The organism is Sulfurimonas sp. (assembly GCF_014859695.1).
GTDB lineage: Bacteria > Campylobacterota > Campylobacteria > Campylobacterales > Sulfurimonadaceae > Sulfurimonas.
In genome coordinates, this window is sequence record NZ_JACUTS010000008.1 from 1 (window position 1) to 44235 (window position 44235).

The 44235-nt window shown below is 35.2% G+C and carries 44 protein-coding genes; 12 read left to right on the forward strand and 32 right to left on the reverse strand.

Going from position 1 to position 44235, the window contains the following annotated elements:
- Positions 1–1148: hypothetical protein (locus tag IBX42_RS02955; RefSeq protein ID WP_294928579.1), on the forward strand; the 1148-nt coding region annotated here is incomplete at its 5' end.
- A gap of 33 nt (positions 1149–1181) precedes the next feature.
- Here the strand turns inward: IBX42_RS02955 and IBX42_RS02960 are convergent.
- The 3 genes from IBX42_RS02960 to IBX42_RS02970 are packed head-to-tail and all read right to left on the reverse strand — an operon-like array spanning position 1182 to position 3114.
- The gene (locus IBX42_RS02960; protein ID WP_294928581.1) at positions 1182–2129 is read right to left on the reverse strand and encodes an SAVED domain-containing protein; all 948 of its coding nucleotides are present in this window, start codon (positions 2127–2129) and stop codon (positions 1182–1184) included.
- A 35-nt stretch (positions 2130–2164) separates the two neighbouring features.
- Entirely contained in the window at positions 2165–2917 is a 753-nt protein-coding gene (locus tag IBX42_RS02965; protein WP_294928583.1) for a hypothetical protein, read from the reverse strand.
- Between the two features lie 5 nt (positions 2918–2922).
- Entirely contained in the window at positions 2923–3114 is a 192-nt protein-coding gene (locus tag IBX42_RS02970; RefSeq protein ID WP_294928585.1) for a hypothetical protein, read from the reverse strand.
- A 184-nt stretch (positions 3115–3298) separates the two neighbouring features.
- Between IBX42_RS02970 and IBX42_RS02975 the strand changes: the two genes are divergently transcribed.
- The 4 genes from IBX42_RS02975 to IBX42_RS02990 are packed head-to-tail and all read left to right on the forward strand — an operon-like array spanning position 3299 to position 7601.
- Complete coding sequence (locus tag IBX42_RS02975; RefSeq protein WP_294928587.1) at positions 3299–3949, forward strand: TnsA endonuclease N-terminal domain-containing protein; 651 nt, start codon at positions 3299–3301, stop codon at positions 3947–3949.
- Positions 3936–5810, forward strand: coding sequence for a DDE-type integrase/transposase/recombinase (locus IBX42_RS02980; protein WP_294928590.1), 1875 nt, complete (start codon positions 3936–3938; stop codon positions 5808–5810). Before IBX42_RS02975 ends, IBX42_RS02980 begins: the two co-directional genes overlap by 14 nt.
- Positions 5803–6684 (forward strand): TniB family NTP-binding protein, encoded by an 882-nt coding sequence (locus tag IBX42_RS02985; RefSeq protein ID WP_294928592.1) that lies wholly within the window; start codon positions 5803–5805, stop codon positions 6682–6684. The genes IBX42_RS02980 and IBX42_RS02985 overlap by 8 nt, the downstream gene beginning before the upstream one ends.
- On the forward strand, positions 6684–7601 hold the full coding sequence (locus IBX42_RS02990; RefSeq protein ID WP_294928594.1) for a TniQ family protein: 918 nt from the start codon (positions 6684–6686) through the stop codon (positions 7599–7601). Before IBX42_RS02985 ends, IBX42_RS02990 begins: the two co-directional genes overlap by 1 nt.
- Positions 7602–7686: 85 nt before the next feature.
- Here IBX42_RS02990 and IBX42_RS02995 read toward each other — a convergent pair whose 3' ends face one another.
- The 9 genes from IBX42_RS02995 to IBX42_RS03035 form a co-directional block, all read right to left on the reverse strand.
- Positions 7687–8304, reverse strand: a complete 618-nt coding sequence (locus IBX42_RS02995) for an MAE_28990/MAE_18760 family HEPN-like nuclease (RefSeq protein ID WP_294928596.1) — start codon at positions 8302–8304, stop codon at positions 7687–7689.
- 38 nt (positions 8305–8342) lie between these two features.
- Entirely contained in the window at positions 8343–9443 is a 1101-nt protein-coding gene (locus IBX42_RS03000; RefSeq protein WP_294928598.1) for a DUF262 domain-containing protein, read from the reverse strand.
- Positions 9444–9458: 15 nt separating this feature from the next.
- A complete protein-coding gene (locus IBX42_RS03005; protein ID WP_294928600.1) occupies positions 9459–10442 on the reverse strand; it encodes a BsuBI/PstI family type II restriction endonuclease in 984 nt (327 codons plus the stop codon).
- A 3-nt stretch (positions 10443–10445) separates the two neighbouring features.
- Positions 10446–12011 carry an Eco57I restriction-modification methylase domain-containing protein gene (locus IBX42_RS03010; RefSeq protein WP_294928603.1) on the reverse strand — a complete coding sequence of 522 codons (1566 nt, stop codon included), beginning with the start codon at positions 12009–12011 and terminating at the stop codon, positions 10446–10448.
- Positions 12008–12178 (reverse strand): hypothetical protein, encoded by a 171-nt coding sequence (locus tag IBX42_RS03015; protein ID WP_294928605.1) that lies wholly within the window; start codon positions 12176–12178, stop codon positions 12008–12010. Before IBX42_RS03015 ends, IBX42_RS03010 begins: the two co-directional genes overlap by 4 nt.
- Before the next feature lie 190 nt (positions 12179–12368).
- Positions 12369–14342 (reverse strand): hypothetical protein, encoded by a 1974-nt coding sequence (locus IBX42_RS03020; protein WP_294928607.1) that lies wholly within the window; start codon positions 14340–14342, stop codon positions 12369–12371.
- Between the two features lie 41 nt (positions 14343–14383).
- Positions 14384–15112, reverse strand: a complete 729-nt coding sequence (locus tag IBX42_RS03025) for an endonuclease (protein WP_294928609.1) — start codon at positions 15110–15112, stop codon at positions 14384–14386.
- A 399-nt stretch (positions 15113–15511) separates the two neighbouring features.
- Positions 15512–17527 carry an AAA family ATPase gene (locus IBX42_RS03030; protein ID WP_294928611.1) on the reverse strand — a complete coding sequence of 672 codons (2016 nt, stop codon included), beginning with the start codon at positions 17525–17527 and terminating at the stop codon, positions 15512–15514.
- A gap of 346 nt (positions 17528–17873) precedes the next feature.
- Positions 17874–19016, reverse strand: coding sequence for an HNH endonuclease (locus tag IBX42_RS03035; protein WP_294928613.1), 1143 nt, complete (start codon positions 19014–19016; stop codon positions 17874–17876).
- A 227-nt stretch (positions 19017–19243) separates the two neighbouring features.
- On the opposite strand from IBX42_RS03035, the gene istA reads away from it, so the two are divergent.
- Both istA and istB read left to right on the forward strand, forming a co-directional pair.
- The gene (istA, locus tag IBX42_RS03040; RefSeq protein WP_294928615.1) at positions 19244–20785 is read left to right on the forward strand and encodes an IS21 family transposase; all 1542 of its coding nucleotides are present in this window, start codon (positions 19244–19246) and stop codon (positions 20783–20785) included.
- Positions 20786–20808: 23 nt separating this feature from the next.
- Positions 20809–21582: an IS21-like element helper ATPase IstB gene (gene istB, locus IBX42_RS03045; protein ID WP_294928617.1), complete on the forward strand. Its 774-nt coding sequence runs from the start codon at positions 20809–20811 to the stop codon at positions 21580–21582.
- Between the two features lie 357 nt (positions 21583–21939).
- Here the strand turns inward: istB and IBX42_RS03050 are convergent, their stop codons facing one another.
- The 14 genes from IBX42_RS03050 to glmM all read right to left on the reverse strand — a co-directional run bounded on the left by IBX42_RS03050 (position 21940) and on the right by glmM (position 35171).
- Positions 21940–22722, reverse strand: a complete 783-nt coding sequence (locus IBX42_RS03050) for an NERD domain-containing protein (protein WP_294928619.1) — start codon at positions 22720–22722, stop codon at positions 21940–21942.
- A 350-nt stretch (positions 22723–23072) separates the two neighbouring features.
- Positions 23073–23615, reverse strand: coding sequence for a hypothetical protein (locus IBX42_RS03055; RefSeq protein WP_294928620.1), 543 nt, complete (start codon positions 23613–23615; stop codon positions 23073–23075).
- Positions 23616–23804: 189 nt separating this feature from the next.
- Positions 23805–24698 (reverse strand): hypothetical protein, encoded by an 894-nt coding sequence (locus IBX42_RS03060; RefSeq protein ID WP_294928622.1) that lies wholly within the window; start codon positions 24696–24698, stop codon positions 23805–23807.
- 19 nt (positions 24699–24717) lie between these two features.
- Positions 24718–25755, reverse strand: a complete 1038-nt coding sequence (locus IBX42_RS03065) for a P63C domain-containing protein (protein ID WP_294928624.1) — start codon at positions 25753–25755, stop codon at positions 24718–24720.
- A 281-nt stretch (positions 25756–26036) separates the two neighbouring features.
- Positions 26037–26318: a hypothetical protein gene (locus IBX42_RS03070; RefSeq protein WP_294928625.1), complete on the reverse strand. Its 282-nt coding sequence runs from the start codon at positions 26316–26318 to the stop codon at positions 26037–26039.
- Positions 26319–26320: 2 nt separating this feature from the next.
- Entirely contained in the window at positions 26321–26569 is a 249-nt protein-coding gene (locus tag IBX42_RS03075; RefSeq protein WP_294928628.1) for a hypothetical protein, read from the reverse strand.
- A 307-nt stretch (positions 26570–26876) separates the two neighbouring features.
- A complete protein-coding gene (locus tag IBX42_RS03080; protein WP_294928631.1) occupies positions 26877–28604 on the reverse strand; it encodes a Tn7-like element transposition protein TnsE in 1728 nt (575 codons plus the stop codon).
- 27 nt (positions 28605–28631) lie between these two features.
- Positions 28632–29543 (reverse strand): magnesium chelatase domain-containing protein, encoded by a 912-nt coding sequence (locus IBX42_RS03085; protein ID WP_294928634.1) that lies wholly within the window; start codon positions 29541–29543, stop codon positions 28632–28634.
- 83 nt (positions 29544–29626) lie between these two features.
- A complete protein-coding gene (def, locus tag IBX42_RS03090) occupies positions 29627–30154 on the reverse strand; it encodes a peptide deformylase (protein WP_294928637.1) in 528 nt (175 codons plus the stop codon).
- 17 nt (positions 30155–30171) lie between these two features.
- On the reverse strand, positions 30172–31218 hold the full coding sequence (locus IBX42_RS03095) for a GGDEF domain-containing protein (protein WP_294928640.1): 1047 nt from the start codon (positions 31216–31218) through the stop codon (positions 30172–30174).
- A gap of 18 nt (positions 31219–31236) precedes the next feature.
- The gene (gene clpP / locus IBX42_RS03100) at positions 31237–31827 is read right to left on the reverse strand and encodes an ATP-dependent Clp endopeptidase proteolytic subunit ClpP (RefSeq protein WP_294928643.1); all 591 of its coding nucleotides are present in this window, start codon (positions 31825–31827) and stop codon (positions 31237–31239) included.
- A gap of 4 nt (positions 31828–31831) precedes the next feature.
- On the reverse strand, positions 31832–33133 hold the full coding sequence (gene tig, locus IBX42_RS03105) for a trigger factor (protein ID WP_294928646.1): 1302 nt from the start codon (positions 33131–33133) through the stop codon (positions 31832–31834).
- Between the two features lie 234 nt (positions 33134–33367).
- Positions 33368–33838 carry a signal peptidase II gene (gene lspA, locus IBX42_RS03110; protein ID WP_294928650.1) on the reverse strand — a complete coding sequence of 157 codons (471 nt, stop codon included), beginning with the start codon at positions 33836–33838 and terminating at the stop codon, positions 33368–33370.
- On the reverse strand, positions 33831–35171 hold the full coding sequence (gene glmM, locus IBX42_RS03115; RefSeq protein ID WP_294928653.1) for a phosphoglucosamine mutase: 1341 nt from the start codon (positions 35169–35171) through the stop codon (positions 33831–33833). Before glmM ends, lspA begins: the two co-directional genes overlap by 8 nt.
- Positions 35172–35316: 145 nt before the next feature.
- Here glmM and rpsT point away from each other — a divergent pair, with 145 nt between their 5' ends.
- Positions 35317–35577: a 30S ribosomal protein S20 gene (gene rpsT / locus IBX42_RS03120; protein WP_294928656.1), complete on the forward strand. Its 261-nt coding sequence runs from the start codon at positions 35317–35319 to the stop codon at positions 35575–35577.
- A gap of 14 nt (positions 35578–35591) precedes the next feature.
- On the forward strand, positions 35592–36659 hold the full coding sequence (gene prfA / locus IBX42_RS03125) for a peptide chain release factor 1 (protein WP_294928659.1): 1068 nt from the start codon (positions 35592–35594) through the stop codon (positions 36657–36659).
- On the opposite strand, the gene dapF is transcribed toward prfA, so the two are convergent.
- From dapF to IBX42_RS03140, 3 genes are read right to left on the reverse strand one after another with little or no spacing between them, the layout of a single operon-like run.
- Positions 36656–37447, reverse strand: coding sequence for a diaminopimelate epimerase (dapF, locus tag IBX42_RS03130; protein ID WP_294928662.1), 792 nt, complete (start codon positions 37445–37447; stop codon positions 36656–36658). The two genes, prfA and dapF, sit on opposite strands and share 4 nt — an antisense overlap.
- Complete coding sequence (gene coaE, locus IBX42_RS03135; RefSeq protein ID WP_294928665.1) at positions 37444–38046, reverse strand: dephospho-CoA kinase; 603 nt, start codon at positions 38044–38046, stop codon at positions 37444–37446. The genes dapF and coaE overlap by 4 nt, the downstream gene beginning before the upstream one ends.
- Positions 38046–38591 carry a spermidine synthase gene (locus tag IBX42_RS03140; RefSeq protein ID WP_294928668.1) on the reverse strand — a complete coding sequence of 182 codons (546 nt, stop codon included), beginning with the start codon at positions 38589–38591 and terminating at the stop codon, positions 38046–38048. The genes coaE and IBX42_RS03140 overlap by 1 nt, the downstream gene beginning before the upstream one ends.
- 158 nt (positions 38592–38749) lie before the next feature.
- Between IBX42_RS03140 and IBX42_RS03145 the strand changes: the two genes are divergently transcribed.
- The 3 genes from IBX42_RS03145 (at position 38750) to purM (ending at position 41461) form a co-directional block, all read left to right on the forward strand.
- Positions 38750–40087 (forward strand): FAD-dependent oxidoreductase, encoded by a 1338-nt coding sequence (locus IBX42_RS03145; RefSeq protein ID WP_294928671.1) that lies wholly within the window; start codon positions 38750–38752, stop codon positions 40085–40087.
- A 125-nt stretch (positions 40088–40212) separates the two neighbouring features.
- Positions 40213–40395, forward strand: coding sequence for a DUF2892 domain-containing protein (locus tag IBX42_RS03150; RefSeq protein WP_294928674.1), 183 nt, complete (start codon positions 40213–40215; stop codon positions 40393–40395).
- 70 nt (positions 40396–40465) lie between these two features.
- Entirely contained in the window at positions 40466–41461 is a 996-nt protein-coding gene (purM, locus tag IBX42_RS03155; RefSeq protein WP_294928677.1) for a phosphoribosylformylglycinamidine cyclo-ligase, read from the forward strand.
- Between the two features lie 57 nt (positions 41462–41518).
- Here the strand turns inward: purM and IBX42_RS03160 are convergent, their stop codons facing one another.
- The 3 genes from IBX42_RS03160 to IBX42_RS03170 all read right to left on the reverse strand — a co-directional run.
- Positions 41519–42103, reverse strand: a complete 585-nt coding sequence (locus tag IBX42_RS03160) for a DUF302 domain-containing protein (protein ID WP_294928680.1) — start codon at positions 42101–42103, stop codon at positions 41519–41521.
- A gap of 164 nt (positions 42104–42267) precedes the next feature.
- Positions 42268–43479 (reverse strand): outer membrane protein transport protein, encoded by a 1212-nt coding sequence (locus tag IBX42_RS03165; RefSeq protein ID WP_294928682.1) that lies wholly within the window; start codon positions 43477–43479, stop codon positions 42268–42270.
- Between the two features lie 365 nt (positions 43480–43844).
- Positions 43845–44235: hypothetical protein (locus tag IBX42_RS03170; protein WP_294928685.1), on the reverse strand; the 391-nt coding region annotated here is incomplete at its 5' end.

Below are 44235 nucleotides of genomic sequence, written 5' to 3' on the forward strand. Positions count from 1 at the left end.
TGTTTTCATGCTTTAGATTAAGCAACTTTGATTCCTTGGTGCGTAAGGTCAGTAAGCAAAATAAAAAAGACTGTGCTATATACATGTATAGTAATCCCGATAATATTGGTATATATAATAATATAAAATGTGGTGTGTCAAGTTCAAAAAGGATGTTAGGAATAATGGAGCATTTATCTACTACTGGAAAATTCATATCTTTTGAGAAGAGCTATGGGGAACTACAAAATGACGACTTATTAAATTTTCTACAAAATAATATGAAAAAAGTTTCTACTCTAAGAGCTAGACCGGTGCTAGCATATTTATCAGCTGTAAATAAAAATGTATCTTCAAATTTAATCAATATCTCCAATGAAGATATAAAACATTTTGTTAATTTAATTAATGATGTGCCGGAAAACATCCAAGAAATAGATATTATCCTTCACAGCAGAGGTGGATATATGATAGTTGCAAGACAGCTAGTTGAAATCATTCGAAAACGCTTTAAAAAAGTAACATATATAATACCTTATATAGCACATTCTGCGGCAGCAATGATGACTATGTCGGGGGATGAAATAATAATGACACCAGAGAGTTCAATGAGCCCATTTGATGTTCAAATGCCATCACCAGCAAGCAACGAATATTACCCTGCGGCAGAACTAAAAAAAATTGCAAATGAAGCCAGACATGCTCACAATCCATTTAACCCATTTATATCAAAAGCACTTTACAAAGATTGGGATAGCAGAACAATCAGAAAAATAATTTTTGATTGTAGTATTTCAATATCAATGACAAAGAACTATACTATATACTGGCTTATGAAATATATGTTCAATAATTTTAAGGCTGTTAATTATAAATTTAGCTATTATTTAGTGCTTCCATGGTGGATAAGACTTACAAAAAACGGAAGGACTGCTCATAAAATAGCATCTTTTTTTACAAACCCTAAAATACATATAGCGCACAATAATCCTGTTATGTTTAATGATATTAGTGATATAGGACTGAATATTCAATGTGCAGACAGTGAACTATTGTCAATATTAAGGGAAACATATATTCTTACAGATGAACTGTTTGACAGAAGTATTTTTACAAAACTATATATTAATGATAAGCAACATGTGTATACGCATAAAAAAGAGATATAGATTGTCTCTGACACGAAATTTTTAACGCTCCGCCTAATAAGAAAAAACAGATGTATCGTAAACTTCTATCTCTTCATTTTTAATTTTTACAGCCCAATTGTGCTGTAGAATATCACGGTCAAAGTTATACACGATTAATTGCCCATGAGCATTGTCCATATAATTAACACCAAGATTCAGACACATAGAAGCTTGAGCAGCAACAAATAAATGGATATTCCTACCTGGTTTAGCAAGCGTCCGTAAGTAATATGAAATATCTTTTAAAAGCTCTGTTTGTATCTCTTCACTTGCAACATTATCATGACGAGGTTCTACCGATAATCTAAGGTAGAGAGTATTATTTCTAAGTTCAATAGGTATTGTGGTCTTTTCCATTAAAAATGTATAAGATAGTGCTATGCCAATATCTTCATTGTTTTGGTTAAATCTATAAATTTCAGCATCAATTGTGTTAGCACCATAATGTAACATATGCACTATCTTTTCTGCATTTGTTGACATAGGCGGAAGGACATACCATTTTCCACCATCTTTATATCTATTAAAATCCATTATTTTAGTATTAGAGTAAGCGTTCCTTACTAATGTTCCTAATAAAAACAAGTATGGGAAACTACCTAAAGCTGCTAAATATGCTCTTGATGATTCTTTATTCTCAATCCTTTCTTGAATGAGTTCTCGATTAAAATAATAGTTCTTTTTTACTTCATTAACATCATAAGAATCAATCCGTTTTAAGTCAACAGGATTTATTTTACTTTTTTCTCTTCTGGGCACAATATCTTTAGGAGATTTTATATTTCTTTTCCAACTTGGTTTTTTAATATGAGTTAGCGATAGAAGTTTTCCTGCAATTCTATTAATAATCCCACCTTTTACACCATCAACATCAAAAGCTTTATTAATCGGTGTGCTTCCAAAAGCATTTTCTAGTAAAAGCTTATTATTAAACGCATGATCACTTAATAAAAAAAACATATCGCTTCTCGTTTTTTTCACCCACTCAAAATATTTTATTCGCTTAGTAGGTTCTCCCATTTATCAGCAAAATTTTCAAGAGGATTTACCGGATTAGTCACATAGTGCATTCCATCTTTTGTAGGAATATTATCTAGTTCAGACAGTATTGTAATCAATGCATCATGTATATTATCCTCTCCCTGATAAGCTGTTGCTGCTAATGTTGTTATTATAATAGATATTGGTTTATCCTCTTTATCATCTTGAAACAATATATCTCTATGTCTTTTTAGTATCATTATCGCTTTTTGCAAAGGAGAGGTAATTGAATTGTCTGGGATGTCTTCTACATGCTCAAATGCCATCTTTAGTCTTTCATCATATGCAGTTTTTTTGACAATCAGACGTTTTTTAAACCATTCGTGAAAGCCTTTCGGGTTGCTTCTTGGCCAGTTTGTATCAACAATAGGATAATTCCCATTTGTATTATCAGTAATTGCTAGAGCATACTTCATATATGGATCACTAGAATCGAAGGCTACTTTTCTTTCTTCAAGGAGTCTTACAAAACCAATCTTATCTGGTATTGCAGGAAGAATATCCATATGAAACTGTGCAGATTCTGCATACTCCATAGTCCAACATCTTTTGCCTTCAGTTGCTTCTTTTTTGAAGTTATGTTTTTTTACATATTTATTGATTTCATAACCAACCATCTCTTTAGCTGATTTTTGAGAAAATTTATGGATATCAAATTTATTTAACACGCATACCGCATCTAAATCAAAGTCATCTTTTTCATTCAAAGGTTTTATTGCAGTTCCGAGCCTAATAGAACCTTGAGAATAAAGCTTAGGAGAATAATTTTAAGTGTTGATTCATCTCTGTCAAACCAGTCTCCTACGCTTAAATATCTATTTTCTGCCGATTTCATAACATCGCCAGAAATTTTTAAAGATTCAACCATTGCTTCTAACATTTTATTTTTTATAGCAACATCCATTAGCATAACCTTTTGTGAGAGTACCAGAAGTATAACTAAATATGTTTTTTTATGTATTATATTTCAGGTAACGTCTTGATTCTGATAAACTTAAAATCTAAAGATTACTAGAATGAAAAATTATATTTGACAATTTACAAACTTTGCAGTAATCTATTTCATTAAAATTAAAAGGAATGATTCAATGCCTGTCCGCAAAATAAAAATGAATCACTTCTCTGTAACCGGAGTATTCTATAGCTTCAAGAATGATAGGCATATAGAATTTGAATCATCCCTAGAACGTGACTTCTTTTTACTTCTTGAGATGGATGAGAGTGTAGAGTCTTACGAAGAGCAACCTGTAACTCTTTATTACACATACCTAAATCGAAGAACCCCTTATACTCCGGACTGCATTATTCACTATTTTGATGATGACAAACTTTCATGTATCGTAGAAGTAAAACCCTCAAAAGTTATTAAAGATAAAAAGGTGTTCCTAAAGCAAAAATTTGAACAAATTGAACAATACCTCTATGAAAATGATATGGATTTTAAACTAATTACAGAATTTGATATACGAACACAAAGATTAGAAAACTGTAAATATTTATATGGCTTTGCAGATGTGCCAAGCAATCCAGAGTACGCAGATACGATCACTAATATTGTTCAAAAGGCTAAAGAAATAAGTTTTTCAAACCTTCAAAATCTTTGCTCTGAGGATAAATATATTCAAGCATCATACACTCCATATATCTGGCATCTTATTTACAAAAGACATTTATATATAGATATGGACCAAGCCATATCCAACAACTCTATCATAAGGCTTTCTCATGGAAATGTATGAATTTAAAAAAGGTACTGTTTTTACATACCAAGGTAAAGAATATGAGATTGATAAGCATGTGGATATGGATTATATACTCGCAAAGGATTTAGTCACTCACAAGAATGAATTACTTGCTATATCAGACATAACAAATAATACACCAAATAAAAATCTTGATAGGATTGATGATATAGCTGACGAAGATTGGGAAGTAGCAAAAAATAGGCTAGAAATTATAAGACCTATTATTGAGCAAGGTCTTGGGAAAAAAGAACTCCTAGCGATAGCTAAACAACACAATATCCATCAAGCGACTATTTATAGATGGAAAGAGAAATATGAAGCGACAGGCTTATTGCAGTCGCTAGTACCAAATATAAGGAACAGAGGTCCTAAAGGACATACAAGAATTGAGCAAGCAGCCGAATTAATTATGAATAAAGCAATTGAAACACTATATCTTGATAAACAGAAGCTCCCTGTTCGTGCTGTATATAGAGAAGTGCAAAAAAGATGTAGAAATGCAGATGTAACGCCGCCGCATGAAAATACATTCAGAAGACGTGTTAAAAAACTATCCCAAGAACAAATAGTTGCTAAACGGGAGAGCAGAAAAATAGCTGATAGAAAATATAACAATATGGATGGCATGTTTCCTGATGGATTATTTCCACTAGAAACTGTACAAATTGACAATACACCAATGGATATTATATTAGTAGATGAAGTAGAAAGAAAACCAATTGGACGACCTTATCTAACAATTGCTATTGATATCTACAGCAGAATGATATTTGGTTTCTATATAGCACTTGAAGCACCAAGCTATTATAGTGTGAGTCAATGTTTGGCAAATGGTGTTCTTAGCAAAGAAAGATATCTTCAACACATTGGTGTAGAAGGAGACTGGAAGATATGGGGCATACCAAAAAATATAAACCTCGATAACGGTCCTGAATTTCAAAACAAGGAACTTAGAAGATTTTGTGAACAATACGGGATAACCGTTACTTACAGGCTTCCCGGAACCCCAAATCTAGGTGGAAATATTGAAAGAGCCATCGGGACATATATGAGGGAAGTTCATACATTACCGGGGGCTACCTTCTCTAATCCAACCCAAAGAGGTCAATACAACTCTGATAAAGAAGCATCGCTCACTCTAAATGAACTTGAAAAGTGGATAACTGAGTTTATTGTAAATGTCTATCATACAAGAATTCATGAAACTTTGCAAACTACGCCTATTAGTAAATTTGAAGAGGGTGTCTTCGGAGATGGCAAATACCCAGGTACAGGAATACCGGCTAAAATAGCAGATGAAAATAGATTTAAAATAGACCTATTACCCACTTTTAACAGAACAATACAGCAGCCCGGCGTTAAGCTTGATAATATAACTTACTATGCAGATGTATTAAGACGCTGGATTAAAGCAAAAGATGAAAAAACCGGCAAGCCCAGACAATTTGTATTTAAACGAAATCCAAGAGATATAAGCACCATCTATTTTTATGATCCTGAAATCAAAGAGTATTTTCCTCTGCCTTACAGAAATGTCAGCTATCCACCAATGTCAATGTGGGAACTACATGAAATCACTAGAGAGCTAAAAGAAAAAGGCAGAGAAAATTATGATGAGATGGAAATATTTGCAGCGTACGAGCGTATGGATAAAATAAAAGAAGAAGCTAAAAAATCAACTAAAACAAGCAGAAAAATAGAATCATCAAAAAAGACACATAAAAAACGCAATGAAAATCAAAAGATTATTCTATCAGATGATAAAAAGCCAATTAATAGTGAATTTGATGCATTGTTTGACAATGTACAGGCATTTGATGATATAGAAGTTTTTGCAAAGGGTGACGATGAGTAATGAAGAACATTTAAGTAACCTACATCCGTCAGCTTTAGCTGTTCTTGATAAATCAAAACAAGAGCGTATTAAATTTTTAGATACAGATAAATGGATTGGATACCCAAAAGCGCAGGAAGTGCTTCAACAACTAGAACGACTCTATAATATGCCGAAAAAACTTCGTATGCCAAACATGCTTTTATATGGAGAAACCAATAATGGTAAGAGCTCTATAGTTGATTACTTTTGTAAAAAACATATGACTGAAAACAATGATGAATCAGTCATCATACCAATTGTCAATATCATGGCTCCCGAAGGACCTGATTTGAATGCGTTGTATGATGCAATACTCTATGAGATGATGGTGCCTTTTGCGAGTACAGCAAAGAAGAGTAAAAAACTTCATCAAATTCAATATTATTTTGAGCAAACAAATGTCAAGATGCTTATTGTAGATGAAATACATAACATTCTCAGCGGGACTATTGGCAAACAAAAAGAGTTTATGAACGCACTAAAGAATTTGAATAACACCCTGCAAATTCCTATAGTTTTAGTCGGAATAAAAGACGCGCTTAGGGCTACAAGCACAGATGCCCAGATAAAGAACAGATTTCCGCCTACGCATCTTCCCCAATGGAAACTAGACCAAGAGTATTTAAGTTTACTTGCCAGTATAGAAAAGTTATTACCTCTTAAAAAACCCTCTAACCTAGCTAGAACAAAAGAGATAGCTTTAGATATATATAATCAAACTGATGGGTATATAGGGGAGATTATAACGCTCCTTATGCTTGCAACTGAAAACGCAATTGATACTTCTACCGAATATATATCATTGGATGGATTAAAGAAATGTGGATATAAGAGAGAAACAGGAATGTACTGATGATATCTTATGTAACTGCATTCATAGATTTATCTCAAAAACCTTTTGTGTTGCACCCACATCCTCATGAAGATGAACTTCTTAGTTCTTGGCTAGTTAGAGTCTCCGTGGCTCACGACACCATGCCTTGTTCGTTGATGAATATGCACTTTCCTGAATATAAAAATATCATTTTTTCAAGAGATTTGGACGTTTGGGCAAACGATGATTTATTGGCAAAGCTGTCTATAAAAAGCAATTTGCCAGCGGAAACACTTTTCTCCATGACACTTCAAAGCTATCGTGGTATTTTGCAAAAAAAGATACTTACAAATACCGGGAATAATATGCTTTCTCCCATTGTGTCACGTGCCAGAAAAAATCAAAAGCATGGACTAAAATATTGTCCGCTATGCTTGGCAGAAGATTCGGCTCCCTATTTTAGAAAGATTTGGAGAGTCTCTTTTTACAGCGTTTGTTTAACACATAGAATACTCTTGTTAGACAAATGTTGCAAATGCAAGAAACCTATTTCATTTTATAAATTCAAAGATGATGCAGGATTCACAAAATGCTGGTTTTGTGGACAAAAATTATCGTTATGCACGAGTATCCCCGTAGCCGATAATGAATATTTAGCGATTAAAAAGTTGAGCGATATCATTTTGGATAAAAAATATAAATATGCGAATCAAGAGATTAGTGTGTTGGACTTTTTTACCGTTTACCACCAGATAGCAAAAATACTGAATCCGCATTCTTCTCCAAGCAATAGGCTAAACCCTTGTGAATCGTTAAAGCTTTCTATTCGATTTTGGGAGGAATTTGACAACCTACTGAACGGTAAAAATATTTCTGCTACCACTCAGAAAAGTGTTTTGTCAAAAGATATGACATATATTCCAGCGTTTTATAAAAAAAAATTAGACACTCTGTAGTATGTTAATTATAATAAAGAAGATTCCCTATCTTTACTATTGAGCGCTTTATATCAAAGAGAGAAATTTTAGAAACCTTGTCCCCTTATTCTTTTAAAAATGCTTTCATAACTGCAGCATTTGAAATCATATTTCTATATGTATCTAAAAACTTCTGAATTTCATCTCTTAACTCTTCTATGGAAAAATCAAGGTTACTGTAAAAAACTTTATCTCCATGAGCAATCTTATTCCTGAATTTCAATAGTCTGCTATCAATCCAAATTTTATCTGCAGCTAAAGTAGTTATTTCCATCCCTAAAGATAAACATATTTTTTCGAGCACATCAATATTTAAATTAGATTCAGCGTCAATCATCTTAGCACTCTCACCATAAAATTTTGTTATATTTGAACCATTGAGTATAAAATCTATAATTTCTTTTTTATGTTTTATGTTTTTTACAGAAGGTGCATTCTCAAGATGGTTCAGTAACCCTGTAGCTAAAAAATTTGATTTTAATACATCATATGTAAGTCTTTGACTTATAACATATTCTAAATATGTTTGAGATGCTACTTTAATGTAACCTTCCCAATGGGCATAAATCAATAAAAACGCTACTCTTAAGTAATGATCCTTGCTAATTCCTTCTTTGGCAGATGTCAAATTACTAATTACTAATGACATTTCTTTTTTTCTCCATGCCAGTTCAGAATCCAATGTGTCTTCTAAGTGGCTAAGTGTTTTGACCTTCATTGCTAGTTAAATTTTTCTTTCCCATATTTTACTAGGACACTAAATCTATTAATTGATCGTGTTCCATATTTTGTATTATCTATAAAATATTCATCATTTGATAAGTTTTTAGAAGTTTTATTTATTAAATCCTTCAGCTCAGTATCACTTTTATAAGAATAGCTCAGCCCAATTGCTATTACTTCAAAAATAGACAAAGAGAACGGTCCAAGATATTTAGCTTTTTCTACGCTATATTTCTTAAAGCTATTGTCTTGCAAGGTATCATCCAACAACATAAACACTTTATTAAATATCTCTTCTTCGGCATCTTTGTCAAAATTTTCATCTAAAAAAACAGTTTTCATGGCATCTGTTAATAACTCCGTTAAATCTGTATATTTTTTTATCTGATCTTGTTTTACATGTCTATAGACAACAAATCTTAAAACAATTTCCATATAGGCTTGCTCTTGTTCCTGTTTTATTGTTAATGGCAAACAACTTCTAAAATGCTCATTTTCAGATAATTTTTTTATCCAATCATATATTTTATGATCAATCATAATCAGTAAACAATTGCGAACTTCTTGCTCAGAAAGTCTACTTCCACCAGTGTTTAATCTTTGAAACAACTCATATTTCGCATTCTCATCACTTTCTTTCTTAATAATTTTTACATCAATTTTTTCTCTTTTGAAGGCTCTTTTTATTTCTGCAGGTATTTCATTTTCTGGGTTAGAATGACTCCAATAAATACCTTCAAGAGATGGGATATATTCTGTTCCTATTAACTTTAATGGAGGGACAATTTTTTTATTTTCATCCTCAAATATTCCTAAAAAAGAAAATATTGTTGATAGTCTCTGCAAGCCATCAACTACATCCCAGACCCCATCATCTCTTTGAGCAACAAAAATTGATGGCAATGGGATGCCAAGCAAAATCGATTCAATTAATTTACTTTTTTGAGAATCTGTCCACCGATAAATTCGCTGAAATTCCGGATGGATATCTATTTCTTTATCTCTATAAAGATTAATTATCTCTCCTATCGACATAGGATATGCATCTGTATGAATCTTTCGTCTATTCTGATCTATTTCTTTTTCTATTTTTTTCAATTTAATATCCTTATTCTAGTGTGGTCCTAAAAATCTATCACCATTGAAATGAATCATATGATCTGGGTTGTCTGCTATCCAGACTTCAGTTTCCCATGCAATATCTGCAGCATGCTTCCTAAATTCTTTTTGATCTGGGAATGCGGTAACATAAACTCTACCAACCTTACACTCTTTCAAAGCATCTTCCAACTCAAGCCAACGCTTGGGAGAAACTGGACCTCTGCTTGTTACAGCTTCTATTAAAAAAAGCCATTTTTTATCTTTATCATATACAACAACATCCGGTAGTTTATCATGAGACATTGGAGGAACTCCCAATTTCAATAAATAATCATCTTCTAAATGCAAAAACTTTCCGCCTTCCTCTCTGCTACTAGCTGTGTCTCCTATATATAGTACTACACCGGATTTTCCTATAAATCTAGGACAAAACTCATGAACTATATCTGCATGTAATTCGTTATGTTTTCCAGGCGATAACGTTATCTCTTTCCCACTAGGCAATACAACTGGTATTTTAGTTTTATGAATTTTTTTGGAATACTGTTCTATAAGCGAAGGCACTTCATCTAGATGTTCTTGCACTTTTAATTTCCATTTGCCATGAGGGTACGCATGTAATATATTAATAACACTACGATTTAAAGAATAATTATTTTTACTACTATTTGTAGCCCTTGCTGCGTCATCTCTATTTCTCTCAATTAATCCAGCCTGTTCAAATTGATGTAGTGTCTCTTTTCTGATTGACTCTCTGCTATTAGTTGCATACTTATGTTTATACTCTTTTTCTATAAATTTCATAATTTGATGCGTTGTTAATAATGGTGCACTCACTTTTTCCCATATATCTGCAGGTTTTATATTTGCTAATGCTAAGAAAACTCTTTGTGATCTATCGTTTTGCTGAGGCTTTGGCAGCTCTAGTGCGGATAAAATTTTTCCTGCATCTTCTAGCTTCTTTGCTATCAGCAAATCAACATTCTGTTCCACCATTGTTTAACCCTTAAATAGATATTTTAAAACTATTCTATCTAACGTTTCTTGAGTTACTTCTATGTCCACCAATTTCTTACCAATAGATTTTACAATATCTCTAGATGGAAACTTCATTACCCTAATTTCTGTGGCATTAACCTGTGTGTTCCCCGACAAGCAGCGAAAGTAACTATCCATAAATGTAGAATTAAATACTGCAGCTACTCCTAGTGCTTCTTCAAAATTCATCAAAGAATTTTGAACCCCGATGTAGTTTAATTTATTTCCAAATCCCACAAGTTCACTTCCATTGTTTGGCTTGTATACACCTGCAGTTAAACGTTTTTTTTCATCTTTGCTTGAAAAACGTTTCAGTAGAACATAAACATTATTTGTAAGTAAATGCTTACTTGAACCATCTACGACTCTAAACGTAACATCTTTTTTGTGCTTACCAGACCATGAAGCGGTCATTAATTGTACATTATGTGGACGTAACAATGGTACAGTGTTATCAATAATACTCTTGCCATCTACGATATATTCTCTTGTTCTATGTTCAACTATTGGACCAGTTGAAATATAATAACCAGAATTAGAAAAGGTATTTTTTAATTGGTTTGCTTGCTGCATTATATAAGCATCACTCTCAGTTTCAGGAATATGAATTATCATTAAGTCGTAAGACGTGTCAAATATAAAAGCATTATCATAACTTTTTCCATTTTCATTAGATATATCTTTATTTGAATAACTAGAGGTTATAGATATTTTTTGCTTTTGCTTGCCTTTAGTCAATTTGCATATTATATTTTCCTGTAGAACGTTTGAGTCCTTAAACACTTTATCTCGTGACTGAAAAATATGTATTCTATCTAAACTAGAAACTGCAGATAAATATTGTCTAAAACCCTTAAAGTATAGTCCGTTTGTAAAGCTTCTTGGGATAATGGCTACCAATTGTCCATGCTCAGTCAAGCTAGACAAGCAAATAGCCATAATTGATGCATAAATATTTGGATCACCTTTATATAAGTCAGAAGTTGCCTTACTATATAAAGAATCTTTTACACTATATTTAAAATATGGCGGATTAATTATACATATGTCAAATGGCAATATAGTTTTGTCTTGATCTGGTCTGTTTAATACAAAGTCTTTACAGTGAATTTCAAATTCAAGTATTATGTCATTTAACTCTTCAAACTCATATAATTTTTCTATCTGTGTCTGCAGATATTGAACTAACTCTTCATCTATTTCATATGCTGTTAAATGTATATTTTTATATCCCATTGAGATGCAGTGTAACACGGCAGCAACCCCTAAAATACCTTCTCCAGCACCAGCATCTAGTATTCTTATCTGATTCCATATTTTTTTATTTTCAGGAGGTAAAATCATCTTTGTCATATACTCTGCGATAGTTATGCTGGTAAAATATTGCCCAAGCTTTTTACTTTTTTCTTTGTTAATTAATGCTGGATTTAATCTCTTGTCAAATATTTTATTCAATATCATACAAGTCAGATTCAAAATTTCAACATTTTTTTCTAAACTACTAGGGGGATCTTTTTTTTTATTCATTTTAATCCGTATTGTTTTGCTACTTTTAACACATCAAGATAATCTAATACCAGGGACATCCGATTCGGGATTACCCCATCTTTCCATTGATTTACTATTTGATAACCAAACCCTATGATGACCAAAAATTCTTTTTGTGTTAATTCTAGCTTATTCAATCTTGCCAAGAAATCCTCCCTTTTCATTTACTTCTGTTATATTATAAATATATTATCAAAAAAGTCCCAATTACATACTTTTATTATTTACTATAAAACAATATATCAAGGGGCTTTGTTTTAAATGATTATAAGACAGAAGAAGTTATAACAGTCGTAGTTGCCACATAACTAGCTTTTTAACTAAGTCAACAAATATTTATTCCATGCTTTTCTTATAGCTCTCAATGTTACTATGATTCCAATGCCTATCGTAAAATAGTTTTATAGGAAAGAACCACAATGCTGATACTACCGTTAAAGCCAATGGTATCCACGGTTCTTTTAGTATCTCAATGTCATACATAGAAATATAAAAAGCAACCGGCAAATATACAGCAATAAACAAAAGTAATATCAATCGAGAATTTTGTTTCCAGTTTTCAACATTATCATCAATTTCTACTTTTTTCAAAGCTTTTTTTGTTGCTTCAAGTTCTGAATTTAAGCCAAGAACTTTATCCTGTGTTTGACCATATTCCTTTTCAAGCTTTTTAATAAGTTTCTTTTCGTCAGCTCTTTTTTGCTTTGTCTCTTCTATTTTTCCTAATTCATGAGTAAATTTTTCTATTATCGTAGAAAGTGCTTCAACTCTCTCTATCTCTAACTGTTCTTGTTTTTTGGCTTCATCTTCCAATCGTTTGACAAATTCTTCCTTATCTTCACTTGCCAACCGATTAAGTTCATCTATATTTGTTAATTGTTTATCTGCGATTCTAGTGGCTATTCTTATAATATCTTGTGTTGACACTTCATCTTTTGCATATTTTTCTATGTTGCCCTCAAATTCTTTAATAATCGAAGTTTGGGGCAAAGAAGCGGTAAACGTCAATGATACTAATGAAGACAACCCGATATCAGCCATTTCACTTGCAGATACAACTTCATTAACCTGCGGATTACTCAACCACAGAATGCTCAGAAGATCGTCTGCCTTGATAATTTCTGGTTGATAGGTTTTTTCATACTGTTGCTTAAACCCTCGTGATATAGCATTATTAACAAACCAACAATTTACATCAGCAAAATCTGAAATCTTTTTGTTTCCTCTTTTTTCTTTTACATAATGAAGGGCAAAAGTATCATGTTGTGCCGAGATGTCACTAGTTCTCTTCTGCTTGTAGGAAGAATAATCTGGGCTAGCAAGCGCTATTTTTTTAATTTCTTTATCAATTGATACTTTATTTATATTAAAGCTCAATACTTGTACTTCTATATTATCGATCATTCTTTCGAGATCTGCTTGCGTCAAGTTTCTTCGTTCACATGCATTGTATATGTCTTCCATATAGACTTGTTTTACAAAAAAAGACTTATGCAACCCATCGGCTTTTTTCTTCAGTAACGATTTAATTTCTTCGATTGTTTCTTCTAAAATTGTCAATATATAGCCTTGTTGTTTGGCAATTTTAAGCAGTGTATTGCAGGTATGTGTCGATTCTGGAGTATTTAAATCTAATAAGCTAATTATAAAGTTTGTATCAAAAAGAAGTTCGATATTCATGCATATATCTGTTGGCTTATATTCAAGATACTCAGAGAGAATAGAACCTAAATATAAACTTTTCAACAAATCATATACCGGAGGAATATTACGAAAATAGTTTACAAATTGAACTTCAATTGAATAATCGTGCCCATTTAGTTCTTCTGAATGAGATAAATATTTTGCAAGGGAAAGCTTGTTTTTTTCTAAAAATGAAAATATCGATTTGCTATCCTCTACTATTAGATTTGATTTTCCGCAAAAATCTTGAAATAGCTGTTCAAGTTTTTTAATTTCTTCTTTTCTTTTTCTGACACTTTCTTCAAACTCAACAAATGTATAATTTGCGATAGCAAATGAATTGTCATCATTAAGAATAAATGCTCCTGCATTTGTATTTTGCAATTCTAATGCAATTACCTCTAATATACTCCTCAATACAGGAACGGGAAATTCAATATCATAAAGTATTTTCGCATAATCAACAATCTCGGTAAGATTTTTACCACCATATATTTTATTAGTATTCATTTTTGAAAGCGTTCTTTTGATTAAAGGAACAAAAATATCCAATGGTCCTCTAATCAAAGTAGCATTATTTCTAATATGCGCCAACAAACTATATGTAATCGCTTTATTTATACTCATATTTTAATTCCCCATAACTAACTTTAGATTTTATTATATTTTTATTTTAAAATAAAGATATTCGAACTCCCTTGAATCTTTGCAATTCGTCCACTTCTCTCAACTTCCCACTCGTTAGACGGGTACATCTTATTCCAAGCTTCATATTTTAGCATCTCTTGCTTAGATATCTTCATATCGTATTGCTTGTTGAAATAGAGATAGGTTCTTGCAATCACTCCACGAAGCTCTTCTCTCACTCTTGCTCTGTCAGCTTTAAAATCTACCTCGAATTTACACTCACCATACTGTCCTGTAGTTGGCAATTCAAAATCAAACCTAAAGTTGCTTCTATCTGCGTTTAATTCTCCGATGGCAGGTTGAAGATTATGTATATCGGCTTCCATAATACGGAACTCTTTGCTCACCTTTTTGCAGCACCTGCGCCCTTTATACGACTTTCCTTTAGTATTTACACACTGAGCATCACCGTCTCTCCAGCAGCTAAACTGACGACCGAAATTTTCAGCTGGTATGATATGCTCCCACTCTATGCGTCTGGCACGTTCGTTTTTCTTGCCTTTTTTTGTATATTCGTTACGAGGAACATAACCACATGAATTTCTGTCAATCATGTTATCTTTATTGGTATAGTTATATTTACAACCGCAATAAAAGGTAACCTGATGATCTCGATGGATTTTGCGGAGTTCTTTTTTGGACTTGGAAAAGGATTCATTGTCTCCGAAAACGGAAATTATCAAAAATAAAAATGTTAGAAAAATTTTCATAAAAAGCTCACTTAGTTTTTTTCTAAGCAGTATATCTATCAAGCTCTATTTTTATCATTAATCCAAATAAAATTTATTGATTGAAATATAATTTATGATAATATTAAGCTAGTTACTAAAAGATGATCTGGCTACACTTCTTAGGACATAGAAATGGTAGAATTTCTACATAAATAAGTGAGGGGTTACAGATTACTTGAAAGGTCACTTTTTTGTTCCATAACCCCTTAAGTTTTGTGGAACTTTGTTGTTTTGACTTTTTGAACACTTTGTGGAACACAGAAAACTCGTGATAGCTAATATTGTTACAAATATAAGGACTTTAGGAATTTAACGTTTAAAATGAGCAATCAAAAATCCGCCTGCGGTTTTTTGATTGGCTCGACTGTTTTGTTATGTTTACTTCAAAACTTTATTTATATTTTCAATCAAATTTTTCCATTTTTCTTGTTCTGTAGTAGCTAAGTCATTAGCTTCATGAGTTCTAGTCCATCTAATATAAGCTTTTGCTAATTTATATTTAGAAAAATCATTTATTTCACTTGAGAATAGCTCAATAATTGGTCTGTTTGGTTGCTTACTTGCAACTTCTGAAGTGTCAATACCAAATTCTTCATTAGCTACATTGATTAATGTTTCTCTAAGAAGGTCTTCTATCTCTGCCTTTGGTACATCACAGTAGTCTTTAGTTCGTAAAATATTCTTATTTCCTAGTGTATGTACCAAGCTATCTTGTTGAGCTGCTTGGTCCCCTGCTGAATCAGAATCAAGCAAAGCTGCAACTTTAAGTTTATGAGCATGTAATATAGTGGCATAATATACGACTTTCCCAGCCGAATTAGCGAAGACTAAAGCAATTTTTTCATTTAAATTAACTATATTTTCTGCTCTTAACATCTCTGCTGTTGCTTCAATATACCAATAATCTGTAATCCCTTCTAAAACTAAATTTCTTTGTTGTGAAAATAAACTGTTTGCAAGATCATAACCTAATGCCTCCTGTAGTGGAAGTAATCCAGCTGGATCTCCTGAGGAAAGAGTAGTATGAACTTTGGTTCCATCAGTTCTATTTTTCATTTCAACCACTCTCACTATGTCTAATTCATCAGGTCCAACAAGAAAAGGGGAATGAGTACTAAAAAGTGTTTGATTATTCTCAGCAAGTCTAGAAATAGTTTCTCTAAAATCTCGTTGCTTTAGAGCATGCAAACTCATTCCTGGTTCATCTAATAGTAATATTGCATTTTCGTGTTTATCCATCGCCTCGGAGAAAAATACTACAAAAAATGAAACTAGCCACTGAAAACCTTCAGACCTTTGGTCTAACTCAATATCAACTCCAATATCATCTTCAACTACAACTTTCAGATATTGACCGTCTGCTGTGACTTTAAGTTTATCCGCTTCTGGTCTATCAGGGTTAGGCATCCAAGCAGAACGAATCTCTTTTGTAAGCCTGACACTAGCAGCATTAAGTTGATAGCTTCTGTTATCTAGCTTGTCTTTGTATATTTTCAAACCCGCAACATCATTTATAGCTGGGCTAGGAGTGTTACCTAAATCTGCTAACTCTTTGGCAGTAAAACCAAGAAGTTTAAGCAAACAAAGGTTCCCATAATCATAATATTTATCATCAAGAATATTCTGTGTCACTCTTTGTGAAAGATGTGCTAAATGAATTGAAGGCTTAACCTTAAAATAGTTATTAAATAAAATAAATACTGGTAACCTAGTATGTAATATCTCTAGTACTTTAGCTTGTATTGAATTTTTTTGAATGTCTTCTTGTAGTTTATCATATCTTTTCTCTTCATCTGCATTATCTTCTTTGACAAATTTATAATTGTCATCTAGCCATTTTTTTAATGATATTTCAACCTCACCAGATATTAGTTTATGATCAGACCATTCAGCTGTAAGTGTTGTAAATAAAACAGTTGGCTTATTCTTATCATCGGTTGGAGAAGTTTCTAAATATTGTTCATCCATATGTGCACACATTCTTGAAAAGCTCTTTTTTATATCTTTAAAATATAATTTTTCTGGATTATCAATTAAAGTATGTGTTGCTTCATTATTAAGTTTTCTAGAAAATTGATAGGTACAGTTGTGAAACTCTTTTGGAATTAAGGCTTTATCATGCTCGTCTAATTCGAAGTACCCTGTTACAACTATTAGTTTTGTAGGATCAACTTTACCTGTTGTAATATCGTTATACATTGAACGAGGATAATCCCGTAATGCATCAAATCCTTCAATATCTTCTGGCTTATTTAATTGCTGTAAAGCTTTAAGTAAAACAGTTTTACCTGCTTCGTTAGGTCCTACCAAAATAGTTTTAAATTTTTCAACCTCAAATTCACCCGAATCAACAATGCTTCTATAATTTTGTACTCTTGCTTTTGTTAGTCTCATTCGCTATTTCCTCTCAATTTTTTATTATTGGTGATATCGTGCAAACTACATATGTAACTATTCATATAAGGAACATTATAACGAAAACATATAAAATATTAAATATTAACGGAATATGATTCAAGTTCAACAATCTGTAGGTTTTGGAACTTTCTCTAAGTTTCAAACTAAATTGTTAAGATACGATATAACTTTATAACTATCGGTTACTGACACAAAACTCTAAACGGTCTCGTCTAATAAACTTACTTCTCCTCCAAAAACATTACAAATAGAATGAAGAAAAGCTTGTGCTAAAATAGAATTTTTTATAGCTTCATATGTCTTTCCTTGGGTATATGTTATTTTACCCGATTGATACAAAATTATGAACGCTCCCAATATGCGTTAAATAAGGTTGCATCCTTTCCATAATTAATTTAGTTAATTTCTGGCTTTGAGCTCCTGTTAGTTGCTCACCTTCTTTTGCACCACAGTTTTTAAAAGCATATGTAATTACTTCGTGGATAACTCGTTCTTGCTCTTTTTTTGCAGATACTGACTGATGGAATGAAACTACTTTATTAAAAGCATCCTCAATGGCTTGAGATGAGTACATTTCATAGTTATATATAGATTCTATATCAGAATTTGAAATATTTAGCTCTATTTTGATATCTAATATTTCACCTTCTATAGGATTGATTGCATAGCAGTTTGAAAACTCATCACCATCATATTCACTAGATAGACAAGTAACTATTCTAAATGCCCCAAAGAACTCTATATACCCAAGCAACTGTCTTGTTTGTGTATTACCTTTAACAAATACACAATGAAGAGGCACCCCCTCTGGGCGATTAAGCAGAGGATCTTTATCATAATAATATCCAAAGCATGGACTACCATTTTCTTGCAGTAAGTACTCTATTGCATGTTCACAAGATTTTGGGTTAATGCCAGATTCTACGGCTAATGCAAGTGCAGACTTTACAATTGAACGACCAGCTTGGTGTCCCCCAATGGACAGTTTCAGCTGTATCGTGTCATTGCAATAACTTGATTTTTCTTGAGCATTTTTCATAAGTTCTTCAAGATTAAGATTGGGGTATTTTCTTTTTACCCCTTTCAGCATATTTTTTGCTTCTTTAATTGTTCGAGCACTAATACTTATTTCAACTCCATCATCTATTTTTGTCTCATTATATTTTGGCTCATGAATTTTCATGCTAGCATTTGCATTAAGTTGAAGCTTATCCCCTGCTGTTGTTGTTACGATGTGAGATTGAACATTTCCCCTATCTCTTTTTATTCCAAAATAAGTGCACAAAAAACTTAATTGTTCTGTTAAATCAGACTCCCATTCATTGCCTGATTTATTATTGCAGTCAACGCAAATAAAATTTAAAATCTTCTTTTTTCCACCTATCGCATTTGGAATAATATGTTCTTTGGAGTTGTTTTCTTTCGTAATTAAAACATTGCACAATGCGCAATTGCTATTTATCATTGATATATCCTGCAAAAAACGGTTCAAATCGGACACTAATGTCGGTTGAGTTTGGACAGTGATGTCGGTTCTAGTCGGACAGTGGTGTCGGAAATGATTCGGACACTTTGGAGTAAAAACCGACACTTAAGTTTAATTTAATTAAACGAAGCTGAAGAGATATTTTCTAAATTTTAATAAACTCTTTGTAGATTATTTTACAAAGGTTTGAAATGAGGACAATATCAATGAAACAAGTTCGTGATGTGTTAAGACTTCATAGTGTTATGAATCTCTCACTAAGAAGAATAGAGGGTGCAACAGGAGTGGCTAAAAGCACTATCTCTGATTACATCAAAAGATTCAAGGTATCAGGGTTGCATATTGAACAGATCAATGTGATTGATGATGATGTGCTACGCTTAAAGCTTTTTGGAGAACAGATAACGGATGTTGGCTCAAAGAGAGCCATACCCGATATGAGTCTGATTCACAAAGAGATGAAACTTCGTAAAAAAACAAAGGTTACACTACAGCTACTTTGGGAAGAGTATAAAGAGTCCAACCCAAATGGCTACAGCTATACTCAATTTCGCTTCTATTACCGCAAATACAAACAGATGCTAAATCCATCCATGAGACAGACCCATCTAGCAGGAGAGAAGCTGTTTGTGGACTATAGTGGGCTTACTATGCCTATTTATGATCAAAGAACAGGCGAGGCACACAAGGCACAGATATTTGTAGCAGTGCTTGGTGGCAGTGGATATACATTTGTACACGCTACGCACTCTCAAACACAGGAGGATTTTATCTACTCCCATGTGATGTGCTACAACTTCTTTGGAGGAGTGCCCAGCGTTGTAGTTCCCGACAATCTCAAAAGCGCCATTATCTCTAATAATAAAAATGGAATTGTTGTAAATGAGAGCTACGCCGACCTTAATCGTCACTACAGCGTTGCAGTACAACCGGCTCGTCCCTATAAACCTAAGGATAAGTCCAAAGCTGAACAAGGTGTGCAAGCGATTCAAAGATATATCCTCGCAAGGTTTCGTCATCATAAATTCTTCAGTATGGATGAGCTCAATGACGCTTTGGCAAAACTGCTTGATAGATACAACGACAAGATTGTAAAACACTTGCAAAAAAGCAGATCTGAACTCTTTAGAGAGATAGACCAGCCCTATCTAAACCCGCTTCCAATGAACAACTATGTTTATAAGCAGTTTAAAATCGCACGAGTAAATCAAGATTATCATGTAACTCTTGAAAAATGCAACTACTCTGTACCATTCAAATACATCAAAGAGGAGGTAGAGCTAAGATACTCCACGCAGAGTGTCTCAATCTATCATAAGCATAAACTCATAGCTACTCATCCAAGACTAAGGCACATTGGGGATACATCTACACTGTATGAACATATGCCTAATGAACATCAATATGTAAATGAGAAGATGAATCCGGACAGACTACGGTCATGGGCTAAAAATATTGGAGAGTATAGCTGTGTATTTGTTGAAGATGCGTTTGCAGAGGTAGAACATAATCCACAAGCGTATAGAAAAATATCAGCAGTGCTCTCACTTGCAAAACTCTATGGAAACACAGAATTGGAGCTGGCACTTATGTATGCAGCCAGGATGAGAACCATTACCACAAGGTCTATCAAATCAATTCTTGATAAAAAACTCTATCTTGCAAAGAGTGCTAACAATGTACCGCCCGTGCAGCCATCACTTTTTAATACCCATACTAATATCCGCGGTGCGGATGAGTACAAATAAAAAAACAAAAGGAATCCTACAACATGAATCACACACCAATCATCAATAAACTTACAGAGCTTGGATACAAAGGCTTTAAAGAGGCATATATGCATCAGATAGAAGATGTAAACTACGACTCTATGAGCTTTAACGAGAGGCTATACCAACTCCTTGATGCACAAGATATCTCTCTTGCCAATAAGCGAATAACCATGAATCATCGACTCTCAAAAATAAAAGACAAACAAGCGTCCCTTGATGCAGTAGATTATGACGCAAGAAGAAAAATAAATAAAACACGGATACTATCCCTGGCATCACTTGGCTTTATCCACGCCAAGCAAAATGTCATCATTACGGGGAAAACGGGCACAGGTAAATCATATGTCGCTCAAGCTCTTGCAAATCGTGCCATATATGATAGTTATAGGGTCTATTATGTAAGAACACCATCGCTACTTGAAGAGATAAGGCTCTCTAGAATAGATGGTACTTACACAAATCTTTTAAAAAAATACTCAAGATTTCAACTGCTTATTCTTGACGACTTTGGAGTGGCTCCAATGGTAGATGATGATGCTACAAATCTCTTTGAGATTATTGAAGATAGGACGGAGATAAACTCCACAATTATCACTTCACAACTACCTGTGAGTGAATGGTATAACTATCTCAACAACAATACAATTGCTGATGCTATTTTAGACAGAATCGTTCACTCTTCTCACAGAGTTGAACTCAGCGGCCCATCCATGAGAAAAATGAAATCTACTATTGAAAATGGTATATCTTTAGAAAAAATCCAAGAGAAATAAAAAATCATTCGGACACTTATGCTAAAATATCGCCACAGAAAATATCTCTTCTTCAACTGTCCGAATGAAACCGACAGAGGTGTCCGGATAAACCGTTATATGCATATATCCTTTTCTTGGATGATTTGTTGCTTTATTTAATCAATTCATTTGGATTATTTTAAACCTTGGTAATTTTATTGCTTCTCTCAATTTCCTAAATATTAGGTGAATATTGCTTATTCCGAATATTCAATTCTGCACTTTATTTTTTTACCATTTGTTTTAAAATAAAGCGTGTCCTCGTCCACTATCTTTGTAAGTATTCCTACATCAGGGAGCAGCAACACAGGCAAAAGCAATAGTAAAAATTTCATTTTATATAGTCCTCGTGAATTTACATTTTGGATAACTATAGCATCCATAAAACTCGTTGCCAACATTCGCACCTTTTTTAGCAACTCTCAAGACTAAGTTACTGCTACACCTAGGACATATAAGTACATTACTCTGTGTTTTCTTCTCATTCACTCTAGTTTTAACATTACTTACATGCTCCCTATGTGTCTTAAAACCTTTAGACAACCTACCATCTTCAATATCTTCTACAATGCGCCACATCTCTCTTGGTGTAAACAGAACCTCATTGTGAGAATCTATAAATCTAAATAGTCCTCTAGGGTATACTACATTCTCAGGCATGTCAGTTTTAAATGTAGCATCACCCACAAACACAACAACTGAGAATATTTTAGTGCTATCAAGATCAAGTAGCTTTTCCAGTGTTTTTGTATGCTTATAGTTTTGATAGAGAGGGTTTTGAAAAGTATGTTTTTTCTTATAAATATTTTGGGTCCAAAACTTTTGGTTTTCACCACCAAAAATCCAACCCTTCATGTTCTTTGTCTCAACCACGAATATTCCATACTGAGAAACGATTATATGGTCTATCTGAGTAGTTCCATCTTCTGTATATAGTGTTACATCACGCAGTAGTTGATACTTTTTCTTGTCGAGTTTAATATTTATTACAAGATTTAAAAATGCCTCACCTATCACACCTTTTCCAAATGAACTTTTTACAAATAAAATTATTGCTGCTATTGGAAGTAGCCACCATAGCTGAAAGAATTGGGCTAAAATATCTGACACATTTAGCATACTACTTCAATTTAATCTTTATAATATTGTTATTCAAGTACTCAATTTTGTATTTATCATTATCTATTAATTGGCTAATTTCCACTTGCTCTTTTATGGAGTCATAGCCTATAAATTGGCTTGCAGATACAATCAGTTCATCATACTTTATTTCAACATTTGTGAAATTTGAAAAATTGTTATTTTCTATTTTTTTCTTTAGTTTATTTAACATATAACATTGTAGCAGTAAATACTAAATATGCACTAAAGTATATTTGATTATAAAAAATCTTATAACAAGTAAGGATTGTCCCCAATAACTAAGCCTAGACATATTTTTAGGTCAACAATGCACTACCTACAATGATCTATTGAATTATGCGTGCAAACTTTAAGAATGGATTATCATGATTCATAAAAATTTTATTGACTTTTTCTTTTGAATCAGATGTAAAGACATAAGCAATATTCTGGTGATGCTGGAATGTTCCTCTTAGCAATCCAAAAAGCCAACCATGCTCTTGTAGTGAGAAAATATCTGTAAAATTATCCATCCAAATCACAATATTCTCATGCTTATTATCTACTTTTGTAAAAAGATCTAAAACATCAGCTAGTGCATAATGATCATCTTGAGATAGTTTGAAATCAGTAGCATTGTTAAAAAATTGTTTATACTGTTCCAATAGATGTTCAGCTAAATCTTTAGCATTACGAATTTTTCGAAAGTCTATATAAGCTACTTTTTCTTTCATGGCAAGTTCAAGTCTATAATTCTTTAGTAAGACATTATTATCTATGTTATCTTGAAGCAGAACAATACTTTGTCTGAAATCTACAATATATGAATCTAATAATGGTTGTTGCAGACCTGTGGCAAATTGCTTATACCTTTTCCCATTATTATGCATAAACCGACTCCAAAACTTTTGTAATTTTTAATATTATACCACCCCAATATGTCAAGACAACATATTCTTAGGTCAACAATGCACTACCTGCAATGCTAGCATCTGCATTCCAAGGCGAGTCTGTAAAATTGATCAGGAGAGCATCTGTTAACATTTCTAAAACTTAAATTCTTTGCATGACAGTAATAATCAATGTGAGTAAACATATGTGATACGATGCAAGTATTCATTTCCAAATTTAAAAGAAAATTCATATTCATATTTGATTTCTTGATCAATTTTTTTTGGAACTGGTATTGTGAAATTTGTTTTTGACATAGGAGAGATAGGTATATTTTTAAAGTAACGATAATCCTTTTCCTTTCTAAACTTTCCATTAATTGTAATTTCAAAAGGTATGGCTGTTTTATTATAGGCTTCAAACATTAACGCTGATTCTTCTTGGTTAACTTCAAGAAAGTAAACGGGAAACTCTTGCTTAGAATAACTTTTTTTTAAATCTGAAGAATAGTAACCTGACAAGTTAGACCAACCTAAATTATAGATTTTTTGTAACTCTGTATTTGCTCGATGGCTTTGATACAGTTCATAACCTTTTGTCCCATAATGAAGCCCTGGAAAGATAGAGATAAATAGAACAATATATAAAAATAGTTTTGCATAGTTTGGCTGTATATCATTTAATGTCTTGAATATTTTTCCAGTTGTGTCTTTTGATGTTAGTCTTAGAAGTTTTGAATAATCTATCACGCCATTTTCAACTAATAATAAAGCAGAAGCTTCTTCGCCTTTATGTAAACGATTTATAGATAAAGCAGATTTATCAAGTTTGATACCGGAACAACTAGAAGCTAAAAGTTCTAACTTTAGTTCAGAATCAAGATCAAGATATATTTGTTCTTCAACCTGATTGCCTTTATTAAAAATTATTACTTCACATAGAGAACCTTTCTCAGATATCGGGGTAATCTTGAATAATTTTGGCGAAACAGCATATAGTTGCCTCATTTTAAATAAGTAAGTAAAAATTGACGTAATTAAGAAAAGTAGAAACCCGATTATTAATTTATCTAAATATTCCATATAAAAAAACCTATAATTATCAAAACAATTTAGGTCGTATTTTGCCTTGTTTACTTTTACTCATTCTGGCATTCGGAGACTCTTGAAAAATATTATTATTCTCAGATGATACAACTTGCTTGGCTGGCTCGACAGTGTGCCCTTTTTCATTAAATTGAAAAGGTAGTTCAAACTGACCTTTTTTTCTGTCCTTTAATTTTTCAAAATTATGCCATACCTCTTTCATGTTGTCAGATAGTCGAAAAAGAGTAAGTATTTGATCAATCTGACTCTTTAAGTGTGGGTTTCCAATTTCCTCTGTTAAGAATTGATGCATACGTACTGTTTTATTCCCTGCGTCGCTTTTAGGAACTTGCTGCTTGAGTTCTTCTTTAACTCCATTTGGTAACCCGTCATAAACAAGCCGATTAGTCCATGTTCCAATTACTCCTGGTCTTTTTTTAATTCCATGAACATTAAAATCCCAACCATTTAGCCTGAAAAGTTCTCGATAAAACTCATCAGGAAATCTTTTTTGCCAAGGCAGAAGTTCTTCGCTTATATAAGCTTTTAATATCTTTTGTAATTCATCTTTTTCTCTATCGTACTGATATCCTGTAGCCTCATCTATTAATGCCGTAATTCCAAGCTTTGCGAGAGCACGCATAAGAATTTCTGCTTTAAGTGCTTTTGGTAGCTGCGAAGCCTGTAGCATATTATGTTCTCGTGCTTTTAACCACACTTCACACACTTTTGGAATAATTGTCGCGCTGTATCCCTGAAGTTTGTTTTTACCATCAGTTGTATACTCTATTGGAATCAGGTCCAATGGCTCAAAAATCCCATCTATAAAGGGTTCTAGCGCTTTTGAAGATATAAATAAAGGTAGAGGTCCTATGTCATGATTTTTGTCATCTTTTGCTCTTAGCTTATAATTTTTCCCACCAACAGATCCAAGATTTTTTATTATTCCTGCTTCACTTATTACTCTCGTACCATCTTCAAGTACAGCACATGGCATTTTCATGTCCCCTAATTCTATCTCGCCTCTATATTCAGCTTTCAATATTTTACTCATTCATAAACCTTTTTCTACTAAATAATTCCCAACTATCCTCTTCGTGCTATGTGAAAGAATGTTCTGCTTATCTTATATATTTAAATTCCATTCACTCTTTAAAATTTCTATTCTTCCTTCTATATCATTTAATTTTTTCAAAAATACCATTGTGAAAAATAAAGATACACCAATAGGTAGAAAAGTTGAACCTCTGCTATTGCAAACCTAAAAATATCGTGCAACTAAGAATTATTTGTGAACACACTTGCTCAATACTAGCAAGCGTGTTTCAATTCATATTAAAGTCTTTTCTCTATGACCTCAATAAGCTTGTCTCTCATAACAACACCTGATAATGCTGGTTTATGAAGAAGATCTTCTATTTTATAAATGTCTTTCAATGTTGTTAAATTATGCTTATTCATTAAAGCTTGAATAAAATACAAAACCTCATAGCCTTCATCTTTATCAACTTTGATGCCATCAAGCTTTCCAGCATACTCACCATCGCCTTTGTCTCTGTCCCAAGTGTAAGAATACTTATCCTGCTGCAAATTAGATTTTTTAACTTGAATAGCCATAATTACTTCTCCCAAGACTTTTTTGTAGACTGACTCAACACGCTTGCAGCCAATCCTTTAGTCGCTGAGTTGTACTTATCGCTTTGCATAACCTTGGAAGCTATTGTTTCCATTTTCTCACTCGTAACTTTTTTATTGCCAGTTTGCGAAAGTGCAGAACCTGCAAGCTTACGTTGAATATCAGATGAGCTTTTATTGCTCATCACCTTTGCTGCTGTTGAGGACATAGCCCCAGATGTTTGTTTTGCCATTTATAGGCTCCTTAATGTTTATTAGGAGACTAAAAGTAGTCTTGAAATAATATGTCTTAAGCTATTATTTAGATTTAAAATGCAATAATCCCGTGTTTTAAAGAGAATCATCCTATTCTAAATTTACTTTTAGAAACCTGCGCCAATTATATCTAAACTTTGATTAAAAGTTGGTTGTATCCTATTTTTTTATATTAACAATGCGTAATATCCGCCTCTGTGCCAACATAATTAATATAAAAATTTTATAATCAAAAATCTGTTTTATCTAGCTCACATCTTCAATTTTACGAAGCATTTCTTGGACTTATATATCTTTTATAGATTTCAATAATCTATCAGCCCACCCATCAATGCCATTCTTACTAATATCCCCTGGATGATTTATATTCTTCTTCTTAAACCTATCAATGCTAATTTTCTGCAACCACGAGCCTTTTTCTTGCACAAAATCAAGTAAAATATTCTTGATTAAGCTATCACTAATAGGAGTATTGTTGTTCATAGCTATTATTAAAATAGACAAACCTTTAACGCGGCTATCTCTCTCTACATCAAATACGCAGACATGCTTACCGCTATATTCTATAAAAGCACAAGAGTATGCTCGTGGTGTTGTATTATCAACGAGGAGGGATTTTGACCACTGATTGCGACCCTTACTGCTTTTGGGTTTTTGAGGAAGCATTTGTTCATCATTCACGAAATAATTGAATACCATATCTTTCTTCTCAGCTTTTTCTTGTGCTGTACCTAACATAGATAAAAAGGCTTCAAGTCCAGGTCTTTCTTTTTCATCCCATCCATCTGGTTTAGTAAAGACATCCGTTTCAATATCTGCTTGTGCAGTATCAATATCGCCAGATGATTCAGACTCAGTGAAACTGACATCCGTTTCATAATCAACTTTATCCGTAGTTTGGATTTCATCTACTTCTTCTTCAAAATCAAGTATTTCATAGGTAACTTCTTTATCTTTTAAATCTATTCGACCGTCTTCTTTAGGTTCTGAATATATATCAACAGGGGTAAATATACCACTTGGTACCCTATCATTAATCACGCCTGATATATTGCTATCTAGCGTATTCTCTATGCTTCCAAGTTTTATAGGATTTGCTCCGATTTTTTTACTTTGTCTATAGATTGTTAATTTTTCAAAAGGATACTTAGAATCTTCAGCTAGTATCTCTAACGCCAATATTCTATCATCTGATAACACAACTCCTCTGTAACGAATATATGCTAAATCATAAAAAGGAAATAATGCACTGAGTGCAGCAGTATTATGGGTAGGGTTAATCTTTAATTCTTTTAAATCTGCATCAATTTCTCTTTTACTTTTCGCTAAATCTTTATATACACGATGAAAGTTATAATTAGCATACTCATCAACTGCGAATCTAAATATTTCAGCCCCATCACTAGCACATGCATTTGGTTTTAAAACTATTGATGCATTTCCATCTTCATCCCTACTATAACTTTTATACAAACCCTTTAATGCTGTTTCATTAGTTATATAATGTGCCATAACTTGTTTAGACATGGACGATGAACGATAATAATAATATTGAGCTATTACATATGATGGAAATAGTATCTTGTTACCATCAATATCAGTATATTCCAATAATCTTTGCTCTCTACTTCTTTTTAGCAAATTATATGTATGTATTGTAAGGGGGATGTCCTCAGGGAGTGAAAAATATTCTTCATCTTTATAAAAATCCAAACTTTCTCGTTTCATAGTAAATAGTGCATCATGTTTGGGTACGTCAATAATTGATATAAATTCTTCGCCAATAGATTTGCTTGTTACGCTTTTATTATATATTATAGATCCAAGAGAGATATCAGGTGATTCTTTTATATTCCTGTATATAATTTTAAACTCTTTTGTTTTTAAATTTTTTATAATGAATATTATGTAAAAATCTTGCGTTTTAATGTTGAAATGGTTAACGTTGTTATACCAAACTACTAAGTGTTCTCCATCCGGCAAGTTATCTATTGTAAAATCTGAAATTCTCATGTAGCTCTCCTTGTGATTTAAGTCGCATTAGTTATGGTAAAGTCGCATTAATTGTGATAAATGACATCCCCCTCCAAATATACTTGCCGTAGTTGATGAGTGATGAGGAGCACGAAAGCTTCTAAGAGGTCTGAACTCAGGCTCTTTGGCTTCAAGAGCATCAAGTTTTGCAATTTCTAAAATATCATCACTGCTAAGAGGAGGTAAGATGTATCGCAATCTTTGCGCAATCATACTTTTTCCACAACCGGGACTTCCCTCAAGAAGCAGGTTGTGAAATCCCGCTGCGCTTATAAGCGCAGCTCTCTTTGCAACTTCTTGCCCCTTAACATCTAAAAAATCCTCTTTATACCCCTCATCAAAATAGTACTCCTCTTCATCAATTACATAACTTGGATAATCTATCTTTTTATAAGTGCAATTTGGCAGCGCATTTGCATAGTTTTTAAGAAGTTCTATCGCTTCATCCAATCTTTTAACCCCATAAAACTCTATGTTTGGTATCTTAGATAGTTTCTCCAAGCTCTCAAAAGGAACAACCGCTTTTTTGATAATTTTTTGATTTGCAAGAGAGAGCATAAGCGGATAGAGCTGGATATTCTCTTTTACGGCTCCATCAAGCCCCAATTCTCCAAAAACAAACCACTCGCTCAGATCATCCTCGAGATAATCAAGCGCGATTAAGAGGGCAATGCTCAAATCAAATTGACTCCCCTCTTTTTTAACATCACTCGGGGCAAGATTTATGGTGATTCTTTTTGGTGGAAAGATAAATTCGTTACTCAGTAGTGCAGATTTTACGCGCTCTTTTGCCTCATTTATGGAAGCACTTGCCATCCCAACCACACTAAAAGAGGGAAGTCCCTTTGTGAGCGTAGATTCGACATGTACGACTTTTGCTTCTATGCCCTCATAGGTGGCGCAGGAAACCATTTTCATAACATCAACCTCTGTTAAATTGATACCATTGTACTACTAGTATGATTATTCGTTACAAAATATAGCAGTTTGCAATAAAAAAGTTATGATTTAGAGAGCTTTTTCTCTTTTTGTACTCTCTTATACTCTTTTTCAAATTTCTTTCTTCTTGAGTATGAGAGTTTATCTATAAACAGAACACCCTCTAGATGGTCTATTTCATGTTGGATAGCAATACTTAGCAGTCCATACGCTTCTATTCTTTTTGTATTACCGTCCCTATCTTGATAATTAACGGTTATGCTCTCATATCTATCAATATCTTCATAAAAACTCGGAACGCTAAGGCATCCCTCCTGATAAGTCGTCACTCCGCTTGTCTGGGTAATAACGGGGTTTATCATCTCAACAAGCGTATCGATTGATTGTTCATCGTCTTCATCGGGAATATTTAAAATAAGCGCTCTTTTTGCATGGCCGACCTGGATTGCAGCAAGACCTATTCCGTTGGAGCCTACCATTGTCTTATACATTTCATCCAGGAGTCTGTGGAGCTCTTGGTCAAACTTTACGACACTTTTAGACTTCTCTTTTAGTCTTTTATCCGGGTATTCTACTATTGTTAACTTCATTTTCTATATAAGTAATACTAGCTGTTTCTAAGCAAAACAGCATAGTCCAGATTTGGGTTTTCATAAGCCTTTTCAACACCGTCCATCGAGCTTACTATAATCTCCTCCACAGAGTGGTTCTGGGTAACATCAGTAATGCCTATTGATATTTTAAGCTGAATTTCGCGGTCTGCTAAAAAGAAGTTAGAGTTTGAGACAAGTTCACACAACCTCTCGCTTGCTTTTTTTGCACTCTCTATATCCGTATGCTTTAGAAGCATTGTAAATACACCATTACCGTAGTGAGCCACAGTATCGCTTCTTCTTGAAGTTTTTAAAAGAAGTCTCGCAACCGTTTTTGTCATAAGCATAATCGCTTTTTCGTTGTTAACGCTTGCTTTTAGGTCACGTGCGAGCTCAATCATAATAAGAGAGCTTTTATGTTTAAACTTTTTAATAAGCTCAATCTCTTGTTCGATTTTCGTCATTAGGTAACGTTTGTTATAAACGCCGTACTGATTGTCAAAAATGGTCTCATTCTCAACATTTTTTATTATCTTGGCAGTTTCGTCATATGTAGTCTTAATTGTGCTGCTCTGTTTTTTTAAAATTGCATTAAGCTTTGATATGTCAGACTCTAGAGATGCCGCAACACCTCTTACGGCTTGATTTTCAGAACTATCTTCAAGCTCTTGTCTTCTTTTATCCAATATTTTAGTCATTAAAGACATATTTTTATAGAGGTTTGCCGTAACCCCTAAAATATTTTTTATGGATGAAAAACCCTGCTTGAGACTCTGCTCTAGCATAATGGAGTTCTCATCCTCGTTGCTCTCTTCTAGCTCAAGAACAGAAACTATGTGATTGCGGGTACTTTGGCTCTTCTCTTCAAGCAGTCTGTCAAAATAGAGAGAGAAGTTGTTTGGAGTTGGCGGCAGACCATCCTTCATTAAGGCATTTAAAACCTCTTTTGAATAAGCTTCTAGCTCTCCTTCCGGTTCTTCCACTGTCTCTTTATCCGTCACTGCTGCAGTGGGTTTACCATCCGCAACGCTACGACGTCTACTTCTTAAAGCTCCTGACATACCAACTCCTTTAGCTACCTAATCTTTACTTTTTTTCAACAACACTTCGTCGATCATTCCGTACACTTTTGACTCTTTGGCACTCATAAAGTTATCTCTATCGGTATCTTTTTCGACTTGTTTAATGTCTTGGCCCGTATTTGCTGCCAAAATCTCGTTTAGCTCCTCTTTCATTCTAAGAATCTCTTTAGCCTGAATAGCTATATCCGTAGCCTGACCCTGAGCTCCTCCAAGAGGTTGGTGAATCATAATTCTTGCATGAGGGAGTGCATATCTCTTCCCTTTTGCTCCGCTTGAGAGTAAAAATGCCCCCATTGATGCGGCTTGACCGACACATATAGTTGCTATATCGGGATGGATATAGTTCATAGTATCGTATATTGCCATTCCTGCTGTTACGACTCCGCCCGGAGAATTTATATAAAAATATATATCCTTCTCAGGATCTTCGGCTTCTAAAAATAGCATCTGTGCTACAATTGATGAAGCAACTGCATCATTAACCTCTCCGCTTAGCATTATAATTCTGTCTTTTAAAAGACGTGAATAAATATCATAAGAGCGCTCGCCGCGGGCTGTTTTTTCAACTACATAAGGAACATAACTCATCTGATTATGCTTCTTTTATCTTTGAGTTAAGGATCTGTGTAAGCACTTTATCCTCAACCATTGACATTTGAATAGCAGGTAAATAACCAGCCTCTTTATATTTGTCATATGCCATTCTAGGGTCCTGCCCCATCTGCATTGCTTCATAATAGATAGTCTGCATCACTTCGCTCTCATCTACTTTAACGCTCTCAGCAGTAGCAAGTGCATCAATAATAAACGTAGCTCTTACGCTTCTCTGTGCGTCTTCACGGAAAGTCTCACGAAGCGCCTCAAGCTTAGCTGCATCTTCACGAAGCTCATTTATCTCATCTTCGCTCATTGTGCTTGCTTTTTTATTGAGAGAGACATCAATCTCCTGCTCAACCACAAACTCAGGAAGATCAAAATCAAACTTAGTTACAAAAGTCTCTAATAGCATAGGTTTCATCTCTTCGTTATATAGTTTTGCAAGTGCTTCATTCTCTAGCTGAGCTTTTACCTGTTTTTTAAGGTTCTCCAAGCTTTTGTCATCTTGTCCCGCAAGCATTTTTTCAGCAAGTGCATCATCGATTTCTACTTTTGCCTTCTCTTGAATATTGTGAAGAGTTACTTTAAACTCAGCATCTTTGCCTGCTAGTGTGTCAGAACCGTAACTCTCTGGAAAAGTAACTTTTACGACCTTCTCTTCTCCGATTTTCATTCCAACTATCTGCTCCTCAAAGCCTGGAATAAATTGACCTGAACCAAGAACCAATGCAAACTCTTGTGCTGCTCCGCCCTCGAATAGCTCCCCGTCAATCGAGCCCTCAAAATCAATAATAGTGCTGTCACCGTCTTTTGCTGCTCTTTTTTTCTTTAAGTCAACAAACTTTCCTTGAGAATCAGCAATTTTCTCTAATCTCTCAGTTACCTGCTCATCAGTTATAACAGGCTTCTCAAAACTCTCAACCATATCTCTGTAGCTATCAAGATTGATTTCAGGTCTCATAGCAACCTTAACAGTTACCTCGATATTGTCCGCATTTTTTACAAATTTTGAGATATTCGGCTCACCGATTAGTGCATCCATAGCTACTTTAAGCTCATCAAGTCCTCTGTTTAAAACTTCGCGCAGTGCCTCTGCTTCAGCATCTTGAACCAGACGCTCTCCGTATTGCTTTTTCACTACGGCTACAGGAACTTTGCCCTTTCTAAAACCCTGAACAGAAGCGGTTTTTGTTAAGTTTTTAGCTATTTTCTCTATGTTTGCCTCTATAGTCTCTTTTGGAATTTGGGCTTCTATCTGAGCGTTTGCACTATTGATTTTGTTCGTTTTGATTTTCATCAATTTCCTTTATTTATCTGATGTTACGCACTAAAACGAACTCGTCCGTTTTAGTGGCAGGGACAGATGTCCCTACAACCCCCTTGCCATGGAGTATGCCATTGGTTAGCATACCTAAAAGCTACGAAAAACTTTGTTTTTCGAGAATTTCAAAGTGTTTTACGCACCCTTCATAAAAGTGCATAACATCAGTTATTGTTTTATAATTTCGGTAATATTACCCTAAATCTGCTTTTATCTATCTTTAGAGTCCATTTTGCAAAGTTTTGGTTTAAAATTGAGCAATAAAATCCAAACTACCGCCACATCTATCATGACGTCTGCGAAATTAAATACCGCAAAGTCAAATCCGCAGTGCCAGTAGACCATATCTACGACCCCTTCATGAACAAATCTGTCATATATATTTGAGACCGCTCCACCTAAAAGTAGCCCGGCAGGTATAGCATAACAGAGCTGTTTTAGATAAATTATGTATCCAAAAACACCAAAAATAAGCACCAGCTGAATATACTTAAGCGCTCCGTCCAAGAATGCAAACATTGAAAATGCCACACCTTTGTTGTAGACTAAAATGAGGTCGATACACTCACCGTAATATCTCCATCCATCGATAAAAAGGGACTTTATATTTTGATCTATTATAAAGATACCCGCCATCGTAAAAAAAAGTATTGCCAGTAGGCGAATTGTTCTCTTATGCATTTAAGGCTTTTTGAAAAAATTCTACCATCTCATCCATATAACGGTTCATTTTTTTAGCATCTTTGCACTCCAGAAGAACCCGCAGTTTATTCTCAGTCCCTGAGTAGCGGATGAGATGATGCAGCCCTTCTCTCTCTAGCTCCTCCAACTTCTGTGCGACTCCCTCTATCTCGCCGATAGGTTTTTTAACTTTTACATTGATGTTTACCAATTTTTGCGGATAGAGTTTAAACGGTCGAAGTGCTTTTGAAGCCTTCTGCTTGGTCTCTATAAGAAGTGCAAGAACCTGAAGTGCGCAGACAAGCCCGTCTCCGGTTTTTGCAAAGTCGCTTATTATTACGTGTCCGCTCTGCTCGCCGCCAAAATTGATTCCCTCTTGTTTCATCAGCTCCAAAACATTTTTATCGCCGACATCAGAGCGCAGAAGCTTTAACCCTTTTTCGCCCATAAAATCATCCAGTGCTTTATTGCTCATAACGGTTGAGACGATTCCCTTGCCCCTTAGAGTACCTTTGTCGTTCATGTACGCCCCAAGAGCACCCAGTAACTGGTCTCCATCTACAACTTCTCCATTTTCATCGACTATCACGACTCTGTCAGCGTCTCCATCAAGCGCGATTCCAAGATCGGCTCTATATTTTACGACGCCCTCGCAGAGATCTTTTGTGTGAAGCGCACCGCAACCCTCGTTTATATTAAAGCCGTCTGGCTTGTTGTGCAAAAATATAACGTCAGCTCCGAGCTCTTCCAAAACGGTTGGTCCTACAACATAGCCCGCACCGTTTGCCGTATCAAGAACTATCCTTATGTCTTTTAGGGAGAGATTTCTTGGAAAAGAGTTTTTAAGCTGTACTATATAACGCCCTACAACATCATCAATTCTCTTTGCCTTGCCTATCTCTTTACCGCGCACATGTGCATCTTGAAGAAGTTCGCTGTTGTGGTAAATTTTCTCTATCTCCTCTTCAACACTGTGAGAGAGCTTATCTCCGCAGCCGTCAAAAAATTTGATTCCGTTATCTTCAAAAGAGTTGTGTGAAGCACTTATCATGATTCCCGCATCACAACGCATATTTTCAGTTATATATGCAATGGCAGGTGTCGGCATAGGACCGATTTGAATCACATCATACCCAATCGCAGTCAGTCCGCTCACAATCGCATTCTCTATCATGTAGCCACTTCTGCGTGTATCTTTTCCGACCAATATCTTGTTAGTTTTTGAGTGCGCCTTAAAGTAAATCCCAGCAGCCATAGCTACTTTCATAGCGAGTTCTGCAGTTAAAAAACTTCCAGCTTCACCTCTTACTCCATCAGTTCCAAATAGTTTCATTGCAATTCCATAATATTTAAGTGCTGTATTTTAACATATTTAATCAATAATATTTAAATTGTTCTCATTCACCTTGTCTTTAACTTAATTTTAATTATCTTTAAGCTAGAATTGCGCACTAAATTTATATGAGAAGGACTCATGCATGGCAAATCACAAGTCATCAATTAAGAGAATTCGCCAAACAATCGTTCGTTGCGAGCGTAATCGTTTTTACAGAACTCGTCTTAAAAACATTGTAAAAGATGTTCGTTCTGCAGTAACTGCAGGTAATAAAGAAGAAGCCGCGTCGGCAATGACAGTAGCAAACAAACAAATTCAAAAATTTGTAAGCAAGGGTGTCTTAAAAAAAGAGACTGCTGCTAGAAAGATTAGTCGTCTACACAGAGCTGTAAACGCACTATAAGGTTAACACTATAAATGTTATCCGATAAACTTACCTCGTTTATCAACCGTTATGAAGAGCTTGGCAAACTGCTAAGCTCTCCTGACATAACCTCTGATATCAAGAGAATGACCGCTCTCTCAAAAGAACAATCTTCACTTTTACCGATGGTAGAAAAGGCAAGAGAGTATAAAGCCCTGCTTGCAGAAATTGCAGATGCAAAAGCTATGCTTGGCGATTCCGACATGTTTGAGATGGCAAAAGAGGAGCTTAAATCACTTGAGCCAAAAGTTCCTCAACTTGAAAACGACATCAAACTCCTGCTGCTTCCAAGAGATCCAAACGACGATAGAAATATCATCGTAGAGCTTCGCGCGGGAGCAGGCGGCGATGAAGCTGGAATCTTTGTTGGAAATCTTTTTGAAGCGTATACGCGCTATGCGGATATTAAAGGGTGGAAAATTGAGATAATGAGCTCATCTCCTTCAGACTCAGGCGGATACAAAGAGATTATTGCTCTTATTAAAGGCGATCAGGTCTATAGCAGGCTGAAATATGAAGGCGGAACACACCGTGTTCAGCGTGTTCCCGCAACAGAATCGCAAGGGCGAGTACATACCTCTGCTATTACTGTTGCCGTCATGGCAGAAGTTGATGATGTTGAGATAGAGATTAATGAAAATGATCTCAAAGTCGACGTTATGCGCTCAAGCGGATGTGGCGGGCAAAGCGTAAACACGACCGACTCTGCGGTTAGAATTACGCACTTACCTACCGGCTTAGTCGTAACAAACCAAGACCAAAAATCGCAACACAAAAACAGAGAAAAGGCGATGAAGGTCTTAAAAGCAAGACTTTATGATCTGGAGATGCAAGAAGCACTTGCAAAAGATACTGCGAACCGTTCTGCACAGGTTGGAACGGGAGATAGAAGCGGAAGAATCAGAACATACAACTATCCGCAAAATCGTATCTCCGACCACAGAATTGGCTTAACGCTCTATAGACTTGCAGAAATCATGCAAGGCGGGCTTCTAGATGAGATAATAGAGCCGTTAATTGCAGACCATCAAGCAAAAATCGTCGAGGCAGCTGGTCTTTAGACCTCTGCCGTAAACACCCTTTTCACTTCTCCCTTAAACGTAATACTTCTCTCATTTACACCGAGATAAAGGGTATCACCGCTTTTTGGATAAACCTCGATATTGTTTGAGACCAAACCCTCTTTGTATGCTATATAAAAAGATGCCGCCATTCCCGTTCCACATGCAAGAGTTTCATCCTCCACGCCACGCTCATAGGTTCTAACACGTAAGTTTTTGCCATCAACGAAAACTATATTTACATTTGCATTGTGCTTCTGTCTTAGTTCTCTGGCTTCTGCCATATCAAACTCTTCAATATTTTGCGTTACATGCACAAGATGCGGAACTCCCGTATTTATCTTAAACCATCTTTTGCCGTTGTGCTCTATATTTGTCTCCAGTATTTGAGGAGGGGTCAGCTCGCTCAAAACCATTCCGCCCTTTGCGTCTGATGCCTCAACCTCGGCATTTATAACTCCTGCAATAGTCAAAAAACTCATTTTGCTAGGTGCAAGCTCATTGGCGAAAGCGTAGTGAGCACATGCGCGTGAGCCGTTTCCGCACATCTCCGCTTCGCTTCCATCAGAGTTGTAAAACTGCCACTCAAAATCAATCTTCGATTGGTTTCCTTGAAAATCATATTCACGCTCTTTGGAATCTTTTGGAACAAGGACTATCAGACCATCAGCACCCACGCCGTCTTGTCTATGGCAAAGTTTTTTTGCAAGAGAATGTCTATCTTTTTTAACAAAGGTATGAAAAATTACGAAATCATTTCCGTTTGCGCTATATTTTGAAACTATCATTTTTTCTCCAGATATTTGGCTTTTATCTTATCAACAAACTCTTCGCACTCACGCTGAAGATGCTTTAAGTCTTTTGAGTTGTCTATTACCCAAGTCGCTCTTTTTCTCTTCTCCTCTATATCCATCTGAGACTCTATTCGTCTAAGCGACTCCTCTTTAGGGTAGCCGTTTCGCTTCATAAATCTCTCTAGCTGAATATCTTTGGGAACATATACGACAACGCTCTCTTTTATATCGTAAGCACTGTTTTCAAAAAAGAGCGGAATGTCAATAAGATATGGAAATTTAAAGCTGTCTTGTTTTTTACTTCTTCGCTCTATCTCCGCTCTTATTTTTGGATGCAAAAACTCTTCAAGCTTCTTTTTCGCCTCACTGTTTGAAAAGATGAGTTGACCGAGCTTTGCTCTGTTTACCTTTGAGCCATCAACAAACTCATCCCCGAAATTCTCTCTAACCCACTCACATGAAGCGTCCAAAATCTCATGAGATATGGTGTCGGCATCTATAACTCTCATGCCATTAAGCGCGAGCAGAGAAGCTACAGTACTCTTGCCCGTAGCGATTCCTCCGGTGAGTGCTATAGCATACTTAAACGCCATTAGTTTTTGATGATCCCTAAATACTCTTTGCGAATATAGTTACCCATCGCAAATGCCGCAGGGTGAATATCGCTGTTGTAGTAGCTCAGTCCATCAATCATATCTGCACGCTGAAGATTTATGTCGGCTGTGGGATGGTACTCTTTTGAAGCCAAAAGCGCCGTTGTTCCATCGCCAATATTGTACGGCATGATGATTTTGAAAAATTTTCCAAGCATACTAATCAAACTCTTGTTCTCCTCTGCGCTGTCAAGAGAGGGGTGCTTTGTAACAAACACTCCATCTTTTTTCAAAATACGGTTCAGATGAGAAAAAAGTGCGGCATCATTTCCCATTTCAGATATTACTACATCATAGCTATCATCGTCTAAAGAACTAATCTCATTAAGAGAACATCCTACAACTTTAACATTTGCCTCTTTGTGTCTTGTGGCTTCTTGGCTCAGTTTTTGCGCATCATCGCTTATTATTAAAATATCTTTTGCCTCTTTAGATGTACACATTGGTACATGTACCATCATTTCAGTGTAAATAAAATCTCTCATATTTAAAATTCCTAAATTTGTTTTGCTGCGATTTTAGCATATTTGTTTTAATTTACATAATAATGATTCTACTTCATCTTTTTCCTATGCTAAAAATAAGCTCTCGGTAAGTCAAAAAATGATAATATCTTCACACTTTTTACACAAGGATTTATTAAATGGCAATTTCAAGAAGAGAAGCATTAGCACTCTCGGGCCTAGCACTTGCTTCTTCTACGCTTAGCGCTAATCCTGAATCTAAATCAAAAAAAGAGGCAAAGAGCAGTTCACTAACGGACTATAAAGCTCCGCTTCCGGATACTAAAAACCCTAGAGTCGTTGTTGTAGGCGGCGGATGGTCCGGACTCTCGATTGCAAAATATACAAAATTATTTACTCCAACTGCAGATGTTGTTTTGGTTGAACAAAAAAATCAGTTTATATCGTGCCCGGTAAGCAATCTATGGCTTGTAGACAAGGTAGAACTTGAATATTTAACGCACGACTATCTTCAGGCGGCAAGAAAAAACGACTATACATACTTTCAGGCTACCGCTACAGACCTTGACAAAGAGAACCGGATTTTAAAGACAAGCAACGGCTACATAGAGTACGACTACCTTGTATTTGCTCCGGGTATTGATTATGACTACTCCCGCTGGACAACGGATATAGCTTTTGAAAACAGACTTCGTCATGAATATCCTGCGGGGTTTATGCCGGGTTCTGAACATCTAACCCTAAAAAACAAGATAAAAAACTTCAAGGGCGGTAATTTTATCCTCACAGTTCCGGCAGGAAACTACAGATGTCTTCCGGCACCCTATGAGAGAGCATGTGTCATAGCCGACTACTTCAAACAGAAAAAACTAAATGCAAAAGTTATCCTGCTTGATGCGAACAACAGCATAACCATTAAAGAAGAGGGGTTTAAATCAGCTTTTGATGAGCTTTATGCGGACTACCTAGAGTATGTGCCCTCGGCAAAAATTGCAGAGATAGACCTAGACAACAAAGTGGTCTACACCGAGTTTGAAGAGTTTGAGTTTGAAGATGCCGCTTTTTACCCACAAGTAAGAGGTGCGAAAATTCTTGAACGTGTAGGGCTTGCTAAAGATGCCAAAAACAAACTAGAGGCGCACATAAATCAACTTACATACGAAGCGATTGACGCAAAAAATGTCTATATTACTGGAGACTCCCGTCCAATGGGCTTCTCAAAGTCCGGAAATACTTCAAATATCGAAGGAAGGTATGTTGCTTCTCTTATAGCCCAAAAGATAAATAAGACAAAGCCACTAAAGTGGCAGACACCTGTCACAAGCTGTTTTTCTGCCGTCTCAATAGCGCCAGAGAGAGCAATCTATATCTATACGGAGTATGCATACGATAAAAACACAATATTTAGTTTTGCAAATACCATAAGCAGCGAAGATTGGAAAAAAGATGGAGTTGTAAATGCAGAGTCTATCTACGACTGGGCAGATGCTCTCTACACAGATATGTTTGATAAATAATAGAGAGCCAAAGATAGAAACTTTGGCTCTCTATTTGTATTTCTAAAATTATCTATTTTTTTTGGGTACAATCACATAACAATTTAAATCATTTTAAGTTATACACCTTACATTATGGAATCAAAATGAATTACGACAAAATAAGAAAAAACTGTAGAGTTATCAGAATAGTGGCTGGTTTAGCGCTTGTCGCAACAGGGTTTATTACTGGCAACGCTTGGTTTTACCTCGGCGCTCTACCTCTTATAGCAGGCATTGTAAACTTCTGTCCACTCTGCATTATCTCTAAAAAGTGCTCAGTCAAATAGGAACTCCTCTTTAACTCTGGCTTTAACTCTGATGGGGTATAATTTCATACTTTTAATATTGGAGCCTTAAATGAGCCAAATAAGCTACAAAGACGCAGGTGTCGACATAGATGCCGGTAATAGTTTTGTCCAAAACATCAAACCTTTAGTAAAATCTACACAAATTCCGGGCGTTCTTGGCGGCATTGGCTCTTTTGCAGGAGCGTTTGAGCTGCCAAAGGGCTTCAAAGAGCCCGTCATGCTTGCTGCAACCGACGGTGTAGGCACCAAACTCAAACTTGCAATCGACTCAGGCATACACAACACCGTAGGCATTGACCTCGTTGCTATGTGCGTAAATGACCTCATATGCAACTTCGGTACTCCCTCTTTTTTCTTAGACTACTATGCTACCGGAAAACTTGACGTTGCTACCGCAACAAATGTTGTAGCAGGTATTGCAGAGGGTTGCAGAAGAAGCGAATGTGCGCTTATCGGCGGAGAAACCGCAGAGATGCCGGGAATGTACTCGCAAGACGACTATGACCTTGCCGGTTTTGCAGTCGGCGTGGCAGAAAAGAGCGAGATGGACAGAGTATCACTTGTGAGAGCGGGAGACAAACTCATAGCGCTTCCAAGTTCCGGACTTCACTCAAACGGCTTCTCTTTAGCTAGAAAGGTGCTGTTCGAGAAGATGGGCATGAAGTTTGAAGACGAATTTGATGGCAAACCTCTTATAGAGACTCTTTTGGAGCCTACACGCATCTATGTAAAAACATTCAAAGAGATAAAAGAGAGCGTAGTCGCACTTGCTCACATCACAGGCGGCGGAATAGTTGAAAATCTTCCTCGTGTTCTTCCTGAGAATTTAAGAGCTGAGATAAAAAGAGACTCTATCAGAGTGCTTCCAATTTTTGAGCTTATTGCGCAGCATGTAGAGAGAGATGAGATGTTTAGAGCATTTAACATGGGTGTCGGTATGATTTTGGTTGTAAAAGATGAAAACGTAGAGACTATTCTTTCTAAAACAGACGGTTACATTATCGGTGAAATCAAAGAGGGGAAAAGAGAAGCGGTTTTAGTTTAAAAAGTTTAGTTTAAAAAACAATGGAGAAAGCCTCCATTGTTTGAGTAGAGCTTAGACTTAGAAATCGCCTTTTGCAGCTCTCTCAGGAATCTTCTCCATAGCTTCTTTAACTCTTAGCATATCATTGAAAAGATCTTCATTAATCGGCTTTTTGTCCGTTCCACCGTAAAGTGCTAGAGTCATATCCATAGTAATAAGGTATCTTTTACCATTTCCATACTCTACAAGCACAATTCTACAAGGCATAAATCCGCCGTAGTAGCGTGAGTGATTAAACATCTTTTTAGCAACGCTCAGTGAACAAAGCTCAATGATTCTTGCATGCTTTACCTCGTCAGCTTTTGCATCTTCTAGGTTGAACATATTTTTCTCGCCTACAACCATCATGTTGTACTCAAGCGCTACTGATTGAATAGACTCTATGACCTCTTCTTCAGTTACATCATCAACAACTTTAAACTCAAGCATCATAGCCTGCGCAGGATCTCCGGTCTCACCGATAGTGCCCATCATCTTAGCATACGCCTCTTGAGTCTCAGACTCAAAGCCCATAAATGTCGTACCCATTTTCATCATGGTACAGCCGCTAAATAACACAGCCATTAAAGCAGCTGAAATTCCTAGTGATAATCTTTTCATCATATCTTATTTCCTTTTAAAGTAGCATTTACGTGATACTTTTATCACATAAAGAGTTTAATTATTATATCACACAATTCTGTAAGTTGACTGAAATTTTTTTGCCGATTTTGTAAAGAGAGCGCCGCCGCAAAGGGCGAACGCTACATGTGTGTGAAGAGAATTTCTTAGAACGCGTAGTTAAGTTGAACGCTGTAGCTTGTTTCAGAGTGTTTTGCTTCTATATCATTTCCCATAAAGTCTTTAAATGTCTCTTTGTTTTCAAGAGCATAAACTGCCGCTAAATCCAATGTTAGTGTCTCATTAAACGCATAAGTTCCACCTAAAGTAATATGAGACTCTTCTGTTCCAGGAAATCCTAATAAATTAAACATATTTGTCAAACCACCTGGATACATATCAGTATCTAGTGTTAAATTTTTTCCTGCATTATCCTGCACCGCACTCTCTGCATATTGGTAACCTGCACGAACAGCCCAGCCCTCAGTAGCATACTCATAACCGATAGCGATTACATCTTGATCTTCCCAACCAAAATCTTTGTATGTCTCAGCATCCTCCCATAAAATCATCTTATAGTCAAGTGCTATAGTGTGCTCATTCATCTTGTAGCTGATACCGACACCCATCTCAGCTGGAGCTGATATTTTATTATTATCATAAACTACTCCCATCCCGAGTAAGGCATTGCTTAAAACATCTTTTATATCACTCTCTACTTCAGATTTGTAAACAGCACCTAGTGTAATTCCCTGTGTCTCATACGCCAATCCAATGTTGTATCCAAGACTTACATCATCAGCAACACCGGCACCTATTGTATCGCCAGCATTTGAATTTCCACCCAGATTTGGCATAACATAATTAATATCTAATGCTGTATATTGAACTATTGGTGTCACACCTATAGCAAAACCATTCGTAGTATATACCAATGGCACACCGAACTGCATATTTTGAAGGGAGGTAACCATATTCATGTGGGTTGCATCATCACGGTAATCAACACCGAGACCACCTGTTCCCCACATACCGACACCCCAGTAGAAGTTATCATTTACCTTATTTGCAACAGAAACTGATGGAACAACAAAAAAGTCTGCATCACTCTCCGCACTAGTTCCTGCATAATTTGTGTACTCTACATCCGGCATAAAAACCATACCGCCAAAAGAGATCTCATGGTCAGATTTTATAGTAGTAATCAAAGCAGGGTTAGATAACGCTGACTCCGCACCATGACCAACACCAATTCCTACTCCACCCATACCGCGAGTTTTTGCGCCCATACCTATTAGTGCTGAACCGTTTGTTGCAAATGCACTTGTTGCACCTAAAGCTAATGCAGCTACCACTGCAAGTTTAATTGTTCTTTTCATTTTCTCTCCTACGAGTAATTTAGAATGTAAGCATTATAGGAGAGTAATTTTTAACCGTTTCTTAAACGAATAGTAAACAAGCATAAAGGAAGCTTAACTATAATCTTTAATTTGCCAGATATATAATCTTTGCATATAACTAAAATCAATCTACGCTATAAAAAACGCCCTATTTAGCTTTTATATAAGTTTTTTGTATATTTTAGTATGGTTGATGTTATATGGAGTATCTTTTTTCGATTGTTTGCAAAGCGTGATAAAATTATCATAACGTGTAATTATGTAACACTTATGTAATAATTTAATTATATTACACATGAAGTAAAATTACCCAAGAGACCGTAAATAGGCGCAAAAGAGTAATATTAATGAAAAAGCACTCTCTCTTTTAGTTCTACAATTTTTCGATTGCTGTAGAGTTTTAGATTTTTTGCGCCTTTTATCTCATAACCTGAGCCGTTTTCTAAAACTCTGCACTCAGGATGCTTCTGCGCATTTCTCTCTTTTGGCATACCTTTTACAATATTTTTTTGTGCTTCAAGATTGAGCACGCCTTGGCTAAGTCCGCCATAGAGACGCCCACTGCTCTCCTCTAAGAACGCCTTTGCCTCTTTTGCTTCTATGGTATTGCTGATTTTCTGTTTCTTTATCTCTTGCGCTATCTCCTGCGCGTCTTTTGCCTCAAAGATCTTCTCATTGAGCGCATAAGAACTATTGTAAAGCTCACTATTTGGAAGCTCTACTTTGTTTTGGCTC

What these genes read in the sequence shown, in the direction of transcription:
- IBX42_RS03165 (WP_294928682.1), bottom strand. Translation starts at nt 43,479, where the DNA reads ATGAAAAGAACAATTAAACTTGCAGTGGTAGCTGCATTAGCTTTAGGT.
- IBX42_RS03070 (WP_294928625.1), bottom strand. Translation starts at nt 26,318, where the DNA reads ATGGCTATTCAAGTTAAAAAATCTAATTTGCAGCAGGATAAGTATTCT.
- IBX42_RS02960 (WP_294928581.1), bottom strand. Translation starts at nt 2,129, where the DNA reads ATGTTTTTTTTATTAAGTGATCATGCGTTTAATAATAAGCTTTTACTA.
- IBX42_RS03065 (WP_294928624.1), bottom strand. Translation starts at nt 25,755, where the DNA reads ATGAGTAAAATATTGAAAGCTGAATATAGAGGCGAGATAGAATTAGGG.
- IBX42_RS02970 (WP_294928585.1), bottom strand. Translation starts at nt 3,114, where the DNA reads ATGGATGTTGCTATAAAAAATAAAATGTTAGAAGCAATGGTTGAATCT.
- tig (WP_294928646.1), bottom strand. Translation starts at nt 33,133, where the DNA reads ATGAAAATCAAAACGAACAAAATCAATAGTGCAAACGCTCAGATAGAA.
- clpP (WP_294928643.1), bottom strand. Translation starts at nt 31,827, where the DNA reads ATGAGTTATGTTCCTTATGTAGTTGAAAAAACAGCCCGCGGCGAGCGC.
- def (WP_294928637.1), bottom strand. Translation starts at nt 30,154, where the DNA reads ATGAAGTTAACAATAGTAGAATACCCGGATAAAAGACTAAAAGAGAAG.
- IBX42_RS03080 (WP_294928631.1), bottom strand. Translation starts at nt 28,604, where the DNA reads ATGAGAATTTCAGATTTTACAATAGATAACTTGCCGGATGGAGAACAC.
- lspA (WP_294928650.1), bottom strand. Translation starts at nt 33,838, where the DNA reads ATGCATAAGAGAACAATTCGCCTACTGGCAATACTTTTTTTTACGATG.
- IBX42_RS03060 (WP_294928622.1), bottom strand. Translation starts at nt 24,698, where the DNA reads ATGGAATATTTAGATAAATTAATAATCGGGTTTCTACTTTTCTTAATT.
- rpsT (WP_294928656.1), top strand. Translation starts at nt 35,317, where the DNA reads ATGGCAAATCACAAGTCATCAATTAAGAGAATTCGCCAAACAATCGTT.
- IBX42_RS03160 (WP_294928680.1), bottom strand. Translation starts at nt 42,103, where the DNA reads ATGATGAAAAGATTATCACTAGGAATTTCAGCTGCTTTAATGGCTGTG.
- IBX42_RS03035 (WP_294928613.1), bottom strand. Translation starts at nt 19,016, where the DNA reads ATGATAAATAGCAATTGCGCATTGTGCAATGTTTTAATTACGAAAGAA.
- purM (WP_294928677.1), top strand. Translation starts at nt 40,466, where the DNA reads ATGAGCCAAATAAGCTACAAAGACGCAGGTGTCGACATAGATGCCGGT.
- istB (WP_294928617.1), top strand. Translation starts at nt 20,809, where the DNA reads ATGAATCACACACCAATCATCAATAAACTTACAGAGCTTGGATACAAA.
- IBX42_RS03055 (WP_294928620.1), bottom strand. Translation starts at nt 23,615, where the DNA reads ATGCATAATAATGGGAAAAGGTATAAGCAATTTGCCACAGGTCTGCAA.
- IBX42_RS02985 (WP_294928592.1), top strand. Translation starts at nt 5,803, where the DNA reads ATGAGTAATGAAGAACATTTAAGTAACCTACATCCGTCAGCTTTAGCT.
- IBX42_RS03140 (WP_294928668.1), bottom strand. Translation starts at nt 38,591, where the DNA reads ATGAGAGATTTTATTTACACTGAAATGATGGTACATGTACCAATGTGT.
- IBX42_RS03005 (WP_294928600.1), bottom strand. Translation starts at nt 10,442, where the DNA reads ATGGTGGAACAGAATGTTGATTTGCTGATAGCAAAGAAGCTAGAAGAT.
- IBX42_RS03010 (WP_294928603.1), bottom strand. Translation starts at nt 12,011, where the DNA reads ATGAATAAAAAAAAAGATCCCCCTAGTAGTTTAGAAAAAAATGTTGAA.
- dapF (WP_294928662.1), bottom strand. Translation starts at nt 37,447, where the DNA reads ATGATAGTTTCAAAATATAGCGCAAACGGAAATGATTTCGTAATTTTT.
- IBX42_RS03150 (WP_294928674.1), top strand. Translation starts at nt 40,213, where the DNA reads ATGAATTACGACAAAATAAGAAAAAACTGTAGAGTTATCAGAATAGTG.
- glmM (WP_294928653.1), bottom strand. Translation starts at nt 35,171, where the DNA reads ATGAAACTATTTGGAACTGATGGAGTAAGAGGTGAAGCTGGAAGTTTT.
- IBX42_RS02990 (WP_294928594.1), top strand. Translation starts at nt 6,684, where the DNA reads ATGATATCTTATGTAACTGCATTCATAGATTTATCTCAAAAACCTTTT.
- IBX42_RS03145 (WP_294928671.1), top strand. Translation starts at nt 38,750, where the DNA reads ATGGCAATTTCAAGAAGAGAAGCATTAGCACTCTCGGGCCTAGCACTT.
- IBX42_RS03095 (WP_294928640.1), bottom strand. Translation starts at nt 31,218, where the DNA reads ATGTCAGGAGCTTTAAGAAGTAGACGTCGTAGCGTTGCGGATGGTAAA.
- prfA (WP_294928659.1), top strand. Translation starts at nt 35,592, where the DNA reads ATGTTATCCGATAAACTTACCTCGTTTATCAACCGTTATGAAGAGCTT.
- IBX42_RS03085 (WP_294928634.1), bottom strand. Translation starts at nt 29,543, where the DNA reads ATGAAAATGGTTTCCTGCGCCACCTATGAGGGCATAGAAGCAAAAGTC.
- IBX42_RS03050 (WP_294928619.1), bottom strand. Translation starts at nt 22,722, where the DNA reads ATGCTAAATGTGTCAGATATTTTAGCCCAATTCTTTCAGCTATGGTGG.
- coaE (WP_294928665.1), bottom strand. Translation starts at nt 38,046, where the DNA reads ATGGCGTTTAAGTATGCTATAGCACTCACCGGAGGAATCGCTACGGGC.
- IBX42_RS03030 (WP_294928611.1), bottom strand. Translation starts at nt 17,527, where the DNA reads ATGAGACTAACAAAAGCAAGAGTACAAAATTATAGAAGCATTGTTGAT.
- IBX42_RS03075 (WP_294928628.1), bottom strand. Translation starts at nt 26,569, where the DNA reads ATGGCAAAACAAACATCTGGGGCTATGTCCTCAACAGCAGCAAAGGTG.
- IBX42_RS03025 (WP_294928609.1), bottom strand. Translation starts at nt 15,112, where the DNA reads ATGAAAATTTTTCTAACATTTTTATTTTTGATAATTTCCGTTTTCGGA.
- IBX42_RS02975 (WP_294928587.1), top strand. Translation starts at nt 3,299, where the DNA reads ATGCCTGTCCGCAAAATAAAAATGAATCACTTCTCTGTAACCGGAGTA.
- istA (WP_294928615.1), top strand. Translation starts at nt 19,244, where the DNA reads ATGAAACAAGTTCGTGATGTGTTAAGACTTCATAGTGTTATGAATCTC.
- IBX42_RS02980 (WP_294928590.1), top strand. Translation starts at nt 3,936, where the DNA reads ATGGAAATGTATGAATTTAAAAAAGGTACTGTTTTTACATACCAAGGT.
- IBX42_RS03020 (WP_294928607.1), bottom strand. Translation starts at nt 14,342, where the DNA reads ATGAGTATAAATAAAGCGATTACATATAGTTTGTTGGCGCATATTAGA.